Source organism: Streptomyces sp. NPDC048584 (genome assembly GCF_043199595.1).
Lineage (GTDB): Bacteria > Actinomycetota > Actinomycetes > Streptomycetales > Streptomycetaceae > Streptomyces > Streptomyces edwardsiae.
This window is the reverse complement of record NZ_JBICWF010000002.1, coordinates 127,859-185,529: the sequence shown is the minus strand read 5'-3', so window position 1 is coordinate 185,529 and position 57,671 is coordinate 127,859. Positions and strand designations below refer to the sequence as shown.

Here is a 57,671-nt window from a genome sequence, read left to right as displayed (position 1 = left end):
CGGACACGGACGACCGCGCGCTCCTGGAGGTTTTGCTGCGCCTGCCGGCGCCGTACCGCCGCACGCTCCTGCTGTACGACGGTGTCGGCCTCGGTCTGCCCGAGACGGCGGCGGAGACGGAGGCCAGCACCCGGGCGGCGGCCCGCCGGCTGACGCTCGCGCGCGAGACCGTCGCCGCCCGGCTCCCCGCGCTGTCGGACCCGGAGGAGCTGCACCGGCGGCTGGCCGAGGTGGCGTCCACCGGGCGGCTGAGCGCGACGGAGCCGCCGGTGGTGCGCGGCGGCGGCGAGCGCAGGGCCAGATTCTGGACCCGGGCCGCCATCGTCTTCACGGTGGCCCTGATCGGCACCACGGCGCTCACCCTGCGCACCGCACCGACCCGCTACGAGCCACCGGTGCCGGCCGGGGAGACGGTCCGGGGCGTTCCGCCACGGGTCGCACCCGGCCCCCTGTCGGAGAAGGAGCGCGAGCTGCGCACCCGGCTGCGGGAGGAACTGCCGGGGGGACCGGAACGGCTGACGCCGCAGGCGTGGTGATCGGCGGCCGCCGCGGCCGGTGCCACACACGGACCGGCCGGCGCCGCAGGCGGGGCGGGCAGGCCGGCGCAGGCGCCCGAGGGACGACGGTGGGCCCGTCCCCCTGCGGGGAACGGGCCCACTCGTATCCGGTGCGCGGTGGCTCAGCCGGCGAGGATCGCGCGCGCCAGCTTCGCCGTCTCGGTCGGCGTCTTGCCGACCTTGACGCCGGCGGCCTCGAGGGCCTCCTTCTTCGCGGCGGCCGTGCCGGAGGAACCGGAGACGATGGCGCCGGCGTGGCCCATGGTCTTGCCCTCGGGCGCGGTGAAGCCCGCGACGTAGCCGACGACCGGCTTCTTCACGTTCTCCGCGATGTAGGCCGCGGCCCGCTCCTCGGCGTCGCCGCCGATCTCACCGATCATCACGATGAGGTCGGTGTCGGGGTCGGCCTCGAACGCGGCGAGCGCGTCGATGTGCGTGGTGCCGATGACCGGGTCGCCGCCGATGCCCACGGCGGAGGAGAAGCCGATGTCACGCAGCTCGTACATCATCTGGTACGTCAGCGTGCCGGACTTCGAGACCAGGCCGATACGGCCCGGCTTGGTGATGTCGCCCGGGATGATGCCCGCGTTCGACTGACCGGGGGTGATGAGACCCGGGCAGTTGGGGCCGATGATCCGGGTCTTGTTCCCCTTCTCCACGGCGTACGCGTAGAAGGCGGCGGAGTCGTGCACCGCGATGCCCTCGGTGATGACGACCGCGAGCGGGATCCCCGCGTCGATGGCCTCGACGACGGCGGCCTTGGCGAAGGCCGGCGGCACGAAGAGGACGGATACGTTCGCGCCCGTCTTCTCGATCGCCTCGGCGACCGTGCCGAAGACCGGGATCTCGTTGCCGTCGATGTCGACGGACGTCCCGGCCTTGCGCGGGTTCACGCCGCCGACGATGTTCGTGCCGTCGGCCAGCATGAGCTTGGTGTGCTTCATGCCCGTGGCACCGGTCATGCCCTGGACGATGACCTTGCTGTCCTTGTTGAGGAAGATAGCCATGGCTGTGTAGTCCCTCGTCCCTTACTTCGCAGCGGCCGCGAGCTCGGCGGCCTTGTCGGCCGCGCCGTCCATGGTGTCCACACGCTGCACCAGCGGGTGGTTGGCGTCGGAGAGGATCTTGCGACCCAGCTCGGCGTTGTTGCCGTCGAGGCGGACGACGAGGGGCTTGGTGACGTCCTCGCCCTTGTCCGCGAGCAGCTGCAGCGCCTGCACGATGCCGTTGGCGACCTCGTCGCACGCGGTGATGCCGCCGAAGACGTTGACGAAGACGGACTTGACGTCCGGGTCGCCGAGGATGATCTCCAGGCCGTTCGCCATCACGGCGGCGGAGGCGCCGCCACCGATGTCGAGGAAGTTGGCGGGCTTGACGCCGCCGTGCGCCTCACCGGCGTAGGCGACGACGTCCAGGGTGCTCATGACGAGACCCGCGCCGTTGCCGATGATGCCGACCTCGCCGTCGAGCTTGACGTAGTTGAGGTTCTTCTCCTTGGCGGCCGCCTCGAGCGGGTTGGCCGACGCCTTGTCCTGGAGGGCCTCGTGCTCCGGCTGGCGGAACTCGGCGTTCTCGTCCAGGGAGACCTTGCCGTCCAGGGCGATGACGTCACCGCCTGCGACCTTGGCCAGCGGGTTGACCTCGACGAGGAGCGCGTCCTCGGCGACGAAGGTCTTCCACAGGGTGACCAGGACGTCGGCGACCTTGTCGGCGACCTCGGCCGGGAAGTGCGCGGCCTCGACGATCTCGCGGGCCTTGGCGGGGGTCACACCCTCGTTGGCGTCGATCGGCGTCTTGGCGACGGCCTCGGGGCGGGTGGCCGCCACCTCCTCGATCTCCATGCCGCCCTCGACGGACGCGATGGAGAGGAAGGTGCGGTTGGCACGGTCCAGGAGGAAGGAGACGTAGTACTCCTCGACGATCTCCGGTGCCGTCTCGGCGATCATCACCTTGTGGACCGTGTGGCCCTTGATGTCCATGCCGAGGATGTTGGTCGCGTGCTCGACCGCCTCGTCGGCGGTGGCGGCGAGCTTGACGCCGCCGGCCTTGCCTCGCCCGCCGACCTTCACCTGGGCCTTGACGACGGACTTGCCACCGAGACGCTCAGTGGCTGCGCGGGCCGCCTCAGGCGTGTCGATGACTTCACCGGCCAGCACCGGTACATCGTGCTTGGCGAAGAGGTCCCTCGCCTGGTACTCGAACAGGTCCACGCGCTTCCGTCCCTATCAGTGATCTCGCGGTCGTTGGGTGCGTGGGCGTGCCGCGAAGGGCAACGTGACGTCCGCTGTGTCACAAGGGAGGCGCACACGGTGTCCGAGGGCGCGGCATGTCCATCTCGCAGGCTATCGCCGCATGGGTGACCTCTCTAAATCGCGGGTCACACGTGAGCGGTGATACCTGTCACATGATGCCGTCTTCACTGGCACGGCGTGCCGGGAGTGCGGGGCCTCACCGGGCTGGGGTTGACCCGGTGAGGCCCTTTCGAACAGCCCGGAGGGGTGGTGCACACCCTGTTCTCCGGGATGCGGGGTGACCGGCCCCCACCCCAATGGGGACCGGCCGCCCTTCCACGAGGTGCCGGCCGGACAGACCGACGGCTTTCGGCTGTCCGGGTCCGGATGCCCCGTGGAGTCCTTGTCACCCGTGAGTCGGACACGGGTGGTGCGGGGAGGCGAGCGGGCGGACCGCCGCGCTCTCGCGCATGGGCCCGCGGTGAGGTGAGGGGCTGTGCCTAGGCGGGTGAGACCGGAACGGCCCGGTACGGGTCCCGCTCACCGGTCGCCCCGGCGCGCTCGACGGCGCCGGGTGCGGGCCGCAGCGGCGGCCGGGGGTACGCGGCGACGGTGCGGGCGTCACCGCCGGGGCGCGGGGTGCCGTGGTCCACGGCCGCGCGGCCGCCCGTGACACCGTCCGGCCGGCCGGCGGGAGCGCCGGGGGCGTGCGGGGCGGGTTCGGCGTCCTGGGCGGACCGGTGCGCCGGGTGGGCGTCGGTCACCGGGACGGGGTCACGGGTGGGCTCCGGGCCGTGGGGGAAGGGGCCGGTGAGCGGTCCCGAGGTCCTGGCCTGTCCGTCCGGGACCTTCGGCTCGTCCTGGGTGTCCCGGTGGGGTGCGCGGGACGGCGCCCGCGTCGCGGTGTCCGGACGTGGGTCGGATGCGGCGGGCTCCGCAGGGGTCTGCTCCGGTACGCCGGCCGGTCCGGGCGGTGGCGCGGGCCGCGTGAGGCCGGGCAACTCGTCGTGCGTGGTCTCGTCCAGCCGGCCGGTCACCGCGCCGGCCAGTTCCGCGACCGGCCGCGCGACCCGCTCGTCCACGGTTCCTACGACGGTCCCGGCCAGCGGGCCGACGGGGCCGGCCGTGTCCGGGGGCGGCACGGTGAGGGCGTCGACGAGCGACGCGGGGCTGTTCGAGCCGGGCGGCGCGTCCGCGACCAGCGCGCCGAGGCCGGTCTCCGCCACCGGACCGCCGTCCGCCGCCTGCGCCCGCTCCCCGCCGCACAGCACGCCGAGCACGAACACCGCGCCCACCAGCAGCGCCAGCCGGACCGCACGCCACCCGGCCGCCGCGCGCATCGCGCGCAGAGCGGCACCGGGCACGGCTGCTGGCCAGGTCAAGGGGGCGGGTCCTCACGGACGGCGGGACGGCTGGGACACATGGCGTGTCCCTGATCGAACGGCGTCGATACTCGCACGGGACTCCCGAGGTTGCGCAAGCCCCGTGTTACCGATGGGTACTCATGTCCGTTATTACTGCTCTCCCATGAGTACGGTGCGCGCCCTCACCCCGCGTCCGGTATCGGCAACGGCCTCCTCTCGATCGCCGCCGCCATCACCTCCGGGAACAGCTCGGGTGTGCAGGCGAACGCCGGCGCGCCCAGCGCGGCGAGCGCCGCCGCGTGCTCCCGGTCGTAGGCGGGCGCCCCCTCGTCGGACAGCGCGAGCAGCGTCACGAACCGCACCCCGGACGCCTGCATCGCCGCGACCCGCTTCAGCATCTCGTCGCGTATCCCCCCTTCGTAGAGGTCGCTGATCAGCACGACCACCGTCTCCGCGGGCCGGGTGATCCGCGACTGGCAGTAGGCGAGCGCCCGGTTGATGTCCGTACCGCCGCCGAGCTGGGTGCCGAAGAGCACGTCGACGGGGTCGTCGAGCCGGTCGGTGAGGTCGGCGACCGCCGTGTCGAAGACGACGAGCTGGGTGTCGATCGACCGCATGGAGGCGAGCACGGCCCCGAACACGGACGCGTAGACGACGGACGACGCCATGGACCCGGACTGGTCGACGCAGAGGACGACCTCCTTCCGCACCGACCGGGAGGCGCGCCCGTACCCGATGAGCCGCTCGGGCACGACCGTCCGGTGCTCCGGGAGGTAGTGCTTGAGGTTGGCGGCGACGGTGCGGTTCCAGTCGATGTCGTGGTGGCGGGGCCGGCTGACGCGGGCACTGCGGTCGACGGCGCCGGTAAGGGCGGCCCGGATGCGGGAGGCGAGCCGTTTCTCCAGGTCCTCGACGACTTTGCGCACGACCGCGCGTGCCGTCTCCTTCGTCCTCTCCGGCATCGCCTGGTTGAGGGAGAGCAGGGTGCCGACAAGGTGGACGTCGGCCTCGACCGCCTCCAGCATCTCCGGTTCCAGCAGCAGTGAGGCGAGGCCGAGCCGGTCGACGGCGTCGCGCTGCATGACCTGGACGACGGAGGAGGGGAAGTAGGTCCGGATGTCCCCGAGCCAGCGGGCCACCGACGGCGCCGACGCGCCGAGCCCCGCCGCACGGTCCCGGTCCGGCTGCGGCCGGTCCCCCTTGCCGTAGAGCGCGGTGAGTGCCCCGTCCATCGCGGTATCCTGCCCGGACAGCGCGTGTCCGGTGCCGTCGGCCCGGCCCCCGCCGAGCACGAGCCGCCAGCGCCGCAGCCGCTCCGACGCCGGGTCCGTCACTCCCTGTTTCTCCGTCATCCCGCCACCCCCGGGTGAGCACCGCGCACTCCCTCGTCGTCCCCGGCCGGTCCCAGCAGCAGCCGGACGACCGGCAGCACGGCGTCCGCGCGGGCGGTGTCGAGCCCGGGGCCGAAACCGGGGGCGCCGGCCGCCGTGCCGCCGTGGGCGCCCGGCCCGCGCCGGACCAGTTCGCCGAGGGTGCGCCGCACACCTGTCTCGTACTCCGAGAACGTCCGCCGCAGCAGCGGCAGTACGTCCGTGAAGGCCTCCGCCGGTACGCCGGTCAGCCATGCGTCCACCAGGCCGAGCAGCCGCTCGTCGTGGACCAGGAGGAGTCCGCCGCCCGAGCTGCCGCCGACGAAGCCCTCGATCCAGGCGGCCGCGTCCGCCGGCGGTGTGCCCGGCGACAGCACCAGCCCCATGAGCCTCGCCGCCTCGTCCCGCGCGAGCTCCCCGTCGTCCAGCAGCAGCCGTACGGACCGCCCGCGTATGACGCCGGGGACGGTGTCCCGGGCGGACAGGGTGCGCAGCACCGACTGCCAGCGGGCGCGCAGCCGCCCGTGGCCGGGGGCGGGTGCATCGCCGAGAAGGGCCACCGCGCCGTGCACCGCGTCGACATGGCCGCGCATCTCCTCGGCGGCGTCCTCGTCCAGGGCGGCGCAGGCCGGGGGCAGTCCGACGAAGATCCGTGCGGCGAGTCCTGCGGCGACCTCGGCCAGTGCCGCGGTGCCGGTGCCGCGCACATCGCCGTAGCGCAGGGAGCGGACCAGGGCGGGCAGCGCCTGGGCGAGATGGCCGACGTCGGTGTCGAGGGCCGCGCGGTCGGCGAGTATCCGCATCACCGTGGGCAGCGCGTCGGGCAGTCCGGCCAGCAGACAGTGCTCGGCGAGCCCGGTGACCTCGGCGAGGCTTCGCGCGCCGATGGCGTCCGATTCGGCCTTGGCGGTCGCGGCGGCCGGTACGGTCGTCCCCCACACGCCCGCCTCGGCGACCCGTACGGACAGTTCGGGCTCCCAGCGCAGCCGCCAGGTCTCCCGGAAGGTCCCGGTGCCGCGTGCGGTGACGGGTTCGCCCCAGCCGATGCCGAGCAGCCGCATCCGGTGCAGCAGTCTGCCGCGCTCGGCGTCGGTCTCCTTGCGCAGGTCGAGCTCCAGCTCCCGCTCCCCCGCCTCGGGTCTGAGGCGCAGCCGGCGCTGGGTCCGGGCGAGGTCCCGCTGCAGCGGGACGGCGGGTGCCGCCGCCGGTACCTCCCCCAGTACGTCGCCGACGACCAGCCGGTCGTGCACCAGGGCCAGCGGTACGTCGGAGCCCTCGCACATCACCGCCCGTACGGCGTCGGTCGTCTCGCCGAGGCCGGGCAGCGGGCGTCCGCGCAGGGCCGCAAGGGTCTCCGCCAGCCGTACGGCCTCGATGACGTGGGCGGGGGAGACGATCCGGTCCTCGGACCGCAGCAGCCCGGCCACCTTGGTCAGCCAGCGCTCGACCGGCCGGTCCCGCGCGGCGAACAGATGGCCGTACCAGCCGGGGGAGTCGATGCCCGCGCCGTAGCCGCTTCTGCGGGAGAGCCTGCGGTGGGTCCAGGGCACCCAGGTCAGGTCCGTCTTCACCTTGGGCAGGCCCCTGAGGAGGGCGCGGTCGGCGGCGACGGTGGTCCCCCGTCGCAGTGCCGGCACGTGCCAGGCCCCGCAGACCACGGCCACGCCGTCCTCGGACTCGCGCCGCGCCTCCCGGATCCGCAGCCGCATGTGCGCCTCGCGCACGAGGTCCCGCTCGTGCCCCCCGCTGCCGTACTCCTCCCGAAGCACGGTCATGGCCTCCTCCAGCGCGGTGAACGGCGCGATCGCGTCCCCCTTTCCGGCGCCCCGGTGCTCGACGGCGTCCTCCCACCACCGCTCGGCGTCGTCGTACCCGGCGGTCTCGGCGAGCAGTCCGAGGGGGTCGACACGCGGGCCGTCGGGCTCGGCGCCGTCGTCGTCCGCCCGGGCGAGGGTGTGCGCGGCCGGCAGGTCGATGAAACGGGCCGGGACCTTGTGCTCCAGCGCCCAGCGGATCGCGACCCACTCCGGGGAGAACTCGGCCAGGGGCCAGAACGCGGAGCGGCCCGGTTCGCCGACCGCGTGGGCGAGCAGCGCCACGGGCGGGCGCATGTCCTCCTCGGCGGCGAGCGGGATGAGCGCGTCGGCCTCGGGCGGGCCCTCGATCAGCACGGCACCGGGCCGGGCCTGCTCCAGCACCGCCCGCACGGCCCGCGCCGACCCCGGCCCGTGGTGCCGCACGCCGAGCAGCAGCGGCTCTCCGGCGTCCCCCCTCCGGCCGTTCATCCACTCACCTCCCGGCAGGCCCGGTAGAAGTCCGCCCAGCCGTCGCGTTCGCGGACCACGGTCTCCAGGTACTCCCGCCAGACGACACGGTCCGCCGCCGGGTCGCGGACCACCGCGCCGAGGATGCCGGCGGCGACGTCCCCGGCCCGCAGCACGCCGTCGCCGAAGTGGGCGGCCAGAGCGAGCCCGCCCGTGACGACGGAGATGGCCTCGGCGGTCGACAGCGTGCCGCTGGGCGACTTGAGCTTCGTGCGGCCGTCGGTGGTGATTCCGTCGCGCAGTTCACGGAAGACGGTGACCACGCGGCGGATCTCGTCGATGCCGTCGGGCACGGCCGGCAGGTCGAGGGAGCGGCCGAGCTGGCGGACCCGGCGGGTGACGATGTCGACCTCCGCCTCGGGGGTCTCCGGAAGCGGCAGCACCACCGTGTTGAAGCGGCGGCGCAGGGCGCTGGAGAGTTCGTTGACCCCGCGGTCGCGGTCGTTGGCGGTGGCGATCAGGTTGAAGCCGTGGACCGCCTGCACCTCCTGGCCCAGCTCCGGTATCGGCAGCGTCTTCTCCGACAGGATCGTGATCAGCGTGTCCTGGACGTCGGCGGGGATACGGGTCAGTTCCTCGACGCGGGCCGTCATGCCGTCCGCCATGGCCCGCATCACCGGGCTGGGCACGAGGGCGTCGCGGCTGGGGCCGTGGGCGAGCAGCCGGGCGTAGTTCCAGCCGTAGCGGACGGCCTCCTCCGGGGTGCCGGCCGTGCCCTGCACGAGCAGGGTCGAGTCGCCGCTGACCGCGGCGGCCAGATGCTCGGAGACCCAGGTCTTCGCGGTGCCGGGCACGCCGAGCAGGAGCAGGGCGCGGTCGGTGGCGAGGGTGGTCACCGCGACCTCGACGATGCGGCGGGGGCCGATGTACTTCGGCGTGATCACCGTGCCGTCCGGCAGGCTGCCGCCGAGCAGGTAGGTCGCGACGGCCCATGGCGAGAGCCGCCAGCGGGTGGGGCGGGGACGGTCGTCCCGGGCCGCCAGCGCGGCGAGTTCGGCGGCGAATGCCTCCTCGGCGTGCGGGCGCAACACCTGTGCGGGCATGACGCTCCCGGAGCCGTTCGGCGGCTGGTGGACGGGCGTCGGTCCAACGGACACGGTCATGGCGGAGTCCCCCTTCGGCTCGGCCGGTGCGATCTGTGACCAACCGTGCACTACGCCACTGACAATCGCTCTGACCTGCGCAAATGTGCTCGCCGGGGCGATTGTCAGTGCCGGGATCTAGTTTCGGTGGCATGACTGAGCAGGGGGTGCGCTGGACCGCGGACCAGGTGCTGGCACTGGCGCCTGACGCCGCGTCACGCGCTGCGGGAAGTGAACTGGGCGCTGCCGGAGCGTGGTCGGGGGCGGGCAGTTCGGGCGAGGGGGTGGTGTGGGGGCTGTGCGAGGTCGGCGGGGTCGCTCCGTACCGGACGGTCGTCGACGTCTCCGGGCCGGCGTACGGCTGCAGTTGCCCCGGTCGCCGGTCTCCGTGCGAGCACGCGCTCGGGCTGCTGCTGCTCTGGTCGGGCGGGGACGGGGCGGTGGCGCGGGGGGAGGCGCCGGAGTGGGCCGAGCGGTGGATCAAGGGTGTGCGCGCAACGGGGCCGGCGGACGCCACGCATTCCCCGGGTGCCGCCGATCCGGAGGCGGTACGGCGCAGGGCGGAGCGCCGGGCCGAGCGGGTGACCGCGGGCACGGTGGAGCTGGAGCGGCGGCTCGCCGATCTGCTCCGCGGCGGCCTGGTGTCGGCCGAGCGGTCCGGGGACGGGCTGTGGGAGGAGACCGCGGCCCGCATGGTCGACGCCCAGGCGCCGGGACTGGCCGCCCGGGTGCGGGAGCTGGCGTCCCTTCCGGGCACGGGGGCGGACCGGCCGGTGCGGCTGCTGGAGGAGTGCGCGCTGCTCCACCTCCTCGGCCGGGGCTGGCAGCACCGGGAGCGACTGCCGGACGGGCTGGCGGCGACGGTCCGCTCCCGTATCGGCCTCACCGCGCGGGCGGACGGCCCGGCGATACGGGACCGCTGGCTGGTCCTCGCCCAGTACGACACGACGGACAGCCGTCTGACGACCCGTCGCATATGGCTGTACGGCACCGGCACGGGCCGCACGGCGCTGCTCCTCTCCTACGGTGCGGCGGGCCGCGCGCCCGAACTCGCGCTGCCGGTCGGGCCCGCCATCGACGCGGAGTTGTCCGCCTACCCGGGCACGGGACAGTCGCGGGCCGCCCTGGGCGAGCGGTTCGCACCGCCCGCCCCGACGGACGTACGGCCGCCGGGGACGACGACGGCCGGGGCGGCCGCCCGCTACGGCGAGGCGCTGCGTGACGACCCCTGGCTGGACTCGGTCCCGGTCACCCTGGACCGGGTGATACCGGCGCCGGACGGTGAGGGCTGGCAGCTGGCCGACGCCGACGAGGACACCGCGCTGCCGCTCACCCCGGCCGCCCGGTCCCGACCCGGTCTGTGGCGTCTGGTCGCCCTGTCGGGGGGCGGCCCGGTCAGGGTGTTCGGCGAGTGCGGCCACCAGGGGTTCACTCCATTGGCGGCATGGCCGGAGGGGGCCGGGGAGGTGGTACCGCTGTGCTGAGCGGGGCGTCCGGCCCCGTTCCCGTCCGCCCCGTCCGCCCCCGGGAATCTTTCGGGCGTCGCTGGACACCCGGTGCGCCCAGGTCTTCGACCGTGCCGGGACGCCCGTCGGAAAGGAAGCTGATGAGCACGACGACCACCGCCGTGGACGCGTCCCTCCCGGACTCCTGGGAGGAGCTGGTGACCACGGCCCTGCTGGGCACCGACCGGCGCACACCGCCGGGCTCCGCGCCCGGGCCGGACGCGCCGTCCGCCCTGCTGGACGCGGCGGCCGCGGCGACCGTACGGCGCCGCGCCGGGCTGCGGCCGGGACGGGCCGCGCGGCGGCCGGAGCCGGCCCCCGAGGATCCGCGCCCCGCGCTGCCGCCGGCCGCCGCGCGCCGGCTCACGATGCTGCTGGCCGACCGTCCCGGTACGCCCGGCGGGGGGCGCCGGGGCACGGCACCGGACCTCATGGAGCTGCTGCCGCAATGGCTGGCGACGGCGAACGCCCGCGGTTACGCCGCACCCCCGGCCGTACTGCCCGCCCTGCTGGACGCCGCGCGGGGACGGACGGACCTCCGTCCGGCGGCGCTGCGCTTCGCGGGACCGCGCGCCCTGTGGCTGGCCCGGCTCAACCCGGACTGGCGATTCGCCCTGCGCGCCGCGCCGGGCACAGGCGCCTCGGCACCCGGCACCCAGGACACCGAGGGCATACGGCGGCTCTGGCAGGAGGGCCTCTTCGCCGAACGGGTCGCCCTCCTCGCCGCCCTGCGCTCCCGCGAGCCCGCCTCCGCGCGCGAACTCCTCGCGACGACGTGGGCGACGGAGCGGGCGGAGGACCGGCTGATGTTCCTGGACTCGCTGCGCACGGGACTCGGCCCGGACGACGAACCGTTCCTGGAGCAGTCGCTGGCCGACCGCAGCCGCAACGTACGGGCGACGGCGGCGGAGCTGCTGTCGGCGCTGCCCGGCTCGGCGCTGGCGGAGCGGATGGCGGTGCGGGCCGGGGCCTGCGTGGCCGTCGACCACACCCGTGACACACCGACGATCACGGTCGAGGCACCGCACGAGTGCGACGCGGGCATGGAGCGCGACGGGGTGGTGGCGAGACCGCCCGCGGGCCGGGGCGAACGGTCCTGGTGGCTGGGCCAGTTGGTGGAGGCGGCCCCGCTCGGCGGCTGGCCGGGCCGGCTCGGCGGGCGTACGCCCCGGGAGATCGTGGCGCTGCCGGTGGCGGACGACTGGCAGGGCGAACTGCACGCGGCCTGGTGCCGGGCCGCCGTACGGCAGCGGGACGCGACATGGTCCCGGGCGCTGCTCGGCAGGCCCTCCGCGCCGGAGGCGGGCGGTCCGGGGGCGGTGTCACTGGCCGAACGGGCGAAACTGCTCGGCATGCTGGGCGCCGCCGAACGGGCGGAGTGGGTGGCCGGGTTCATCGAGACGCACGGCCTGTCCGAGGCGTTCCAGCTGCTCGGGGTGTGTGCCGTGCCGTGGGCCGCGCCGGTCGGACGGGCGGTGGCCGACGCGCTCAACATCGCGCGCGACGCAGGGAGTTATCCATGGAGTTTCAGTGGGGTCATGGGCCTGGCCGAACGCTGCCTCGACCCGTCCGAGGCAAGCCGCCTGGACGCGCTCCTGGCCCTGTCGGACGAACCGGAGAACGCCTCCCCCGGCGCCGGCGGCTACTGGTCCGAAGCCTTCCAACGCCTGGTCACAACCCTCCACCTAAGAGCAAAGATCCACTCCGAACTCACCCCGTGACCCCCACCCCGCCAACCCCGCACAGCAACCCCCGCCATCCGCGGGCAACCATCCCGCCGGAGCGGAAACCCCGCCCCTCCACTCCCCCGCACAGCAACCCCCGCCATCCGCGGGCAGTCGTGCCGCTGGGGCGGCACGGGTGGGCGCGACGGCACCCCGCAAGCGCCGGGCAGCGCGAACACCCCTTGGCCCACCCCCACGCGGACACGCCGCACCGCGCCGGGCAGCGCGAACACCCTTGGCCCGCCCCGCCACGCAAACCGCCGTCGGGCCCCGCCCTACGCCCCCGCAGGCTGACGCACGTTACTCCGCACCCAGTCCACGATCGACGCCGTAGTAGCCCCCGGAGTGAAGATCTCCGCGACCCCCTTCGACTTCAGAGGAGCGATGTCCGCCTCGGGAATGATCCCCCCGCCGAACACCAGGATGTCCGCCGCGTCCCGCTCGACCAGCAGCTCGATCACCGCCGCGAACAACGTGTTGTGCGCCCCGGACAGAATGGACAACCCGATCGCGTCCGCGTCCTCCTGGATCGCCGTGTCGACGATCTGCTCGGGAGTCTGGTGAAGCCCGGTGTAGATCACCTCCATACCGGCATCGCGCAGCGCCCGCGCGATCACCTTGGCCCCGCGATCGTGGCCGTCGAGCCCCGGCTTGGCCACCACCACGCGGATCGGACCGGCTGCCACACCCATCACTGCCTCCATGAAGCGACTACATCCATCCGTACCGACAAGTACCGCACACATCCGTCATGCCGTACACATCGCTCGGGAACCCCGGCTCCAACCGGCCGGGGAAGTGAACGAACGTTATCTCCAGCATCGCGCAACCGGCAGTTTCACGGGCCACAGGGAGGGGCAAATCACACGGAGGGACACGTTCACCGCGTGCCCGTGCACCACTCGGGCAACGGTGGGACGATGCCCATAAGGGATTCGCCCCGAGGTCGCCGAGTCACCGCGCCCCCCACCCCTCTCACGCGCACTCCGTCGACCGCTCTCGTAGCGATTCCCCATGAGGGCACACGGGGGACAAGGCTGTCCCTCCGCGTGCCGACAGGAGGTCGGCCATGAAGGTCACTCAGGCAGCTCTCCCCTTTCTGCCGCTCTGCCGGCGTCTTCTGCCGACCCGGCTGGCGGATCTCTCCGTGACCCTGCTGAAGGCGACCGCCCTGGAGCTGGCGATCCTCGCGGGTCACCTCCTGCTCTATCCCGTCGGCATCATCCAGGAACGCCGGGGCACGCGCCCGGTACTGCCCGCCCCGGACGGCACCGCGCAGCTGCCGACAGAGGCCAAGCCCCCGGTGGTGCTGCTGCACGGCTTCATCGACAACCGGTCGGTCTTCGTCCTGCTGCGCCGCAGCCTCGCCCAGCACGGCAGGCAGCAGATCGAGTCGCTCAACTACTCCCCGCTGACCTGCGACATCCGTATCGCGGCCGAACTGCTCGGCCGGCATATAGAGCAGGTGTGCGAGCGCACGGGCAGCCGCCGGGTCGATGTGGTGGGGCACAGCCTCGGCGGGCTCATCGCGCGGTACTACGTACAGCGGCTCGGCGGTGACGCCCGGGTGCGGACGCTCGTCACGCTCGGTACGCCGCACTCCGGCACGCGCGTCGCGCCGCTGGCCAACGCGCACCCCATCGTGCGCCAGATGCGTCCCGGCTCACCGGTGCTCGAGGAGCTCGCGCTGCCCTCGCCGGGCTGCCGTACGCACTTCGTCGCGTTCTGGAGCGACCTCGACCACATCATGGACCCGCTGGAGTCGGCCTGCGTCGAGCACCCCGACCTGACGGCGGTGAACGTACGGGTGAGCGGCGTCGGCCATCTCGCCCTGCCCGTGCACCCGGCCGTGGCGACCGGTATACGGCAGGCCCTGGACACGGCACACCCCGGAGAGCCGTCGACCGGCCGCCCGGAAGGTCTGACGGTGGCGTGACGGCGGCCTGACCGCCCCCGATCGACCGGCGCCCGCGCGCACGACACGCCGGGCGCCGACGTCTGCGCGCCAAGCGGAACCGCGCGCCCCCTCCGTAGAAATCCGAACAACAACGGTCCGAGAAGGCCCACTTACCGCTCTCGAACCGCTCACGATCTCGAACAGGTTTCGAACAAAGGGCCAAGACCGCGCCCATCGTCCACCAAAAGACGACCGATTGCCCGTTTCCTGCGCGGGTGAAACCTGCGGAAGATTGTCGCGCCCGCGTACCGCCGGGTACAGTCGCCGCACTGCTCTGCCAGCCCCTGTTGTCGAGGCGAAAGAGAAGTTGGTGAACGACCGTCACCCGTCGGGGACCATGGCCCCGGCCCCGGCTTCCGATGCCGCCGCGGCGAGCTATGCGTCGTACGGCACACAGGAAGCCCAGTACGGCGACTTCACCACGTACGGCGGCTACGACGCCACCGGTTATGGCGCCACCCATTTCGGGACCGGCGCGCACACCACCGGAAGCTTCGCCACCGACCCCCTCTTCGGCGACCTGCCGGGCGGCGGCCAGGACACGGGCACCCACGCGACGACCGGCCAGTGGTCCACGGGCGTCCAGGAGACCGGACAGTACGACACGTACGCGCCCGGATACCCCTCCACGTACGACACCGGTGGCTACGACGCGACCGCCTGGACCACCGGCCGGCAGCAGATGACCGCGGTGATCCCGCCGCAGGCCGGCTCCCCGGAGACCGGTCAGTGGGACTCCGGCGAGTGGCTCCAGGCCGACCCCGCCGCGCACCCCGCCGACCAGACCCAGCAGTGGGACTGGGGCACGCAGGTCTACGACAGCGGCGCCTACGACGCCACCCAGTGGAACTCCGCCGGCGGTGAGACGGCCACCCAGGACCCCGCCCCCGACGGCTACGAGACTCCGGCCGAGTCCTACGAGACCCAGCCCGACTCGTACGAGAGCTTCGGCCAGAAGTCCTACGAGGACCCTGCCGCCGACGGGCCGGCCGACACCGGTGAGATGCCCGCGGTGCACCTGCTCGACGAGCAGGAGGAGATCGTCCCCGCGCCGGCGCCGCGCGCCGCGCGCTCCGGGTCGCGTTCCCGCCGCCGTATGCCCGCCAAGCGCTCCGCGCTGCTGACGGTGGCCGTTCCCTCGGCGTGTGTGATGGGTGTCGCCGGGATCGCGGCGGCCTCGGTCGGCGATCTCGCCGAGGACGGCGGCCAGGAGACGAAGACGACCGCCGCGGACGCCCAGCCGGTGCAGCCGTCCGCCGCCAACATCAAGCTCGACACCCAGCTGGAGAGCCTCGCCGCCGGCGCCGACGACTTCGCCGACCGGGCCAGCCGCACCCAGGAGCGCATCGATCTCGAGGCGCAGCAGGAGGCCGAGCGCAAGCGGGCCGCGCAGGAGGCCGCCCGCAAGGAGCGGCTGCGGCCGAAGTTCGCGCTGCCCGTCGCACCGCACGGCCTCAGCGCCTACTACGGCCAGGCCGGCATCAACTGGATGTCCGTCCACACCGGCATCGACTTCCCCGTCTCGTACGGCACGCCCGTGATGGCGGCGACCGACGGCACGGTGCGCACGCAGTACAACTCCGCCTACGGCAACATGATGATCGTGACGGCGAAGGACGGCACGGAGACGTGGTACTGCCACCTCTCCAGCTACCAGGTCGCCCCCGGTACGACGGTGAAGGCCGGCGACCGGATCGCGTTCTCCGGAGACTCCGGCAACTCGACCGGCCCGCACCTGCACTTCGAGGTCCGTCCGGGCGGCGGATCGGCCATCGACCCGCTCTCCTGGCTGCGCAGCCACGGCCTCGACCCGTCGTAGGACCGTCGCAGGACGGTCCCCCCGACAGATCGCCGCCCGGCGCTACAGCTTCTCGACCGGCGCGTACCGCAGCAGCAGCCGCTTGGGCTTGGTGTCCCCGAAGTCGATCGTCGCCTCCGCGTTCCCGCCCGTGCCCGTGACGCCGACCACGGTGCCGAGGCCGAACTGGTCGTGCGTGACCCGGTCCCCCACCGCCAGCGACACCGCGGGCTTGTCCGCGCTCCGCCGGGTGGCGAAGCCGGAACCGCCCGACGCGGACGAGCGCGAGCGGGACGACGACAGCGAGGCCGCCACCCCGGACGCCGGACCGGACGACACGGGCGCGCTCGCCCCGGTCCGCTTCCACTCCAGGTGGGCGGCCGGGATCTCCTCGAGGAACCGCGAGGGCGGGTTGTAGGACGGCTGGCCCCACGCGCTGCGCAGCGTCGACCGGGTGAGGTACAGCCGCTCACGCGCGCGGGTGATGCCGACGTACGCGAGGCGCCGCTCCTCCTCCAGCTCCTTGGTCTCGCCGAGGGCGCGCATGTGCGGGAAGACGCCGTCCTCCATGCCGGTGAGGAAGACGACCGGGAACTCCAGACCCTTGGCCGTGTGAAGGGTCATCAGGGTGATGACGCCGGAACCGTCCTCGTCCTCGTCGGGGATCTGGTCGGAGTCGGCGACCAGGGCGACCTGCTCCAGGAAGTCGGACAGGGCGACCGACTCGCCCTCGCCGCGCTCCTGCTCGAACTCCAGGGCGACGGCCGCGAGTTCCTGGAGGTTCTCGATCCGGGTCTCGTCCTGCGGGTCGGTGGAGGCCTGCAACTCGGCGAGGTATCCGGTGCGTTCGAGGATCGCCTCCAGGACCGTCGCCGGGCCCGCCCCGGACTCGACGACCGTACGGAGGTCCTCCATCAGCGTGTTGAACCGCTTCACGGCGTTCGACGAGCGCGCGGCCATGCCGTACGCCTCGTCGACGCGCCTCAGGGCCTGCGGGAAGCTGATCCTCTCGCGCTGGGCGAGCGCGTCGATCATGGCCTCCGCGCGGTCGCCGATGCCCCGCTTGGGGACGTTGAGAATACGGCGCAGCGGCACCGAGTCCTCGGGGTTGGCGAGCACCCGCAGATAGGCCAGGACGTCCCTGACCTCCTTGCGCTCGTAGAAGCGGACACCGCCGACGACCTTGTAGGGCAGGCCGACGCGGATGAAGATCTCCTCGAAGACACGGGACTGGGCGTTGGTGCGGTAGAAGACGGCGACGTCGCCCGCCTTGGCCTTGCCCGAGTCCGTGAGGCGGTCTATCTCGTCGGCGACGAACTGCGCCTCGTCGTGCTCGGTGTCCGCGACGTACCCGGTGATCCGCGCGCCGCTGCCGGCGTTGGTCCACAGGTTCTTGGGGCGGCGGGACTCGTTGCGCTCGATGACGGCGTTGGCTGCGCTCAGGATGGTCTGTGTGGAGCGGTAGTTCTGCTCCAGCAGGATCGTCGTCGCGTCCGGGTAGTCCTCCTCGAACTGGAGGATGTTGCGGATCGTCGCGCCGCGGAAGGCGTAGATCGACTGGTCGGCGTCGCCCACCACGCACAGCTCGGCGGGCGGCACCTCGGCCTCCGGCGGCACCTCGACGGGACGCTCAAAGGCCCCGCCGACCAGCTCACGCACGAGTGCGTACTGGGCGTGGTTGGTGTCCTGGTACTCGTCGACCATGACGTGCCGGAAGCGGCGGCGGTAGTGCTCGGCGACGTCCGGGAAGGCGCGGAGCAGATTGACCGTCGTCATGATCAGGTCGTCGAAGTCGAGCGCGTTGGCCTCGCGCAGCCGCGACTGGTACATGGCGTAGGCCTGGGCGAGGGTCTTCTCGAAACCGTCGGCCGCCTGAGCGGCGAAGTCCTCCTCGTCGATCAGCTCGTTCTTCAGGTTGCTGATCTTGGCGCTGAAGGACTTCGGCGGGAACCGCTTGGGGTCGAGGTCCAGGTCGCGGCAGACCAGGGCCATCAGCCGCTTGGAGTCGGCGGCGTCGTAGATCGAGAACGACGACGTGAAGCCGAGCTTCTTGCTCTCGCGGCGCAGGATGCGCACGCACGCGCTGTGGAACGTCATGACCCACATGGCGCCCGCGCGCGGGCCGACGAGCTGCTCGACGCGCTCCCTCATCTCGCCCGCGGCCTTGTTGGTGAAGGTGATCGCGAGGATCTGGCCCGGGTGGACATGCCGCTCGGCCAGCAGGTGGGCGATGCGGTGGGTGAGCACGCGGGTCTTGCCGGAACCGGCGCCGGCCACGATGAGCAGCGGGGAGCCGGAGTGCACGACGGCGGCGCGCTGGTTGTCGTTCAGCCCCTCCAGCAGGGCCGCGGCGTCGATCACCGGGCGCGGGGCGCCGTCGCGGTAGTAGGCGTCCCTGTCCGGCGGCACGTCGAACTTGCCGTCGAACAGGTCGTCCGGGATCCGCTCCGGGGCGTGCTCGTCGTCGGGCGGTGGCGGGGGTTCGTCCGCGGGGCCCCGCTGGGCCTGGAGGTCCGCCAGGAAGCTGTCGTCAAAGAGGCTGCTCATCGCTCTCCGAGTCTAGGGCGCCCCACCGACAACCAGGGCCCGCCCCGGGAACATCCCCGGATTCCGGCCGCCCGCGCGAAAACGCGCACCCTCCACAACCATCACCTCACCCAGAGTCACACCTGCCATAAGGTCACGAAAACGTATCGGGCATATCACCCATCAACCTTCACAAGGGCCACACCAGTTGGCTACCGTGCGGGCGGGCCGTACGACCCCCACCGGCGAACCTCGCCGGGCCGCGCGGCCTCCGCCGAGTCCGTCCCTGCCGATCGCGGCAGCCGGAGCCGGGGACCCACCGAGACCCCTGGGGTGAATCGGCCCACTCCTTCGCGGAGCGGCCGTAGGGCAACCCTTCCAGGCAAGCCGCCCGAACCCTCCCCCAGTGCCTGAAGGGCCTGGGAGGTACCCCCACCGCTAACCCGGTAGGCGGAGCATTGGAAGGAGTCGCCTCCCTTGGCGTCGCACCGCAAGTCGCGCACCCCCGGCACGCGCGTGGCAGGCATACGGACCCCGGCCCTCGCCACGGCCGCCCTGACCTCCGTGGCCCTGCTGTCCCAGACGGCCACCGCCGCCCCCTCCGACGACGGCAAGCCGAGCCTGGAGGAGGTCGAGAAGAAGGTCGGCGACCTCTACCGCCAGGCGGAGTCGGCGACCGAGAAGTACAACGCGGCCAAGGAGAAGACCGCGAAGCAGCGCAAGCAGGTCGACACGCTCCTGGACGACGTGGCCAAGCGCACCCAGAAGCTCAACGACGCGCGTGAGGAGCTGGGTTCCTTCGCCGCCGCCCAGTACCGGACCGGCGCGGGCCTGCCCGACACCGCGACCTTCCTGCTCGCGGACACCCCGCAGGACGTCTTCGACCAGCGCCAGGTGATGGACCGGCTGACCGGCCGCCAGAAGGACGCGGTCGACGACTACGTCACCCAGCAGTCCGAGACGATGAAGAAGCGCCAGGAGGCCACCCAGAGCCTCGAGACGCTCACCGAGTCCCAGGGCGACCTGAAGACGGCCAAGGCCACCGTCCAGAAGAAGCTCGGTGACGCGCGTGCGCTGATGTCGAAGCTGACCGCCGAGGAGAAGGCGCGGCTCGCGGCGATCGAGAGGAAGAAGCAGGAGGAGGCCGCCCGCAAGGCCGCCGAGCTCGCTGAGCGGCAGGCGGCGCGGGAGAAGGCCCAGGAGGAGGCCGCGGCCCAGCAGGACAGCGGCAGCCCGGCCGGTTCCGGGGCAACGGGGTCCTCCGGTTCGACGACCTCGCCGTCCACCGGCTCCGGGTACGCCGCCAAGGCCGAGAAGGCGCTCGCCTTCGCCCGCGCGCAGATCGGCAAGCCGTACGTGTGGGGTGCCACCGGACCCGGCTCCTACGACTGCTCCGGCCTCACCCAGGCCGCCTGGAAGGCCGCCGGCGTCTCCCTCCCGCGCACCACCTACGACCAGGTGAACGCGGGCACCACGGTCCCCGTCTCCCAGGCCCGGCCCGGCGACCTGGTCTTCTTCTACGACGACGTCACACACGTGGGCATCTACATCGGCAACGGGATGATGATCCACGCCCCGAAGCCGGGCACGTACGTCCGCGAGGAGTCGGTCTACTACGACGGCGAGTCCGCGATCCACAGCGTGGTCCGCCCCGCCTGACACGCTCAGGAGCACACGGCCGGGCGGGTTCTTCTAGCATCGGAACATGCCCGCCCCCTCACCGTTCCCGCTCCGTGCCTGGTGGGCGCAGCGCTCCCCGGCCGCGGGCGCCGCGGTCATGGCGACCGGCATCGTCTCGGTCGCCCTGCATCTGGCGGGGTACGAGACCCTGTCCCTGATCGCGCTCGTGCCTGCCTGTGCCGCCTGGCTGGGGCTGGCGGCGGAGTTCGTGCTCCGGCTGGCACGGGAGCGCGAGCGATGGCTGGCGGAGGCCCAGACGCCGGGCGCGCTCACCGCCGTCGCGGCGACGACCGTCCTCGGTACACGCATGGCCTCGCTCGGAGAGGACGCCCTGGCCTGGGCGCTGCTCGCGGTGGCCACGATGTGCTGGCCGACGTTGCTCGTCCTGGTCGTACGGCGATGGCGGCCACGCATGCCGGGGGCCGTGTTCCTGTGTTGTGTGGCCACCCAGGGGCTCGCCGTGCTGGGTGCCACGCTGGCGCGGTCCCAGTCGGCTGACTGGCTCGCGCATGTGGCGCTGACGCTGTTCTGGCTCGGTCTGGCGCTCTACGCTCTCGCCCTGTTCCGCTTCGACCTGCGCCAGGTGACCGAGGGGCCGGGCGATCAGTGGGTCGCGGGCGGCGCGGTCGCCATCTCCTCGCTCGCCGGGTCGAAACTGCTCGCCGCCGACGGCGGGGCGCTGTACCTCTGGAACGACGACGCCTCCGCCGTCCTGCGCCTCACCACCGTCGTCCTGCTGGTGCTCGACCTGGCCTGGTACGCGGTGCTGATGGCCGCCGAGATCCTGCGGCCCCGGCTGTCCTACGACACGCGGCGCTGGGCCACCGTGTTCCCGCTGGGGATGACGGCGGCGGCAGCGCTGTCCGCATCCACCGCCGTCGGCGTCCCCTGGCTCGCGGGCCTGGGGCGAGTGCTGATGTGGGTGGCCGTCGCGGCCTGGCTTGCGGTCGCCGCCGGGGCGGTCGCCTCCGCGCGGACCGCGGTCACGTCCGAACCCGTGGAGCGGGAGATCAGGTCCACAGCACGGCGATGAAGATGTTCGCCGTGGTCAGCAGCCCGACCAGACCGAACAGACCCTTGTCCACCTTCTCGTCGTCCCGCTTCACGTAGACCAGTCCGAGGATCACGATCAGCAGCGCCAGCTTCACGCCGATCTTGATGTTGTCGACGGAGTGGTCCTCCGCCTGGTGGAGGCCGACCAGGACCACCCCGGTGACCAGCATCGTCAGCGCGCCGTGCAGCATCGCGGGGACGAACCGGGCGGTGCCCTGGCCCATCGCCTTCATCTGGGTGAGGAAACCGCCGAGGAGCGAGGCGATGCCGATGATGTGCAGGCCGACGAAGAGGTGGATGAGTACGTCCATGAGGCCGGAGCCTAGCCATAGCCGCCTCGTACCACTCCGGCGCCCTCGTCCGGCGCTCCTCCGGCAAATCGGTCATCACCCTGAGTGAACGCGGCGCGACTTCTCTCACTTACGGTCACCCGGCGGTCCGCTCAGGTCACTTCCGCACAACCCGTCCCGGGGGTGACGCGGCCGGCCCTAGCGTCCTGCCCCAGGTGACCGGCTCTCCACCGCCGCCCCGGCCAGGGGTGGCAGCCGGACACACCGCCAGAAAGGGTCCGGCGGCGGACCGCTCCCCCTGTGCACCCCCGCCGCCGGACCGCTCGCCGGACGCGGACAGGAGTGACGTGGCAGCGCACCGCAGGACCCGGCAGCGCACGGCGGGCGCCGGCCCCGCCCGTACGGCGGCCGCCATCGCCCTCGCCGGCGCGACCGCCGCGACCGCCCTCGGCGGGACGGCGCACGCCGCGCCACGGCCGGCACCGGACAAGGTCGCGGCCGATGTGAACCGGCTCTACCGGGAGGCGGAGGCCGCCACCGAGAAGTACAACGGCGCCAGGGAGAAGGCCGACTCCGCCCAGCGGCGGCTGAGCGCGCTGCAGGACGAGGCGGCCCGCAGAAGGGACCGGCTCAACTCCGCCCGGGACGCGCTGGGCACGGTCGCCGCCGCGCAGTACCGCACCGGCGGCCTGGACCCGGCCCTGCGGCTCGCCCTCTCCGAGGACCCGGACGGCTATCTGGAGGGCGCCGCGCTCGCCGAACGCGCGGGCACCCGCCGGCACGCGGAGGTGGGGCGCGTACGCAAACAGCTCCGGGAGATCGAGCAGTTGCGCGGCGCGGCACGCGTCGAGGTGAAGGAGCTGACGTCCCGCCGGGCCGAACTGAGGCGGCACAAGAAGGCGGTCAACGGCAAGCTGGCCGAGGCCCGCCGGCTGCTGTCCCGGCTGACGCCCGGACAGCGCGCCGCGTTCACCGGCGGCACCTCCACGGGCGCGGGCGATGCCGTCACCTCCCAGGCGGCCCCGGGCCCCCGCGCCGCGCAGGCCGTCTCCTACGCCCGCAGCAAGCTCGGCAGCCCCTATGTCTGGGGGGCGACCGGCCCGGACGCCTTCGACTGCTCGGGCCTCGTCCAGGCCGCGTACCGCTCCGCCGGTGTCTCCGTGCCCCGCACGACCTACGCCCAGATCGACTCCGGCCGCAGCGTCCCCCGTTCCGAACTCCTCCCCGGCGACCTCGTCTTCTTCTATCCGGGCATCACCCACGTGGGCCTCTACATCGGCGACGGCCGCATGATCCACGCCCCGAACCCCTCGGCTCCGGTCCGCGTGGCCCCCATCGACGAGATGCCGTTCGCGGGGGCGACACGCGTGGTGTGACGGCCCGCCGCTCAGACCAGCCGGCGTGCCGTCGCCCAACGGGTCAGTTCGTGGCGGTTGGAGAGCTGGAGTTTGCGCAGGACCGCCGAGACGTGGGACTCGACCGTCTTCACCGAGATGAACAGCTGCTTGGCGATCTCCTTGTAGGCGTAGCCGCGGGCGATCAGGCGAAGGACCTCCCGCTCGCGCTGGGTGAGGCGGTCGAGGTCCTCGTCGACCGGCGGGGCGTCGGTGGAGGCGAAGGCGTCCAGGACGAAACCGGCCAGCCGCGGGGAGAAGACCGCGTCACCCTCCTGGACCCGGAAGACCGAGTCGACCAGATCCGTGCCGGTGATCGTCTTGGTGACGTAGCCGCGCGCGCCGCCCCGGATCACCCCGATGACGTCCTCCGCCGCGTCCGACACGGACAGGGCGAGGAAACGCACCGGTTGTTCGGCGTCGGCCATCAACGGGGCGCAACGGCGCAGCACCTCCACGCCGCCGCCGCCGGGCAGATGTACGTCGAGCAGGACCACCTCGGGCCGGGTCGCGGTGATGACCGTGACCGCCTGGTCGACGTCGGCGGCCTCGCCGACCACCTCGACGCCCGTCTGCTCGGTCTGCCCTATCTCGGCCTGGACTCCCGTACGGAACATGCGGTGGTCGTCGACGAGGACGACACGCACATGACGCCCGGCGCCCTCCGCGGGTCCCGTCGTTCCGTCCGCGTTCGCCTCGGTCGGCTCACTCATGACGTCTTCTCCGCCCTCTCCATCTCCAGCTCGACCTCCGTGCCGCCGTCCGGCACCGCGCGCAGCCGCGCCGTGCCACCGTTGCGCTCCATACGGCCGATGATCGATTCTCTGACGCCCATGCGGTCGGCGGGTATCGAGTCCAGGTCGAAGCCGGGGCCGCGGTCCCGGACGGACACGAAGACCGTCTTCCCCTCGACTTCGGCGAAGACCTGCACCGCGCCTCCCTCGCCACCGTACTTGGCGGCGTTGACCATCGCTTCGCGTGCGGCCTGCATCTGTGCCCCGATTCTCTCGTCGAGCGGGCAGTCGCCGACGACCACGACCTCGAGGGGGACGCCGTGCTTGTCCTCCACCTCGGCCGCGTTGCGCTTCACGGCCTCGGCGAGGGTGGTGGGTTCGTCGTCCTCGTCCTTGCCGTTGCCCTCCGGTTTGTAGAGCCAGGCGCGCAGGTCGCGCTCCTGGGCGCGGGCCAGGCGGCGCACCTCGCCCGCGTTGTCCGCGTTGCGCTGGATCAGGGTCAGGGTGTGCAGCACCGAGTCGTGGACATGGGCGGCGACCTCCGCGCGCTCCTGGGCGCGGATGCGCATCAGGCGCTCCTCGGAGAGGTCCTGGGTCATGCGCACGAGATAGGGGCCGGCGAGGAGGGTTATCCCGACGAGGACCGCGAGGGCCGCCTGGAGCACCGAGCCGAGATGGCTGCCGGAGCCGCGCAGGACGAAGATGCCGGAGGCGCCCGCCGTCACCAGCAGCACACCTGCGGCCGCCCGCACCAGGGTCATCGTGCGCCGTCGGCGGCCGACCTCCATCCAGTGGGCCCGGCGCGCGTTGTCCGCCTGCCGCCAGACCAGGGCGACGCCCGCGGCGACGAGCACGGTCGGCCACAGGTAGACCTTCGCCCCGTTGGTCAGGTTCACATTGCCCACGAAGACCATGGCCACCACGACCATGAGCAGCAGGGCGACTATCTGGCCCTTGTCCGGGCGGCGGGTGACGAGTCTGCGCCGGCCGTCCGGCGAGGTCTCCGTGGTCACCAGCGAGGGGGGCTTCTGCGCGTCCACACCGCCGACGCCCAGCGGTACGAAGAACCAGAACGCCGCGTACAGCAGGGCGCCGAGTCCGTCGGCCGTGAACAGGCCGACGAAGGCGAGCCGGACCCAGACCACGGGCAGCCCGAGATGTCCGGCGAGGCCCCGCGCCACACCACCGAGCCAGCGTCCGTCACTGCTGCGGTAGAGCTTGCGCGGCGGCCTCGGCTCGGCGACTGGCGCTGCTGCGGCTTCCGACATGCCAATGATGGTCACACGCCCGGGTTGCGGGAGCATCAGGGTCCGCCCCGGAGACTCCCCTGATGTCCTCGGCCCGCCCCCGTCGAACGCTCCCCCGGCCCCCCTCGGGGACCGATATCAGGGTCCGGCCAGGGTCGTACCGACTGCCGCGGCGGCGGCTCGGCCGTCACCATGGACTCATGACCGATCACCAGCACGCCGCGACGGGTCCGGAACCCGTCCCCGGCCCGGGGGGAGCGACCGCCCTGCCACCGGAGCCGGCCGACGACAGCGGGCGTTTCCGGCGGGACCGCCGGCACCAGATGCTCGGCGGGGTGTGCGCGGGGCTCGGCCGGCAGTGCGACATGGACCCGGTGATCTTCCGGATCACGCTCGCGGTTTTGTCCGCCACCGGCGGCATCGGCCTGATCTTCTACGGCTTCGCCTGGCTGTTCGTCCCGTACGAGGAGGAGGACGAGAACGAGATCCGCCGGCTGCTGACCGGCCGGGTCGACGGTCACACCCTGACGGCCGTGCTGTTCGCGCTGGTCGGCTGCGGCGTCTTCCTCACCATGCTGAGCAACGACGGGGTGCTGAGCTTCGCCGTCATACTGTCCCTGCTGCTCGCCGGCGCCGGGTACTGGTCGCGGCGGCGCGGCACCCCCGGCCCCGACCACATAGCCGCCCAGGCCGTGGCCGACGCCCCGCCCGAGCCGCAGGCACCGCCGGTGGCCTCCGCCTATCCCTCGTGGTGGCGCGACCCCATCGTCAAGGACGGTACGCACTTCGGCGGCACGGGCTATCTGTGGGGGCCACGGGACTCCCGCGACCGGGACATCGACGCCGCCGTCACCATCGGCCTCGGCATCCCCTCCCGCGCCCGCGAGAAGGCGTACGCACCGCCGCACCGCCCCTCGCACCCGCGCGGCCCGCGGGGCGGGATCGGCGGCCGGATATTCCTGCTCGCCCTGGTCGCGGGCGGCCTCGGCACCGGTCTGACGTGGGAGTCGCATCCCCTGGGCACCAGTCTGCAGACCGGTCTCGCCTGCGCGCTCGCCGTCTTCGGTCTCGGCATCGCGGTCAGCGCGTTCATCGGCCGCACCGGGGCCGGGTCGATCGTCCTGGCCGTCCTCACGGCCGGTCTGCTCGCCGGCTCGGCCGCCCTGCCCAAGGACATCGGCACCGACTGGAGGCAGACGGCCTGGGGGCCCACCTCGGTCGCGCAGGTGCGCCCGACCTACGACCTGGGCGCGGGCGACGGCGAGCTGGATCTGTCCGCGCTGCGTATCCCCGAGGGCGACACCCTCTCGACGCGGGCGGACGTGGGCCTGGGCCGTATCCACGTGATCGTGCCCCGGGACGTGACCGTGCGGCTGAGCATCGATGTGGGGGTGGGCGACATCCGGTTGCCGGGCGACAGGCAGAAGGACGTGGACGTGGCTCCGGGCAAGCACAAGGAGGTCACCCTGAAGCCGCCGGCCGGCGCCGGGGACGCGGGGACGCTCGACCTCGAACTCCAGGTCGGCGCGGGGCAGGCGGAGGTGAGCCGTGCCGCATCATGAGTTCCAGCCGGGCAGGTTGATCGCCGGTGTCTTCGTCATCCTCGCAGCGGGGATCTACGCGGGGGACGCGGGCGGGCTCTGGGACACCCCGTGGTTCGTGGTGATCCCGGTGGTCACCGGCGGACTCTGCCTGGCGGGCGCGGTGGGTTCGCTGACCGGGCTGATACGGCGGCGGAAGGGCCGGACGGCATCCTGAGCGGGCGCTACCGGTACACGCCCCCGCGCTGTCGCCGTCGCCCGTGCCCTGCGGTGTCCACGGACAGCGGCGGGGCCACGGCGGGACGTGCCGGCGGCCGGGGCTGTGCGCTGCGCGTCAGCACCGTCCCGGCGGTCCACCGCCGGCTCCTCCCCACTGCCGGCCCCTCGGCGGCGTCCGCTGCGACCGAGCTCACGCCGCGGCGGCGCGGTGCAGTGTGAACCAGAACGTCGGGACCGGGTTCGTCCCGGGCGTCACGTCGACCAGCCGCCACCCGGCGAACCTGGCGCCGAGTTCGTCGGCGGTGACGCCGGACCACCGGTCGTCGAACGCCCCGGGCCCGTACCCGAACATCAGCAATCGTGCGCCGGGGGCGGCGCGCTGGGTGAGGGCGGCCGCGTAGGCGTCGCGGCGGTGCGGTGGAATTCCGCAGAAGCAGCTCAGGTCGAAGAACAGGTCGTACGGGCCGGGCACGCCCACCTCGTCGAGTCGGGTGGCGTCCCCGCACAGCACCGTGACGTCCACTCCGGCAGCGGCGGCCTTCTCCCTCGCCTGCCGGACCGCGCGGTCGACCAGGTCGACGGCCTCCACCCGCCAGCCGTGCCGGGCCAGGTACACGGCGTTGGTCCCGGTGCCACAGCCCAGTTCGAGGACCTGGCCCGGCGCCGGCGCGCCAGGTCCCTCTACCAGCGCCACGAGTTCGGGCGGTGTGATGCCGCTGTCCCACGGCGGCTTGCCGTCCCGGTAGAAGTCCTCCAACGCGCGGCGCACCGCAGCCTCTTGGTCGAGTTCCGCAGCCGTCCGAGTCTCGCTCATCGCCACCCCTCCGAAAATTAGAGTGGAACTCTAGTGAGTAACTCTAGAGTTAAACTCCAAGCATGGATGAGGTCAAGGGATCCGACGGACAGAACGTCAAGCGCCCCGACAAGCGGGCCGAGCGCTCGCGGCGCACCCGGAAGAAGATCGTCGCGGCGGCGCGGGACCTGTTCGTCGCACAGGGGTACGGAGCGACAAGCCTTCAGGAGGTCGCGGATCACGCCGGCGTCGCTGTTCAGACGGTGTACTTCGTGTTCCGTAACAAGCGTGCGTTGTTCAAGGACGTCGTCGACACGTCCATCGCGGGCGACGCCGAACCGGTTGCCACGATGGACCGCGACTGGTTCCGTGCCGCGTGCGCCGAGCCCACCGCGGCCGGGCAGCTGCGCGCTCATGTGCGGGGCGTGCGCGACATCCTCGGCCGTGTCGCGCCGATCATGCCGCTGATCGCCGCCGCGGCGGCCACGGACCCGGAAATCGCCGCGCAGTGGCCCGCCGGCCCCGACCCGCGCTACACCGTCCAGCACGCCGCGGCGAAGGCACTGACCTCCAAGCCCGACGCCCGCCCCGACGTCGACACCGCCCGCGCCGCCGACCTGCTGTACGGGCTGCTCAGCCCAGAGCTATACCTGATCTTCGTCCGCGACCGGGGCTGGTCCCCCGAGGCCTGGCAGGAGTGGGCCTGCGCTGCCCTCACCGCCCACCTGTGCATCGATCACGAGTAGGCGACTGATTCTCACAGCCTTAGCGGCGCCCTCGGCCGCGCCGGTTCCCGATCAGGGCGTCCAGGGACCAGAGGGGCGCTCCAGCCAGCACGAGGGGTACCCAGCAGAACAGGTACGGGAGGTCGTTGCCGTAGTAGTAGGGGTCGGCGGCCCAGCTCACGGTCAGCCAGAGGCTGAGGGAGATCAGGGCTCCGCCGAGGGCGGCCAGGCGGGTGAGCAGGCCGAGCAGGACGCCGATGCCGACGGCGAGCTCGCCGAACGCGATGGCGTAGCCGAAGGCGACGGGGCTTTCCAATGCCATGTCGACCATGGCGGGGATGGCGGAGGAGTCGCGGACGGCGCGCATCATGTCGCCGATCGAGCCTGCGCCGGAGTCCTTCATGAAGGCGCTGTCGGTGAGTTTGTCGATGCCGGCGTAGATGAAGGTGATGCCGAGGAAGAGTCTCAGGGGGATCAGGGCGTAGCGGGCGGCGGTGTCCCGCCAGGTTCCGTCGCCGGTGGGGTGTGTGTCCGCGCGCATACCGTGAGTCATCGCTGATTGCCGCCTCTCACTGCCGTGCCGGCCCCTCGATAGACCATACGTACGACGAATGGAAGTGGCTCAATCCTGGGGGCGGGGTTTTTCTTGCGGGGCGGTGTGCGTGGGGGTGTTGTGCGGGACGCTCGGCGTCGGGGCGGGGGTGCGGCCCGGCGCTCGCGGGGTGCACGGCGCGGATGTGGGCCGGGGGTGGGTAGCGCGGCCCGGCGCTCGCGGGGTGCCGTCGCGCCCACCCGTGCCGCCCCAGCGGCACGACTGCCCGCGGGAACGGAGTTTGCCGAGGTCAGTCTGTTACGTCGATTGTGTAGCGGTTGGTCTCCGTGCCGGCTGCTGTGATGACCTGGACTTCCACTCGGCCGGGTTCGACCTCCGCCGGGACCGGAACTGTCAGGAGGGTGTCCGTGGGGTTGTCGAAGCCGCCGGTCACCGGGACCAGGGGGACGTGGACGTGGACCGGCCCCACGCGGACCACCATGCGACAGAGGCGGTCCGCGCCCTGGGCGCCGACGGGGACGAAGCCGGCGCCCCGGATCTCGATGTCGTCCCCGGTGCGGATCGGTGCGTCCAGGTCGCCGGCCTCACGGGCCCGTACCACCGAGAGGATCACCGGACGGCCCCCCTCCGCGTACTTGCCGGCGAGGTACGTCGCCGCCGACACCAGCACGACCACCGCCAGCCCCCACGGCAGGTCCGGCAGCTGGTCCGGCCGCCGGGCCAGCCGTACCGCGGCGAACGCGAGAGCGACGCCGCTGATCACGACGTACTGGATGTCGGCGAAGCTGCCGCGCCCCGAGTCGTCGGTGAGCAGGTCGGCGGCCCTGGGCCGGTGGGCGTGTACCTTCTGCAGCCGCTGCCCCTGCACCCGCAGCCCGACCACGCGGCGCACCAGCACGGCGATCCCGCACACCACGGCGAGTACGGTCACGATGCCCGCGCCCCGGGCGAGCTCGAGCCCGTCGATCAGGGCGTCCCGCTCCCGGCCGTCGGAGGCGGCCGCCAGTTGTCCCACCAGGACGAGTACCGAGAACGCGAGGAGCAGCACCCAGGACGCGGCCACGGCACGGGATGTGGAGAGCCGGTTGTCCTCGCCGATCACCGGCGCCAGCGCACCCCCGCGTGCCCGGTGGAACCAGGACGCGGCGGTCAGCGCGCCCGCCACCACCAGCGCGGCGAGCAGTCCGGCGGTGCGTGCGGCGGTCCAGCCCGCGCCGATCGCGGTGAGCGCCTGCCCCAGGAGCAGCAGGACAACGCCCGCCCACGCCACGATCGCGGTCCGCCGCCACAGCCGGACCAGCCAGGCCGCACCCTCGGCCCGTCCGCGTTCGGCGACGGCCTCGGCGGCCTGGGTCAGTTCTTCCGACACCCACTGCCGGGAGGCGGAGGCGGAGTGGGCGACCGCGGCCGGCAGTCCCTGCCCGGCGGCGAAAGCGTCCCGCTTCAGCAGGAACGCGGCGACCGCGCGCCGATGCCCCTCACGTGCCCCGTGCGGACAGTCCCCGCAGGTGCAGCCGCCCTCGTGGACGCCCATGTCGGGGCCGCCCCGCCTCGCCTCCTGCACCGCCACGCCCGAAGCCCGCCTTCCCCACCCGATGTTGAACAACACGACACAAGTCCCCTGTGACGAAAGCGAATTGTGCCCTACGCCGCCGCCCCACCGTTCGGCAGGCCCGGTCAGTACGGGTGAATTCGAAGCCAACCGGTTGACAGGGCACTCGGCTTGACAAGGCACTCAGCCCAGCAGATCGGGCTCGCTGCGGCTGATGTCCTGCCACATCGGCTGGTAGTTGATCCATGCCACCAGGTCCCCGCCCACCTGCTCCCGTGTCGCCACCGCCTGCCGGTGGTCGATGAGGACGGGCCGGCCCGCCGCCCTCGCGGTGAGCTGCACCTGGCAGGAGCGCTCCATCGTCACGAACCACCAGGCCGCCGCGTCCACCGAGTCGCCCACGGTGAGCAGCCCGTGGTTGCGCAGCACCAGCGCCTTGTGGGAGCCGAGCTCCCCGGCGATCCGCCTGCCCTCCTCGGCGTCGACGGTGACGCCGCTGTAGGCGTCGTAGAGGGCGTGGTCCTCGTAGAAGGCGCAGCTCTCCTGGGTGATCGGGTCGAGCAGGTCGCCGAGGGCGGCGAGGGCACGCCCGTGCACGGAGTGGCAGTGTGCGACGGCGACGACGTCGGGCCGGGCGGCGTGCACCTGGGCGTGCACGGTGAACGCGGCCTGGTTGACGTGGTGGCCACCCTCGACGACCTGGCCGTCCCGGTTGGCGAGCACCAGGTCGCTCACGGTGACCTGGCGGAAGGGCATGCCGAACGGGTTGACCCAGAAGCAGTCGCTGAACTCCGGGTCGCGTGCGGTGATGTGCCCCGAGACACCGTCCTCGTAGCCGAGCCGGCCGAACAGCCGCAGTGCGCCGGCGAGCCGCTCCTTGCGGTGCCGACGTTCGTCCTCGACCGACTCGTGCATGGGGGGCATGGCGAAGCGCAGCTTGTCGGTGGGCAGCGGCAGGGGCGGCGTGGGCCCGTGCATGAGTCCTCCCGCGGGGGGTGTGCGTACGGGGCGGAAGTTACCGGTGGGCCGCCCCGGACGACAGCTCGCTTCCGTAAAGATGCGGTACGGGACGTGACGGAACGGGCTGCTCCATCCGGAGGACACCGCCGATACCCGACACAGGATGTCCGGTATCCCCGCCACACTCGGCCCATGGACACGAACTGGGCCGCTTTCACCGCCGCCGAACCGGACCTCGCGAAGACGGTGGAGGAGCGCTTCGGCACGCACACGCACCATGTTCTGGCGACCCTGCGCAAGGACGGCTCGCCGCGCACCAGCGGCCTGGAGGTGCGCTTTCTGAACGGCGAGCTGTGGCTCGGCATGATGCCGGACTCGCTCAAGGCGCTCGATCTGCGCCGTGACCCGCGCTTCGCGCTCCAGGCGAACCCGGGCGCGGGCACCGGCATGGGCGGCGGTGACGTACGGATCGCCGGCCGGGCGGTCGAGATCGCCGACGACGACGCGGAGACCCGCCGGTACACCGAAGAGGTGGAACCGCCGGAGCCGTTCCACCTCTTCCGCACCGAGCTGACGGAGGTCGTACGGACCTACGTCGAGGACGAGAGGTATCTGGTCGTCCAGGTCTGGAAGCCCGGAGAGCCGGTGCGCACCCTCAAACGGACCTGACCCGTAAGGGTCACTCCCACTCGATGGTCCCCGGCGGCTTGGAGGTGACGTCGAGGACTACGCGGTTGACGTCCCGTACCTCGTTGGTGATCCGGGTGGAGATCTTCGCGAGGACGTCGTACGGCAACCGCGACCAGTCGGCGGTCATGGCGTCCTCGCTGGAGACGGGGCGCAGCACGATCGGGTGGCCGTAGGTGCGGCCGTCGCCCTGGACGCCCACCGACCGCACGTCGGCGAGCAGGACGACCGGGCACTGCCAGATGTCGCGGTCCAGGCCGGCCGCGGTCAGTTCCTCGCGGGCGATGGCGTCGGCCTCACGGAGCAGGTCGAGCCGCTCCTTGGTGACCTCGCCGACGATGCGGATGCCGAGGCCGGGGCCGGGGAACGGCTGGCGCTGGACGATCTCGTCCGGCAGGCCGAGCTCCTGGCCGACCATGCGGACCTCGTCCTTGAACAGCTGGCGCAGCGGCTCGATCAGCTGGAACTCGAGGTCCTCGGGCAGTCCGCCCACGTTGTGGTGGGACTTGATGTTGGCGGTGCCGGTGCCGCCGCCGGACTCGACGACGTCCGGGTAGAGCGTGCCCTGGACCAGGAACTCCACGGCGGGGCCCGCGTCGGCGATGATCTCGGCCTGGGCCTGCTCGAAGACCCGGATGAACTCGCGGCCGATGATCTTCCGCTTCTGTTCGGGGTCGGAGACGCCCTTCAGCGCGTTCAGGAACCGCTCTTCCGCGTCCACGACCTTCAGCTGAACGCCGGTCGCGGCCACGAAGTCCTTCTCGACCTGCTCGGTCTCACCCTTGCGCATCAGACCGTGGTCGACGTACACGCAGGTCAGCTGGGAGCCGATGGCCTTCTGGACGAGGGCGGCGGCGACGGCGGAGTCCACACCGCCGGACAGACCGCAGATCGCCCGCTTGTCGCCGACCAGCTCGCGGATCGCGGCGACCTGCTCCTCGATCACGTTGCCGGTGGTCCAGCTCGGGGTGAGGCCCGCGCCCCGGTACAGGAAGTGCTCCAGCACCTGCTGTCCGTGCGTGGAGTGCATCACCTCGGGGTGGTACTGGACGCCGTAGAGCTTCTTGTCGTCGTTCTCGAACGCGGCGACCGGGACGACGTCCGTCGACGCGGTGACGGTGAAGCCCTCGGGGGCGGCGGAGCAGGCGTCGCCGTGCGACATCCAGACGGCCTGCTCGTCCGGGGTGCCCTCGAAGAGGGTGGAGGAGTTCCTGGAGACGTGCAGATCCGTACGGCCGTACTCACGGGCGCCGGTGTTGTCCACCTGGCCGCCCAGGCTCTGCGCCATGAGCTGGAAGCCGTAGCACATGCCGAAGACGGGGACGCCGGCCTCGAAGAGCGCGCGGTCGAGGCGGGGGGCGCCCTCCTCGTACACGGACGAGGGTCCGCCGGACAGGATGATCGCCGCGGGGTTCTTGGCGAGGATCTCCTCGACCGGCATGGTGCTCGGCACGATCTCGCTGTAGACCCGCGCCTCGCGGACGCGACGGGCGATGAGCTGGGCGTACTGCGCGCCGAAGTCGACGACCAGGACGGTGTCGGGCGCGTTGGCAGCGGGAGACGCTGATGACACGAGGTGCCTTCCGGCGGTGGGGCGGGGGCTTGTGCCTCCCGAGTCTACCGAGGTGGGAGAAGGGCCCGTCCCGACCACCGGGTGCGGGGCCGTCTCAGCATGCGACCCGGGTTGGACGGGCGCGGCCGGTTGGGCATACTGGGGCCATGCTCACGCACCCGACCTTCCTCTTTACCTATGGCAACCGGCCCGCTGGCTGCCATGGTCGTGCTGCTTGAGCAACTGACAAGCGACTTCCCAGGCGCCCCGGGCCGACAAGGTCCGGGGCGTCTGGCGTTTCCCTCCGGGTCTTGCCGCTCCGGGGCTCCGAGACCGACGCATCACCACACGAGGAGCCCCGAGATGACCACCACCCCGACCGAGAAGACCGGCGCGCGTACCAGCGAGGCCGCTGAGCTGATCAGCGGTGCGCGTGAACGGATCGATGCGCTCGATGATCGGATCATCGGGCTGATGCAGGAGCGGATGGCGGTGTCGGCCGTCATCCAGAAGGAACGGATCGCCTCCGGCGGGCGGCGTGTGAACCTCTCTCGTGAGATGGAGGTTCTTGCCCATTACCGGGATGCGCTGGGCAAGCCGGGTACGGCGCTTGCGATGACCCTGCTGGAGCTGTGCCGGGGCCGGATCTGAACCTGCGGTTCGCGGTACGCGCTGGGCGGTGCCGGCGTGGGGGCGGGCCGGGGGGTGTTCGCGCGGCCCGGCGCTTGCGGGGTGCCGTCGCGCCCACCCGTGCCGCCCTGCGGCACGATCGCCCGCGGAGAGCGGCCTCACCCGTGCCGCCCTGCGGCACGATCGCCCGCGGAGAACGGCCTCACCCGTGCCGGTCGGGCGCACCTGGCTCGCCTGTGTGCGTCGTGAACGGCCGGTCCCGGGGACGCCCGGGGCCGGCCGGCGGTACGCCTCAGGTGCGGGTCACGACCCCGCAGTCCGCCGCGCCGTCGAGGCTCCGGCTGCGGTCGTACGGGTCTCGCTTCGGGCCGGACGGCTCGGAACTCCTGTGCCGGTCGGCGAAGAACTGCGGGCGGATGACGCCGTCGCCGTCCCGGCAGTCGTCGTTGGATATCTCGCCGTTGACATCGGTGATCCAGATGTGACCCTCTGCGGCCCGGAACCTGGCCGGGTCCACGGCCTCCACCTCGACCGTGCGGCGGACGACGGCTCTGCTCACCTCGTCGTCACCGCCCCCGGCACGGGCCATCGGGTACACGAAGGTGTAGTCGGCCTTGATCACGGCCCGCCCGGCGGTCCCCTGCACGGGCTCGACCGTCATACGGCCCCGCACCCGCACCTCGCCCGCGAGTTCGACCTCCGCGGGATCGAAGCGGGTGAACGTCCACACCGGGTCGTTCTTCTCCGTGGGCTCGCGCAGGGCGTCGCGCAGATCGGCGAGGTACTCCTTCTCCGCCGGGTCCACGAGATCCAGCGCCTTCACCGGCCGCTCGCCCTTCAGGACGGCGGGATCGAGGTTGGCGGCGACCAGGAACTCCTTCGTGCCGTTCAGCGCGGCCCGGATCCGGTCGGCGGGGACCCCGCCCACGGGCTTCGCCTCGGGCGGCCGGATGGCGTCCGCTCCGGCCTCCCACCGGGCGGCGGGGGATCCGGCGTACGGCTTCGCTCGGGTGGGGGTGCCTGCGGGGGCGTCGGAAGGCGCGGCACCGGGCCGGCCGGTCTCGGGGGCGAGCGGAGTGGCGTCGGCCGCCGGTGCCTCGTCCTCGCCGAGGCTTCCGGGCAGCCAGGACAGCGCGGCGGATGGATTGACGACGACCACGGCCAGCGCCACGGCCACCACGATCCCGGCCACGCTCCAGATCCGGCGCCGCCGCGAGACGGGGCGCTCCAGGACCCGCAGGGGCGGGCTCGCACGCCAGCCGTCGGGCTGGGCGGGCGGCGCCGTCCTCCGCTTCCCGCCCGTACGGCGCCTGCCGCCCGCGGCCGCCCTCGCCTGCGCCTCGTCCATCGCCCGCAGCCGCTCGGTCACCATGCGCGCCCGCGCCGACGGTTCCTTGGGCGCGGAGGCGCGGATGTCGCGCTCACTGTCCTCGACGAACTTCTCCCAGACGTCGTCGGGGAGAGAGGAGGACTCCGGTCTGTGCTCTTCGGACGGCTGCTCGGCCACGAGCTCGCGGACTTTCTCTCGATGGCGGTCGTAGGCGGCGAGCGTACGCCGTCGACGATCATGGCTCACATGTGATCCAGCTCACACGAGAAACCGCTGATCGTCAGGACAACCATCCACCCGCCTGGTTGATCACACTCACTGACATCCTCGCGGACCACATGGACCACATGGACTGGGGAGAGGGACCTGAGCTCGGAGGGGGGCACAGGTCCTTCTTCCTTGTCCGGCCTTTCTCGCCCAGGGGACTCAGTTCCGCTTCGGCGGCACCGCGGGGATCCCCAGGAACGGCAGTTTCAGGGCGCCGAAGGCCTCCGCAGGGACCGTCGGGGAGTTCGGTTCGACCGGCTCCAGGCGGCGGTAGGGCTCGCCCTGCCGGGGGCGTGGGTCGGTCTCGCCCCTGTTGGGCCAGTACGACATCGCCCGCTCCGCCTGTGCCGTGATGGTCAGGGAGGGGTTGACGCCCAGGTTCGCCGAGACCGCCGCCCCGTCCACGACCGAGATGCCGGGGTGGCCGTAGAGGCGGTGGTACGGGTCGATCACGCCGGTCTCGCGGGAGGCGCCGATCGGGCAGCCGCCCAGGAAGTGGGCGGTCAGCGGCATCCCCGTCAGCTCGCCGACGTTGGAGCCGGCGAAGCCGTTGATCTCGGCCGCCAGCGCCGACGCGCCGTCCGTGGCCGCCTTGATCTGCTTGGGGTTGGGGGCGCCGTGTCCCTGCCGCGCGGTGAGCAGGCCCCGGCCCGCCCCGGACGGCTTGAGGTACGTCGTCAGGGAGTTGTCCAGCGACTGCATCACCAGGCCGATGATGGTCCGCTCCGACCAGCGCCGGTTGGACAGCGAACGGAGCAGCAGCCAGGGGTGCCGGGCGGCGTTGCCCAGCCAGCCGAGGACCCGGGCCGTGCCCGAGCCGCCGCCCGCGTACGGCACCTGGAGGATGGACAGCCCGCCCATCGAGTTGGAGCCGCGGCCGTAGCGGACCGGCTCGATATGGGTGTTCGCGTCGGGGTGGACCGACGACGTGATGGCCACACCGCGGGTGAAGTCGGCCTTCGGCGCGCCCGTGGCCTTGCGGTAGCGGCGGTCGTCGGTCTGCGCGCCGACGAGGGCCTCGGAGTTGGTACGGGTCAGCTCGCCCAGCTTCGCGGAGAGGTACGGCAGTTGCCCGCCCGCCCTCATCCGGTGCAGCAGGGTCTGGGTGCCGTAGGTGCCGGCGGCCAGGACCACCCGGCGGGCCCGGAAGGTACGGCCTTCGCCCTTGCGGCGGTCGTCGGTCGGGAGCGTGGCGACGGCGAACCCGCCCCGCGAGTCCTCCGTGACCGAGACGGCCGTCGTCATCGGGTGCACCACCGCGCCCGCCTTCTCGGCGAGGTGGAGGTAGTTCTCGTTGAGGGTGTTCTTCGCGCCGTGCCGGCAGCCGGTCATGCACTCGCCGCACTCGGTACAGGCGCGGCGCGACGGACCCGCCCCGCCGAAGTACGGGTCCGGCACCTCGTGTCCCGGCTCCGCCTTCGCCGTACCGTCGGCGTCCTCGCCGTCGCCGAAGAAGACGCCGACCGGCGCCATGTGGAAGCTGTCGCCCACGCCCATCCGCTCGGCCGCCGCCTTCAGATGCACGTCGGACGGGGTCGTCGTGGGGTTGAGCCGTACGCCGAGCATGCGCTTGGCCTGGTCGTAGTACGGGGCCAGTTCGTCCTGCCAGTCGGTGATGTGCCCCCACTGGGGGTCGTCGAAGAACGGCTTGGGCGGTATGTAGAGCGTATTGGCGTAGTTCAGGGAGCCGCCTCCGACGCCCGCGCCCGCCAGCACCATGACATTGCCGAGCAGGTGGATGCGCTGGATGCCGTACATGCCGAGTCTCGGCGCCCAGAGGTAGTTCCTCAGGTCCCAGGAGTTCTTCGGCAGGGTCTGCCGGGTCCAGCGGCGGCCGGCCTCCAGGACGCCTACGGTGTAGCCCTTCTCCGTCAGGCGGAGGGCGGCCACGGAGCCGCCGAAGCCGGAGCCTACGACGAGGACGTCGTAGTCGTAAGCGTCCTTGGGCACGGGTGTCTCCTCGTTGAGTGTCGCGTGCGGGTCGTGTGACGGGGCGCGCTCACGCGGCGGAGCCGCGTATCGGTACAGCCCCGCGCCCCCTTGGGGCATCTCACCTGAACCGGAATGCCTTCATCACCCTCAGGCTGCGGCTCATGAACGCCGCGTACTTCTCGTCGTCCATCCCCAGCGAAGGGGCCATCGGTAGCAGCCGCTGCTGGGCGACCGTCTGGGCCTCGGTGTACTTGAGGATGCCCTCGGAGCCGTGCCGGCGGCCGAGGCCGGAGTCCTTCATGCCGCCCATCGGCGACTGGACGCTGCCGTACGCGGGCGCGTACCCCTCGTTGATGTTCACCGTGCCGGTGCGCAGCCGGGCGGCGATCTCGCGGCCGCGCCGCGCGTCGCTCGTCCAGACGGAGGAGTTCAGGCCGTACGGCGTGGAGTTGGCGCGCTCGACCGCCTCGTCGGCGGAGGAGAAGCGGTAGATGGAGACGACCGGGCCGAAGGTCTCCTCGGTGCAGACGCTCATGGGAGTGCCGACGCCGTCGAGGATGGTCGGCTCGTAGAAGTAGGGGCCGATGTCCGGGCGGGCCGTGCCGCCCGCGAGGACCTTGGCGCCCTTGGCGACGGCGTCGTCCACGTGCCGGGTGACGGCGTCGAGCTGGCGCTGCCCGACCAGGGAGCCCATGTCGGCGCCGTAGGCGAGGGAGGTGCCGAGGCGGAGCGCCTTGGTGCGGGCGGCGAACCGCTCCAGGAAGGCGTCGGCGACGGACTCGTGGACGTACAGCCGCTCGATGGAGATGCACAGCTGGCCGGCGGAGGAGAAGCAGGCGCGGACGGCGCCCGCGGCGGCCTTGTCCAGGTCGGCGTCCTCGAGGACCAGCATGGCGTTCTTGCCGCCGAGTTCGAGGGAGACGCCGACCAGGCGGGCGGCGGCGCCCTGGGCGACCTCGCGGCCGGTGCGGGTGGAGCCGGTGAAGGAGACGTAGTCGGCGTGTCTGACGACCTCGGGGCCGACGACGGGGCCCTCGCCGAGGACGACCTGGAAGACGTCGGCGGGCAGTCCGGCCTCGATCAGCAGGTCACGGGCCCACAGGGCGGTGAGGCAGGTCTCCGTGTCGGGCTTCATCACGACCGCGTTGCCCGCGACGAACGCCGGGAGGGCGTCGCCGACGGAGAGTTCGAGGGGGTAGTTCCAGGGGGCGATCTGGCCGACCACACCGCGCGGGTGGCGCAGTTCGGTGACCTTCGTCAGGGCCGGGATGGCGCCCGCGTGCCGCTTGGGGCGGAGGTAGGCGGCGGCGCGGCGGCCGTAGTGGCGGGCGGCGACGGCGACGGCGAGCACCTCCTCGTGGGCGTGCAGGCGGGCCTTGCCGGTCTCCAGCTGGATGAGGTCGAGCACCTCGGCCTGGCGGGCCAGCACCAGATCGTGGAAGCGGAGCAGCACGGCGGCGCGCTGCCGTACCGGGGTCGCCGCCCAGACCGCCTGGGCGGCGCGGGCGGCACCGAAGGCCTTCGCCACGTCCTCGGGCGTCGATTCGGGCAGGTCGGCGAGGGTCTCGCCGGTGAACGGCGAATGGCTCGCGGTCCGTCCGGAGCCGGCCACGCCCTTGGTGAGCTGGGCGACCAGCTCCGGCGTGACCACGTCGGAGGCGGTGCGGGCGCCCTCCGGCGCCGGGGCGAGGGGATTGGTACCGGTCGTTTCCCTGGTCTGCACGTCCGTCATGAGCCGCAGGGTATGCCCGGCGGAACACTTTGTGTACCCGTCGGTAACGGATTCACCGTCCGCTCACACATCGCCAGTGAACGCTGGCAACAAAGGCCCTGATCAGGGTGTTGACGGACGATGCCCGCCTCAGAGCTTGCCGATGTCCCACGAGTCGATGATCGTCCGGGCGATCTCGCGGCCGTCCTCGGTGAAGTAGCCCTTGCCGGGGTAGTTGATCCACAGCCGGTACATGTCACCGTCCTTGTTGCGGTAGTACAGGGCCCGCACCTCGCGCACCACCGGCGGATTGGTGGTCGTCGTGAAGACGACGGTGTTCGAAGCGGCCTCGTGGTCCTTGTACGTGGTCTCGCGCGGCTTGCCCTTCGGGGCCGGGGTCGCGGCGACGCCGGCGCTGTAGTCGCCGTCCCTGAGCTCCTCCCAGTGGGCGAACGCCTGCTCGGAGGCCGAGCCCGGGATCTCACCGGTCTTGTCCTCGGCCTTGAGGTCACGGTCCACCTCGACCCGCACCAGGCCGCTCGGATCGCTGAAGGTGGCGAAGGTCCCGTCCGCGTCCTCGGGCAGTTCCTCCTCCACGAAGCCCGCCGGCACCGCGAGGGAGGAACCCACCCGGTCCCCGAGGTCGTGCCGCTTCCAGCCGTCCGGCAGCGGTCCCGCGAACGGGTCGACGATCACCAGCCAGGCGGCCACCGACCCCGCGACGACCGCCGCGACGAGCGCCAGCAGCGTCTTGCGGCCGATCCGTACGCCCTTGCCGCCGTCGGCGACCCGGACGACCTGGGTGGGCACGGGGGCGGGCGGGTTCGCGGCCGTCTCCAGTGCGGCGCGGACCTGGGCGGCGTTCGGACGGCGCGCCGGGTCCTTCTGCAGCAGGCCGGTGATGACGTCGGCCAGCGGCCCCTGCGCGGCGGCGGGCGCCGCCGGGGTGGCGTTGAGGACCGACTGGAGGGTGGCGGGTGTATTGCTGCGGCGGAACGGGGACACGCCCTCCGTCGCCGCGTACAGCACCACGCCGAGCGACCACAGGTCGGAGGCGGGGCCGGGGCGCTGGCCCAGCACCCGTTCCGGGGCGATGTACTCGGGCGAACCGACGAAGCCGCCGGTGTCGGTCAGATTGGTCTCGCCCTCGATCTGGGCGATGCCGAAGTCGGTGAGGACGACCCGGTCGTACCGGCCCAGCAGCACGTTGTCCGGCTTGACGTCCCGGTGCAGGATGCCCGCCGCGTGCGCGGCCTCCAGCGCGCCGAGCACCTCCAGGCCGACCCTGGCGGCCTCGCGCGCGGGGAGGGTGCCCTCGTCCTGCAGCACGGCGCCCAGCGAGCGGCCCTGGACCAGCTCCATCACGATCCACGGCCGGCCGTCCACCACGGCGACGTCGTGGACGTCGACCACCGCGGGATGGTCGAGCCGGGCGGCGGCGCGGGCCTCGCGGCGCATCCGTTCGAAGGCGTTGGAGCGTTCACGTTCGGGAAGGTGGTCCGGGACGCGGGGTTCCTTGACGGCGACCTCACGGTCCACGGTCTCGTCCTTGGCCCGCCACACCGTGCCCATGCCGCCGTGTCCGAGCTTGGAGAGCAGCCGGTAGCGGCCCGCGATCAGCCGGCCGGTGCCCGGTTCGTCCGGCGTCCGCGGCTGTGCCGGCGCCGGAACCACCGCGGTCGGCGCCGCGTACGGGTTGTCGGGGTGCGGCACCGACGCGGGCGGGTTCGGGTTCGGTGGTTGCAGGCCGAAACTGGTCGGCTCGTCGGCCCCGTGGCGGGCTCCCCCGTTGCTGCTCATGGTCCATCCATATCGCGCCAAGCCCTCACGTATCCACTTCGAGCACCGACCGGTCACAGACCCGTGACTCGCGCCGGAACTTATCTCCCGTTTACGGGGCTTTGCGTCCCGGTGGCCGAGTCCGTGGGCGAGGGGCTCGGGGACCCGGTGGGGCTCGCGGGTGTCCCGGGCGCGGTGCTCGCCGGCGTGCCGCCTCCGTCGCCGCCCCGGTCCTGGGTGAGCAGCGCGGCCGCCGACACGCCCGCGCCGGCCATGGCGGCGACCGCCAGCGCGGCGACGAGGGTGCCTTTCGCGGGCTGCCGCCGTACGGGACGCTCCCGTGGTTCCTCCCGCCCCGCCGGGGTTCGCCCATGGGGTTGCGGGGGCAGCGGTCCGGGCGGCGCGGACTCCGGCGTCCGGCCCGTCTCGCGAAACGCCCGCAGCATCCGTTCGGCCCGGTCCGCGTCGAGGCGGCGGTCGGGGTCGCGCTCCAGCAGGCCGCGTACGACCGGCAGGATCGGCTCCGCCTGGGCGGGCGGGCGGATCTCGTCGACGACGACGGCGTGCAGGACCCCGCCGAGGGAGTCCCGCCGGAACGGCGACTCGCCACTGAGCGCCGTGCACAGCAGCGCGCCCAGCGACCACAGGTCGGACTCGGGTCCCGTCCTGGCGCCGGACATACGCTCGGGGGCGGTGTACTCGGGCGAGCCGACGAAGGTGCCGGTCTCGGTGAGCGTGGTGGAGCCCGACACGCGGGCGATGCCGAAGTCGGTGAGGACGACCCGGCCGGTGCCGTTCTCCAGCAGGACGTTGGCGGGCTTGAGGTCGCGGTGCAGCACACCGGCCGTATGGGCGGCGCGCAGCGCCGCGAGCAGGTCGACGCCGATCCGGGCGGCCTCCGCCGCGCCGACCGGGCCCTGTTCGGCGATCCGGTCGGCGAGGGACGGCCCGTCGATCAGCTCCAGGACGATGTACGGGCGGTCGTCGTCCTCGACGACGTCGTGGACGACGATGATGTGCGGGTGGCTCAGCTGGGCCAGCGCACGCGCCTCCCGCAGGGTGCGGTCCCGCTGCCGCCGGGCGTCCGCCGCGGACAGCGTCTCGTCGAGGGGCAGTTCCTTGACGGCGACACCCCGCCCGAGCAGCTGATCGGTGGCCCGCCAGACGACGCCCATACCGCCGCGCCCGAGCCTCGCCTCCAGCCGGTAACGACCCGCGATGACACGTCCGTTGGTCCTCGCGGTCGCGTTCTCGGCGTCCCCGTCGGTCCCCATGGGCCCATCATGCCCCACCGGATGCGCCCCCTCCGGTACGGCGATTCGGCCAAGCGGTGACGCCTGAGCCGGCCCCGGAGGTCAGGGCTCGCGCCAGCCCTTGAGGACTGTCTCGAACTGTGCGCCGGTCGTGGCCCAGTCCTCGGCCGGCCCCGACATGTAGATCGCGTACTCGATCCCGTCCCGCGAGATGTACATCTGGTCGACCGCCTGACGCGGCCCCGGGAACTCGGTGTCCTTGGCCAGCGCGGTCCAGCTGTACTCCAGCCGGGCGCTGTCACGGTCCCGGTAGACGCGACGGTCCAGGCCCACCCGCTGGTAGGCGACCAGACGCTCCCCGATCTGCTGGTCCAGCGAACTCAGGTGCTCGTACGGGTCGTCGAAGTCGGGCGCCTCGTCCATGGCGATCCGGATGAAGTGCTTGCCGCCGTCGGGCGTGTAGTCGACCTGCCGGGTCGCCTCGTCGAAGACCTCGCGCTCCCACTCCTCGCCGGGCAGCACGATGCTGAAGCCGTAGGGGTCGGTGCGGCGCACCCAGCCCTCGGGAAGGTTCCCCGGCGATTCGGTCTCGCCGGTCTCCAGGGGGCCGGGTGTCGGGGTCGGGCTCGGCGACGGGCCGGCCGTGGTGTCTCCGCCGCGGTCGTCCTGCTGCTGGAGCATCACGGCGGTCCCCCCGCCGATGAGCGCGGCCAGCACGACGACCAGGGCGATCACCCGCCCGCGCACCCGCCTGCGGGGCGTGGCGGGCGGCCCGTACGGCTGCTGCGCCGTCGTGGGACCGCCCTGCGGATACCGCGGTGCCGCCTCGGGCCTGGTGTCGTACGGCAGGGCGGCGGGGGCGTCGACGGCCTGCGTCGGCACATATCCCTGCGCGGCCTGTGGCCTGCGTCCCTCGGCCGCCTCGGCGAGCAGCTGCTCGGCCTGGTCCGCGTCGGGGCGGGTGGCCGGATCCTTGCGCAGGAGTGCGGTGATGACGGGCCCGAGGGGGCCGGCGTGGCGTGGTTCCTCGGCCTCCTCCTCGACGACCGCCTGCATGGTGGTCAGGGGCGAGGTGCGGCGGAACGGGGATCTTCCCTCCACCGCCGTGTACAGCGTCGCGCCGAGCGCCCACAGGTCGGAGGACGGGCCCGGGTCGTGGCCGCGGACCCGTTCGGGGGCGAGGTAGTCGACCGAGCCCACGACCTCGCCGGTGCGGGTGATGGCCGTGTCGCCGTCTATCTGCGCGATGCCGAAGTCGGTGAGCAGCACGCGGCCGTCCTGGCCGAGGAGGACGTTGCCGGGCTTGACGTCGCGGTGCAGCACTCCGGCCAAGTGGGCGGCGCGCAGGGCGCGCAGCACCCACAGGCCGATGCGCGCGGCCTCGCGCGGTTCGACGCGTTCCCGCTCCTTCACCGCGTCGGCCAGTGAGTGGCCCTCGACCAGCTCCATCACGATCCACGGCCGGCCGTCGTGCTCCAGCACGTCGTGCACGGTGACGACGGCGGAGTGGTTGATCCGTGCGGCGGCCCGTGCCTCCGCGCGGGTGCGCGCCAGCAGCGTGGCCTGTTCGCTGTCGGAGACGTAGAGTGCCGCCGTCAGTTCCTTGATCGCGACGGTCCGGTGCAGCACCTCGTCATGGGCGCGCCACACCCGGCCCATGCCACCGCTCCCGATGGATTCGCCGAGTCGGTAGCGGCCCGCGACGAGCGAGCCCTGCATCTGATTCACGTTGCCCCGCAATGGTCTTGACAGGGTCAGCGTAAGTACGCCGCCCCGTCCTGGGAACCGACGACGTGTCATGGAGACCGCACTGTGACAGTTGTCGCTCAATGAGGCGCGAGGCAACCAAAACGCCTGCGCATGCGTGGGGCCGGAGGTTCAGCCGGTGTACCGGTAAGTAGCCGCGGCCTGCTCGTAGAGGCGGGTCACCTCGTCCCGTTCGGATTCCGGTCCGCGTACCTGGATCACGTGGAAGCGGCCGTCGATGAGCGCCGCGAGGTTGCGGACGTACAGCTCGCCGCCGTTGCCCGTCCAGGTGAACTGGCCCTCGGCCATGGTGCGTCCGCCGACCTCGATGGTCTTCAGACCGGTGGAGGTGGCCCAGCTGGAGTCGCGGTAGGGCTGGAGCTCGCGTTCGTCGTCGCGCTGGTAGGCCATGGGGTCGCTGCCGTAGCTCTGCGCGCTGTCCCGGCCGGGGACGACGATCAGCTCGAAGCCGCCCTTGGCGTAGACGACCTGGCCGCTGCCGTTCTTCGGGGTGCGCTGCCAGCCCTCGGCGACGGCGATCCGGAAGCCCTCGGGGTCCTTGGCCAGGGTGAAGCCGTCGGCGACGTCGGGGCCGTTGGTCTGTGTCTCGGTGGATGCCTCGGTGTCCTCCGGTTTCGGGGACTCCTTCTCCGTGTCCGGTGCGGTGCTCGGGTTCGGTGCGGGACTCGCCTGACCGGCGGCTCCGGTGCGGTCGGCGGAATCCGGCGCACCCTCGCCGGACTTGGGCAGGAAGAGCATGGCGTACGCGATCGCCGCCGCCATGGCGAGCAGGACCAGCAGAAGCAGGGTGCGGCCGAGGCGGCGCGGGGAGCCCGCGTCCTGTCTGGCCCGCTTGTGCCGCCCGTGGTGTGCGGGGAGCCCGGCGCGGCGCCTGCGCACCAGCTCGCCCCGGCGCCGTATGACGGGCAGCTTGCGGGCGTCGACGGGCGGCGCCGTGATGACGTTCAGCCCGGCCTCGGGCTCGGGCGCCGAGCGCACCAGGGAACGCAGCCAGCCGCGCAGTTCCTCGAAGTCGAGGCGCTCGGTGGGGTCCTGGCGCAGCAGCGACTCCACGACCGGCCGCAGCGGTCCGCACTCCTCGGCGAAGGCGGGCGGTTCGGCGCACACCAGCTGTACCAGCTCGGCCGTCGACTCCTCCGGGTAGGGCGCGTGCCCCTGGACGGCCCGGAACAGCAGGGAGCCCAGGGCCCAGAGGTCGGTGGCGGGGCCGATCGGGGCGGCCAGCTGCCAGTTCTCGTGCACGGGCCCGGCCTGCTCGGGCGCCCACCGCTCGGTCACGGGTCCGACGACGGCCATACGGGCCTGCCGTGCCCGTTCGGCGGCCAGTGCCGTGCCCGGGCCCCGGCGGGCGGGGGTGTGGGCCACGAGGTCGTCCCAGCCGGCGGGCGGGGTGGCGGCCGCCGCCGGTTCCAGGGCCGCGGGCGCCTCGGGGGTGCCGCCCACGCCGTAGGGGTCGGCTATCCGGCCGGGCGGGATCGCGGCGGGCCGCTCGTCGCCGGTCCGGGTGACCCGCGCGGTGCCGTCCTTGGCGGCGGGCAGGGCCGTACGGCCGTTCTGCTGGGCCTCCTGCACGCGGGCGGCGGCGCGGGCGCCGGCCCGGTACGCGGCGATCGCTCCCGCGCGGGCGGCCCGTACGTCGCCCGCACTGTCGAGGGCCCTGGGCGCCGCGGCGGGGGTGAGGCCGGCCGGGGCGCCCTCCGCCGTACCGCCGGAGAGCCGTCCGGTCCGTGCCTCGATGGCGGCGCGGCGGGCCGCGTCGGGGGTGGGATCCGGGTCGGCGGCGAAACCGGGCGGCCAGGAGGGGCCGCGCCCGGGGTCCGGCACACCCGCCGGCACCGGCGCTGCCGGGCCCGGTGCGGGCACGACGCCCTGTCCGGGCTCGTCGTCGGGCGGTGGCACGGGGTCGTACCCGCACAGGGCTTCCTCCGCCGCGCCGACCGCGAGGCCGGTGAGCATCACCCGGCCGTCGTCGCAGATCAGCACCGTGCGCGCGGTGATGTTGCGGTGCACCCAGCCGTGCGAGTGCAGCACCCGCAGCGCGGTGAGCACGTCGGACGCGATCTCCGCCGCCCGGTACGGTGACAGCGGCTGCTCGGCGAGCATCGCGGCCAGTGGGCGCGCGGCGACGACTTCGCTGACTATCCACAGCGAACCGCCCTCCGCGAACACGTCGAAGACCTGGTCCAGGCGGGGATGGTCGGGGATGGCGGCGGCCGCCTGAGCGGCCTCGACCGCACGCCGTACGACCGGGTCGGCGGGCCGCCGGGTACCGCCGCGCGGGGGCCCGTAACCGCTGCGCCGCGCGACGGAGTCACGGGCGGTGAATCCGTCGGGCAGCCCTTCCGCGTCCAGCACCTCGGCCTCGACGACCTCGGGCAACGGGACCTGTCTGACCAGGACCTCCTGCCCGCTGTAGGTGTCGAAGGCACGGGTCTCGGTCAGCTCGTACTCGTCGGAGGGGGGCAGCGGAAGGCGGTAGCGGTCGGCGAGGACCCGTCCGGCATAGTCGTCCACGATGCCTCCCCCGGCACTACGGTCGGTCAGTTCCGTTCGGCCGGCGGGCCGTTCCGGCTACGTACGGTCCAAGCTTTCACGATACGTGCCGGAGGCAACCCACAGAGAGGGGATGCCACATCTGCCTCCCCATTCCGCGATCCGCTCATGCTCAGGACTTGGCCCGGAACGTCTCCGTCAGCGTCCGCCAGGTGTCCTTGCGCTGATCACCGTCCCATTCGGCGGCCTTGGCCGTGTACAGCAGCCCGTAGCCGAGCCGGTCGCCGACGACGGTTCCCCGGTCGATGGACCGGTACTTGGTCCCGCTCTCCACGTAGGTGAACTCCCAGTCGGCCGTGTTCCAGCCCCGGTAGTCCACCGACGCGATACGGATCCGCTGGTACTGCGAACGCACCATGGCGCGTTCCTGGTTCGTCCAGTCCGCGACCGGGTCGTCCTTCGGGGTGGTCGTCCAGCCGATGAGCAGCTTCTGCCCGCCCGGCCCGGTGAACCGGTCCCCGGCGGGTCCGGTCGACCGGTACTTCCAGCCCTCGGGCAGGCCGATCGAGTAGCCCTGGTTCCCCTTGTGCGTCTGTGCCGCGGACGTGCCGCCGTCGTCGTCGGACTCGTTCTCCGCCCTGTCGTCGGCCTCGTCACCGGCGGAGTCGTCCGAGTCGTCGGACCGGCCGCCTCCGGCCGCCGGCCCCGTCTCCTTGCCGGCCGGGTCGGTCGCGGTGCCGTCGGTGCGGGTGCCGTCGTTCTCGTCGCCCTTGGTGTCGGCACTCGGGGCGCCGGTGGCGACGGTGCCGTCGCCGGTGCCGCCCGTCGCCTTGTCGCCCTCGTCGTCGCCGAGGGTGAAGGCCAGCACGGTGGCGAGCACGGCGAGTACGACGACCACGGCGATGATGACCAGCGTCCGCTTCGGCACCACATCGGTGAGCGGCGCCCTCGGTACGGGCCTGGCCGGCAGGTCCGGCGGGGTCATGACCGGCCAGCCCGAACTGCGTCCGCTGCCGGTGGGGTTGGCGGGTGTGGAGGTGGTGGGCGCGGTCGCGCCGGAGCGGGCGGCGGGCACCCGTGGCGTGGCCGGTGCGGCGGAAGCGGTCGTACCGCCGGCGGACTTGGCGCGGGCGGCCGCGGCGGCACCGGCGGAGCCGGCCGCCACGGCGGCCTTGCGCACGGAACGCAGCGCGCCCTTCAGCTTGTCCCCGGCCTCTTCGGAGCGTCGGCTTCTGGCGCCCGACGGCCCGTCGGGCTGCGGAGGCAGCGGTACGACCTTCGTCGCGTCCGCCGGTTCCGCGGACTCCTCGGGCGCGTTGAGGATGGCGTTCAGCATGGCGCGGGCGCCGCGGTCGTCGAGTCGCTGGACGGGGTCTTTGTTGAGCAGCCCGTAGATGACGTCCCTGAGCGGTCCCGCGTTCTGCGGCTCCTCGAGGGGTTCGGTCATCACCGCCGTGAGCGTGGCGATCGCGGACCCCTTGTCGTACGGGGGTGTGCCCTCCACCGCCGCGTACAGCAGTCCGCCGAGCGACCACAGGTCGGCCGCGGGTCCCGGCTTGTGCCCGCGGGCCCGCTCGGGGGAGATGTAGGAGGGGGCGCCGACGAGCATGCCGGTGGAGGTGATGGACGGGTCGCCCTCGACCTGGGCGATGCCGAAGTCGGTGAGTACGACCCGGCCGTCCTCGGCGATCAGCACGTTGGACGGCTTCACGTCACGGTGCAGGATGCCCTCACGGTGTGCGGAGCGCAGGACGTCGAGGAGGGCGAGGCCGACCTCCGCCGCGCGCCGGGGCTCCAGCAGGCCGTCCTCGCGGATGGCCTCGGCGAGCGACTTTCCGTCGACGAGTTCCATCACGATCCAGGGCCGGTCGTCCTCCTCGACCACGTCGAAGACGGTCACGGCGCTGTTGTTGCGGATCCGGGCGATCGCCTTGGCCTCGCGCAGGGTCCGGGTGATCAGCCGCCGCTTCTCCTCCTCGTCGATGTTCGTCGGGAAGCGGAGCTCCTTGACGGCGACGGTGCGCCCCAAGGTCTCGTCCTGGGCCCGCCACACGGTGCCCATGCCGCCGCGGCCGAGCACGTCTCCCAGCCGGTACCGCCCGGCGAGGAGACGTGCGCTCTTGTCCTGACGGGATGTCCCCGCCCGCTCCGCCTCCGACATGCGTCCCCTCATGCAACCCGCCCTGACAGAGCCTTCATTGTCCCTCACCCGACAAGTGCTCGACGCCCAGGGTGCCTCTGGCCGCGCACCGGACCCGGCGCACGGGGCACCCCGGACGACGGTCACACGGCCCCGGCCTGCATGATGAGCCTCCGACAGGATCCGACGGGGAGGTTCCGGAATGCCGACGCTTCGGGCTCTGGTGGCCCTTCCCGTGTCCCTCGCGCTGCTCGTCCTGGCCCCCACCGCGTCCTCGGCCCCGCCCGTCCCGCGTACGGACACGCTGCTTCCGCTCCTGGTCACACGGGGCGGCGCCCCGGCGGCGGCCCTGCTGGCCGTGGCAGGGACCGGCTCCCGCTACGCGGAAGCGGGCCCGGGTATCGGACGCGCCGACCACTTCCGCGCCGGCAGCATCACCAAGACGTTCGTCGCGACGGTCGTCCTGCAACTGGCCGACGAGGGCCGCCTGTCACTGTCGGACACCGTGGAGAAGCACCTTCCCGGCCTGATCCGGGGAACCGGCAACGACGGCCGCGCCCTGACCCTGCGCTCCCTGCTCACCCACACCAGCGGCCTCCACGACTTCTCGGCGGACACGGGCGGCACGGTCCCGCTCACCCCGCTCCAGGCCGTACGCGTCGCCCTCGCCCACCCCCCGACCGCCCTGGGCCGCTACGCCTACTCGAACACCGACTACGTCCTGCTCGGCCTGATCACCGAGCAGGTCACGGGCCGCTCCTACGCAGCCGAGGCCAGGTCCCGCATCATCACCCCGCTCCATCTGACGGGCACTTCCTTCCCGGGCTCCCGCACGTCCCTCCCCTCCCCCCACGGTCGCTCCTACGCCCCCGACGGAACCGACGTCACCCGCCTGGACCCCCGCGTGGCCGGCGCGGCGGGCGAACTGGTGACGACGTTGGCCGACCTGAACCGCTTCTACTCGTCCCTGCTGTCCGGCGCGCTCCTCTCCGCGCCCTCCCTGCGCGAGATGCTCGGCACCCGCACGGCCCAGGGCAGGTACGGCATGGGCCTGTATCCCCTGAAGCTCCCCTGCGGCACCACGGTCTGGGGCCACAACGGCCGCATCGCGGGCAACTACGTCCGCACGGCGGCGACGCGGGACGGCCGCCAGGTCCTCACGTTCCGTGTGAACACGGACGCACTGACAGATCCCACCCTGGAACAGGCTCTGCTGACAGCCGAGTTCTGCGCCCGTCAGGGCTCGGGGTTCCCCGGGGGCCAGTCTTAGCCCCTCCGGCGTTTGAGGAGCGGGGTCTGGGGCGGATCCCCAGGTTGGGAAGGGAAAGGGCGGCGGGGGCGAAAAGGCCACCCCCCTCACCGCAGCGGCGAGATGTCCGGCGCTCCCAACCGCGCCGCATCCGCGGTCAAATCATCCGGCTGCCGCTGGGACTCCCGCTCGGCCTCCACCCGCTTCTCATAATGCCGAACCTCCCGCTCCACCCGATCCGCGTCCCACCCCAGCACCGGCGCCATCAACTCCGCCGCCTCCCGCGCACTCCGCGTCCCCCGATCGAACGTCTCGATCGAAATCCGCGTACGCCGCGTCAGCACATCGTCCAGATGCCGCGCCCCCTCGTGCGAAGCCGCGTACGTGATCTCCGCACGCAGATAGTCATCGGCCGCCGCCAACGGCTCTCCCAGCGAAGGGTCCTCGGCGATCAGCGCCAGCACCTCCTCCGCCAACGTCCCGTACCGCTGCAGCAGATGCTCCACCCGCACCGTGTGCAGCCCGGTCCGCGCGGCCGTCCGCGCCCGCGCGTTCCACAGCGCGTGGAACCCCTCGGCTCCCACCAGCGGCGTCTCCTCGGTGACACAGTCGGCGACGCGCGCGTCGAGCCCGTGAACCGCCGCGTCCACCGCGTCCTTGGCCATCACCCGGTACGTCGTGTACTTCCCGCCCGCCACCACCACGAGCCCCGGCGCGGAGTGGGCCACGGTGTGCTCACGCGACAGCTTGCTGGTGGCGTCCGACTCGCCGGCGAGCAGCGGCCGCAGGCCGGCGAACACGCCCTGTACATCGTCCCGCGTGAGCGGCACCGCGAGCACCGAGTTCACATGCTCCAGCAGATAGTCGATGTCCGCGCTGGACGCGGCCGGGTGGGCCTTGTCGAGGTCCCAGTCGGTGTCCGTGGTGCCCACGATCCAGTGCCGGCCCCAGGGGATGACGAACAGCACGGACTTCTCGGTGCGCAGGATGAGCCCGGACGTGGAGTGGATTCGGTCCTTGGGGACGACGAGGTGGATGCCCTTGGAGGCCCGCACGTGGAACTGTCCGCGTTCGCCGACCATCGCCTGGGTGTCGTCGGTCCACACCCCGGTCGCGTTGACGATCTGCTTGGCGCGGACCTCGTACTCGCCGCCGCCCTCGACGTCCTGCACCCGGGCGCCGACCACGCGTTCGCCCTCGCGCAGGAAACCGGTGACCCGCGCGCGGTTGGCGACCTTCGCGCCGTACGCGGCGGCCGTGCGCACCAGGGTCGCCACGAAGCGGGCGTCGTCCATCTGGGCGTCGTAGTACTGCAGGGCGCCGATCAGTGCGTCCTTCCTCAAGCAGGGGGCGACACGCAGCGCGTGACGGCGGGTCAGATGACGGTGCACGGGCAGGCCTCGTCCGTGCCCGCGGGCCATCGCCATGGTGTCGTAGAGCGCGACGCCCGCTCCGGCGTACAGCCGCTCCCAGCCCTTGTGCTGCAGCGGATAGAGGAACGGCACCGGGCGCACGAGATGCGGAGCGAGCCGCTCCAGCAGCAGGCCGCGTTCCTTCAGCGCCTCCCGGACGAGCACGAAGTCCAGCATCTCCAGATAGCGCAGGCCACCGTGGATCAGTTTGCTGGACCGGCTGGACGTGCCCGACGCCCAGTCACGCGCCTCGACCAGGCCCGTGGACAGACCGCGCGTCACGGCGTCGAGCGCCGTACCGGCACCGACCACGCCGCCGCCCACCACCAGCACGTCCAGCTCGTGCTCGGCCATGGACGCGAGTGACTCGGCGCGCTGCGCCGGCCCCAGTGTCGCTGTCCTCACCGCTGCCTCCCGCTCATCGGTCGCATCGGCCGCACCCGTCCGGCGAAGCCCGGTCCCCCACCCTCATGCCCAGATTCTGACCGGCATGCCCGACTTCGGCCACCACGGACCCCCAGCCTGTGGATAACCCTGCGGGACGACTCACCGAAACTCGGCCGACCAATCCCGCATATCGGTCATATTTACTCCTAGTCTGACATTGCGCTCGCCTGTCCAGTCCACAGGGCTTGCGCACCTGTCGCACCCCGGTTAATGGAAGGGACGGCCCACGCCATGCCCGCAGATCTCGCCGTCATCGGACTCGGCCCGTACGGCCTGCCCCTGGCCCAGGCCGCCGTAGCCGCCGGCATCCCCACCATCGGCTACCGGACCGGCCCCGAGGAGGGCTCCCTCAGCGCCGCCGAACAGCGCCGCATGCTCGCCCAGGGCTTCCGTACGACCGCCAACGCCGCCGAGCTCGGCCGGGTGCGCACCGCGGTCATCTGCGCCCCCACCCCGCGCGGCCCGGACGGCGGGCTCGACCTGAGCCAGGTGGAGACGGCCGCCCGCACCCTCGCCGCGCGACTGCGCCCGCACACCACGGTCGTCCTCGAATCCCCCGTGCCCCCGGGGACCACGGAGGGACCGCTGCTGCGGCTGCTCGAGTCGGGATCAGGCCTGCGCGCGGGGCGCGATTTCCACCTCGCCCACTCCCCCAGCCGGGTCGACCCCGGCAACCGCGACCACACCCCCGCCAACACGCCGAAGGTCATCGGCGGCCTCACGCCGGCCTGTACCGAGTCGGCCGCCGCCTTCTACGGCCGGATCACCGACAAGGTCGTCCGCGCGCGCGGCCTGCGCGAGGCCGAGACCGTACAGCTCCTGGAGACCAACTTCCGGCACGTCAACATCGCCCTCGTCAACGAGATGGCGGCCCTCTGCCACGACCTGGGCATCGACCTGTGGGACGTCCTCAGATGCGCGGAGACCAAACCCTTCGGCTTCCACCCCTTCCGCCCCGGCCCCGGAGTCGGCGGCCACGCCGTGACCCAGGACCTGACCGCCCACGCGGGCCGCACCCTGCGCATGGCGGAGCTCGCACAGGAGGTCAACAGCCGGATGCCGCGCTACGTCGTGCAGCGCGCCGCCGCCCTCCTCAACGAGCACGGCAAGTCCGCACGCGGCGCACGCGTGCTGCTCCTCGGCGTGACCTACAAGCCCGACCTCGCCGACCAGCAGGGCTCCCCGGCCCAGGAGATCGCGGTCCGGCTGATGGAGCTGGGCGCCTCCGTCAGCTACCACGACCCCCACGTCCCGGCGTGGAACGTCCTCGACCGACCCGTCCCCCGCGCGGACTCCCTCTACGAGGCCGCGGCCGACGCCGACCTGACGATCCTCCTCCAGCAGCACCGCACCTACGACCTCCAGGGCCTGTCGGTGAAGGCCCAGCTCCTCCTCGACACCCGCGGGGCGACGCCTACGGGGGCGGCGCACCGGTTGTGAGAGGGGGGCGCGCGACGGGGCGGCGTGCCACGGAGGTTGGTGGTGGGCCGGAAGCCGCACGGGTAGGGTTGACAAGAGATGGAGCCCACCGCAGAGGGCACTGCGGCAGGCTCCTGAAAGTGAACGGAGTGTCCACCCCTAGTTCATGCAGGGGTGGCCGCTCACTTCCCGTAACGCCACAAGATGCACCTCCTCCGGAATTTCACCATCCGCAGACGGATCCGGTCCCAGGCGGTGGGCTTGCGGTGACGGCCCATGGCGCGCCCCCTGAACACCACGTGCGCCCCCGGACATGCGAAAGAGGCCGGTCACCCCAGCGGGTGACCGGCCTCTTCGGTGCCGTATCGGAGGCCGTACGGGCTCTACCGGCGGTGCTGTGAGTCCGCCACCGTGACCTCGACGCGCTGGAACTCCTTCAGTTCGCTGTAGCCGGTGGTGGCCATCGCGCGGCGCAGGGCGCCGAAGAGGTTCATCGAGCCGTCGGGGGTGTGGGAGGGACCGGTGAGGATCTCCTCCAGTGTGCCCACGGTGCCGAGGTCGACCTTCTGGCCGCGCGGCAGCTCCTCGTTGACGGCCTCCATGCCCCAGTGGTGGCCCTTGCCCGGACCGTCCGTCGCGCGGGCCAGCGGGGAGCCCATCATCACGGAGTCCGCGCCGCAGGCGATCGCCTTGGCCAGGTCGCCGGACCAGCCGACACCGCCGTCCGCGATCACGTGCACGTACCGGCCGCCGGACTCGTCCATGTAGTCGCGGCGGGCGGCGGCCACGTCGGCGACCGCTGTGGCCATGGGGACCTGGATACCGAGCACATTGCGCGTGGTGTGCGCGGCCCCGCCGCCGAAGCCGACGAGGACGCCCGCCGCACCGGTGCGCATGAGGTGCAGGGCGGCCGTGTAGGTGGCGCAGCCTCCGACGATCACGGGGACGTCCAGCTCGTAGATGAACTGCTTCAGGTTCAGCGGCTCGTGCGCCCCGGAGACGTGCTCCGCCGACACCGTCGTACCGCGGATGACGAAGATGTCCACACCCGCGTCGACGACGGCCTTGGAGAACTGGGCGGTGCGCTGCGGGGAGAGCGCGGCGGCGGTGACCACGCCCGAGTCGCGCACCTCCTTGATGCGCTGCCCGATCAGCTCCTCCTTGATGGGAGCGGCGTAGATCTCCTGGAGACGGCGGGTGGCCGCCTCGGCGGGCATGCCCACGATCTCGTCCAGCAGCGGCTGCGGGTCCTCGTGGCGCGTCCACAGGCCCTCGAGGTTCAGCACGCCGAGGCCGCCGAGCTCGCCGATGCGGATCGCGGTGGCCGGGGAGACGACCGAGTCCATCGGAGCGGCCAGGAACGGCAGCTCGAAACGGTAGGCGTCGATCTGCCAGGCGATCGAGACCTCCTTCGGGTCCCGCGTACGGCGGCTGGGGACGACGGCGATGTCGTCGAAGGCGTACGCCCGGCGGCCGCGCTTGCCGCGCCCGATCTCGATCTCAGTCACGTCTGTGGCCTTTCCCTGATGCGTTGCAGCGCCTTCCAGTATCCCCGACGGACACGCCGAGGGCGGTCCCGGAGGTGTCCGGGACCGCCCTGGAAGGCCCTCTGACTACTTGCGGCTGTAGTTCGGTGCCTCGACCGTCATCTGGATGTCATGCGGGTGGCTCTCCTTGAGACCGGCCGACGTGATGCGGACGAAGCGGCCCTTGGACTCCATCTCCTCGATGGTCGCGGCGCCCACGTAGCCCATCGTCTGGCGCAGACCGCCGACGAGCTGGTGCAGCACGTTGGCCAGCGGGCCGCGGTAGGGCACCTGGCCCTCGATGCCCTCGGGCACGAGCTTGTCGTCGGAGGCGACCTCGGCCTGGAAGTAGCGGTCCTTCGAGTACGACCGGCCCTGGCCCCGGGACTGCATGGCGCCCAGCGAGCCCATGCCGCGGTACGACTTGAACTGCTTGCCGTTGATGAACTGCAGCTCGCCGGGGGACTCCTCGCAGCCCGCGAGGAGGCTGCCCAGCATCACGGTGTCGGCGCCGGCGGCGAGCGCCTTGCCGATGTCGCCGGAGTACTGCAGTCCGCCGTCGCCGATCAGCGGGACGCCCGCCGCGCGGGCCGCGAGGGACGCCTCGTAGATGGCCGTGACCTGCGGAACGCCGATGCCGGCGACGACCCGGGTGGTACAGATCGAACCGGGGCCGACGCCCACCTTGATGCCGTCGACGCCGGCATCGACGAGTGCCTGGGCGCCGTCACGCGTGGCCACGTTGCCGCCGATCACGTCGACACCGACGCTCGACTTGATCTTCGCCATCCAGCTGAGGGCGTTGCTGTTGTGGCCGTGCGAGGTGTCGACGACCAGGAAGTCCACACCGGCCTCGGCAAGCGCCTGGGCCCGCTCCAGGGCCTCGGGGCTGGCGCCCACGGCGGCGCCCACGATCAGACGGCCCTCCGCGTCCTTGGCGGCGTTGGGGTACTGCTCGGCCTTCACGAAGTCCTTGACCGTGATGAGGCCCTTGAGGATGCCCGCGTCGTCGACCAGCGGAAGCTTCTCGATCTTGTGGCGGCGCAGCAGCTCCATCGCCTCGACACCGGAGATGCCGACATGCCCGGTGACCAGCGGCATCGGGGTCATGACCTCGCGCACCTGACGGGAGCGGTCGGTCTCGAAGGCCATGTCACGGTTGGTGACGATGCCGAGCAGCTTCTTGTTGCCGTCGGTGACCGGGACGCCGCTGATGCGGAACTTCGCGCACAGGGCGTCGGCCTCACCGAGCGTGGCCTCCGGATGGATGGTGATGGGGTCGGTCACCATGCCGGACTCGGAGCGCTTCACCAGGTCGACCTGGTTGGCCTGGTCCTCGACGGACAGGTTGCGGTGCAGCACGCCGACGCCGCCCTGACGGGCCATGGCGATGGCCATGCGGGACTCGGTGACCTTGTCCATCGCGGCCGAGAGCAGGGGGATGTTCACCCTGACGTTGCGGGAGATGCGGGACGAGGTGTCGACCGCGTTGGGGAGCACTTCGGATGCGCCCGGCAGCAGCAGCACGTCGTCGTAGGTCAGCCCGAGTGTCGCGAATTTGGCGGGCACTCCGTCGACGTTGGCAGTCATGACACCTTCCCCAAATGGCCTTGATCGGTGCGGATGTCCATGCTAACGGGAAGCGCGGGTGTCTCATTCCACGGTTCGGTACGGCTCCCGGCTTCGTATGTTCGTACGGGAACGGCCGATCATCTGTTCATATGTCGGCGGGAGTTACTGCTCCGCCAGGGCACGCAGCCGGCTCAGCGCGCGGTGCTGGGCGACTCTGACCGCGCCGGGTGACATTCCCAACATCTGTCCGGTCTCCTCCGCGGTGAGACCCACTGCGATCCGCAGCAGGATCAGCTCGCGCTGGTTCTCGGGGAGGCTGGCCAGCAGTTTCTTGGCCCATTCGGCGTCGCTGCTGAGCAGTGCGCGCTCCTCGGGGCCGAGGGAGTCGTCGGGGCGCTCGGGCATTTCGTCGGAGGGCACGGCCGTCGAGCCGGGGTGCCGCATCGCAGCGCGCTGCAGGTCGGCGACCTTGTGGGAGGCGATGGCGAAGATGAACGCCTCGAAGGGCCTGCCGGTGTCCTTGTAGCGGGGCAGCGCGAGGAGCACCGCGACGCAGACCTCCTGAGCGAGGTCCTCGACGAAGTGCCGGGCGTCGCCGGGGAGCCGGGACAGGCGGGTGCGGCAGTAGCGCAGCGCGAGGGGGTGGACGTGGGCGAGCAGATCGTGCGTGGCCTGCTCGTCTCCGTCGACCGCGCGATGGACGAGCGCACCGAACGCCCCTTGGGCAGTGCCCGCCTCGTCGTCGCGCATCGGTCCATGGTGCCTTGCGGACTTCTGGTCCGTGGCACCGTGTCCCTGGTTGTGCACCGAAGCGTTATGAGCGGGTGCGCCGGAAGTCATCCCTTGCGCCCTCCCCTTCCGCTCGACCGACTCGTCCCCGAGGAACTCCACACCTCAAGGATGCGCCATCGGCGCCGAAACAAGGAGCGGGCGTTCGGGGGGCGGTGCCGGTGCGCTGGTGGGTGGGGGTTTTCGCACCCCCTGGTGCGGTGGGTTTCATGCGTCGGGGGCTTGCTGGATGTAGTCGGGGTGTGCGGAACGCGGTGTCTGCGGGCGCACGGCACCGGCGCGGCCCGGCGCTTGCGGGGTGCACCCGCGCGGGGGTGGCCGGGGGAGTCTGCGCAGCCCGGCGCTTGCGGGGTGCCGTCGCGCCCACCCGTGCCGCCCCAGCGGCACGACTGCCCGCGGGAGCGGGGGGTACGGGCACAGCCCGCAGGAACGGTGCGGGCGCAGCCCGCAGGAACGGTGCGGGCGCAGCCCGCAGGAACGGTGCGGGCGCAGCCCGCAGGAACGGTGCGGGCGCAGCCCGCAGGAACGGTGCGGGCG

Annotated in this window: 43 protein-coding genes (1 of these 43 cut by a window edge); 15 read left to right on the top strand and 28 right to left on the bottom strand. The window is 72.4% G+C overall.

All coding sequences use genetic code 11. The features are described 5' to 3' along the window. A protein-coding gene (locus ACGFR9_RS05085; protein WP_393203044.1) for a helix-turn-helix domain-containing protein crosses the window boundary here: on the top strand, positions 1-536 show its final stretch. It extends 601 nt beyond the left edge of the window; the window shows 536 of its 1,137 coding nt (coding positions 602-1,137); its start codon lies beyond the left edge, outside the window; its stop codon occupies positions 534-536. A gap of 143 nt (positions 537-679) precedes the next feature. On the opposite strand, the gene sucD is transcribed toward ACGFR9_RS05085, so the two are convergent. From sucD to ACGFR9_RS05055, 6 genes are all read right to left on the bottom strand, one after another. After that, positions 680-1,564 (bottom strand): succinate--CoA ligase subunit alpha, encoded by an 885-nt coding sequence (sucD, locus tag ACGFR9_RS05080; protein WP_393203042.1) that lies wholly within the window; start codon positions 1,562-1,564, stop codon positions 680-682. A gap of 21 nt (positions 1,565-1,585) precedes the next feature. Continuing rightward, positions 1,586-2,767: an ADP-forming succinate--CoA ligase subunit beta gene (sucC, locus tag ACGFR9_RS05075; RefSeq protein WP_311644793.1), complete on the bottom strand. Its 1,182-nt coding sequence runs from the start codon at positions 2,765-2,767 to the stop codon at positions 1,586-1,588. 521 nt (positions 2,768-3,288) lie between these two features. After that, positions 3,289-4,170 (bottom strand): hypothetical protein, encoded by an 882-nt coding sequence (locus ACGFR9_RS05070; protein WP_393203040.1) that lies wholly within the window; start codon positions 4,168-4,170, stop codon positions 3,289-3,291. Positions 4,171-4,334: 164 nt separating this feature from the next. Next, positions 4,335-5,504, bottom strand: coding sequence for a VWA domain-containing protein (locus ACGFR9_RS05065; protein WP_393203038.1), 1,170 nt, complete (start codon positions 5,502-5,504; stop codon positions 4,335-4,337). Then, positions 5,501-7,807: a DUF5682 family protein gene (locus ACGFR9_RS05060; RefSeq protein ID WP_393203036.1), complete on the bottom strand. Its 2,307-nt coding sequence runs from the start codon at positions 7,805-7,807 to the stop codon at positions 5,501-5,503. Before ACGFR9_RS05060 ends, ACGFR9_RS05065 begins: the two co-directional genes overlap by 4 nt. Then, a complete protein-coding gene (locus tag ACGFR9_RS05055; RefSeq protein ID WP_393203034.1) occupies positions 7,804-8,949 on the bottom strand; it encodes an AAA family ATPase in 1,146 nt (381 codons plus the stop codon). Before ACGFR9_RS05055 ends, ACGFR9_RS05060 begins: the two co-directional genes overlap by 4 nt. Before the next feature lie 131 nt (positions 8,950-9,080). Here ACGFR9_RS05055 and ACGFR9_RS05050 point away from each other — a divergent pair, with 131 nt between their 5' ends. Both ACGFR9_RS05050 and ACGFR9_RS05045 read left to right on the top strand, forming a co-directional pair. Then, positions 9,081-10,412: an SWIM zinc finger family protein gene (locus tag ACGFR9_RS05050; RefSeq protein WP_393203032.1), complete on the top strand. Its 1,332-nt coding sequence runs from the start codon at positions 9,081-9,083 to the stop codon at positions 10,410-10,412. 122 nt (positions 10,413-10,534) lie between these two features. Further along, complete coding sequence (locus tag ACGFR9_RS05045; RefSeq protein ID WP_393203030.1) at positions 10,535-12,154, top strand: DUF5691 domain-containing protein; 1,620 nt, start codon at positions 10,535-10,537, stop codon at positions 12,152-12,154. Positions 12,155-12,432: 278 nt separating this feature from the next. On the opposite strand, the gene ACGFR9_RS05040 is transcribed toward ACGFR9_RS05045, so the two are convergent. Beyond that, complete coding sequence (locus tag ACGFR9_RS05040) at positions 12,433-12,849, bottom strand: cobalamin B12-binding domain-containing protein (RefSeq protein WP_393203984.1); 417 nt, start codon at positions 12,847-12,849, stop codon at positions 12,433-12,435. Between the two features lie 377 nt (positions 12,850-13,226). Between ACGFR9_RS05040 and ACGFR9_RS05035 the strand changes: the two genes are divergently transcribed. Together ACGFR9_RS05035 and ACGFR9_RS05030 are read left to right on the top strand one after the other, a co-directional pair. Then, positions 13,227-14,093: an esterase/lipase family protein gene (locus tag ACGFR9_RS05035; RefSeq protein WP_393203028.1), complete on the top strand. Its 867-nt coding sequence runs from the start codon at positions 13,227-13,229 to the stop codon at positions 14,091-14,093. Between the two features lie 331 nt (positions 14,094-14,424). Then, positions 14,425-15,933, top strand: coding sequence for a M23 family metallopeptidase (locus ACGFR9_RS05030; RefSeq protein WP_393203026.1), 1,509 nt, complete (start codon positions 14,425-14,427; stop codon positions 15,931-15,933). 42 nt (positions 15,934-15,975) lie between these two features. Here the strand turns inward: ACGFR9_RS05030 and pcrA are convergent, their stop codons facing one another. Then, complete coding sequence (gene pcrA / locus ACGFR9_RS05025) at positions 15,976-18,459, bottom strand: DNA helicase PcrA (protein WP_393203024.1); 2,484 nt, start codon at positions 18,457-18,459, stop codon at positions 15,976-15,978. Between the two features lie 456 nt (positions 18,460-18,915). Here pcrA and ACGFR9_RS05020 point away from each other — a divergent pair, with 456 nt between their 5' ends. Together ACGFR9_RS05020 and ACGFR9_RS05015 are read left to right on the top strand one after the other, a co-directional pair. Beyond that, positions 18,916-20,097 carry an NlpC/P60 family protein gene (locus ACGFR9_RS05020; protein ID WP_393203022.1) on the top strand — a complete coding sequence of 394 codons (1,182 nt, stop codon included), beginning with the start codon at positions 18,916-18,918 and terminating at the stop codon, positions 20,095-20,097. A 46-nt stretch (positions 20,098-20,143) separates the two neighbouring features. After that, positions 20,144-21,151, top strand: coding sequence for a tellurite resistance/C4-dicarboxylate transporter family protein (locus ACGFR9_RS05015; RefSeq protein ID WP_393203020.1), 1,008 nt, complete (start codon positions 20,144-20,146; stop codon positions 21,149-21,151). On the opposite strand, the gene ACGFR9_RS05010 is transcribed toward ACGFR9_RS05015, so the two are convergent. Continuing rightward, a complete protein-coding gene (locus ACGFR9_RS05010; RefSeq protein WP_030221277.1) occupies positions 21,129-21,482 on the bottom strand; it encodes a hypothetical protein in 354 nt (117 codons plus the stop codon). The two genes, ACGFR9_RS05015 and ACGFR9_RS05010, sit on opposite strands and share 23 nt — an antisense overlap. A gap of 326 nt (positions 21,483-21,808) precedes the next feature. Here ACGFR9_RS05010 and ACGFR9_RS05005 point away from each other — a divergent pair, with 326 nt between their 5' ends. Further along, a complete protein-coding gene (locus ACGFR9_RS05005) occupies positions 21,809-22,837 on the top strand; it encodes an NlpC/P60 family protein (RefSeq protein ID WP_393203018.1) in 1,029 nt (342 codons plus the stop codon). A gap of 11 nt (positions 22,838-22,848) precedes the next feature. Here ACGFR9_RS05005 and ACGFR9_RS05000 read toward each other — a convergent pair whose 3' ends face one another. Together ACGFR9_RS05000 and ACGFR9_RS04995 are read right to left on the bottom strand one after the other, a co-directional pair. Next, positions 22,849-23,568 carry a LuxR C-terminal-related transcriptional regulator gene (locus ACGFR9_RS05000; RefSeq protein ID WP_393203016.1) on the bottom strand — a complete coding sequence of 240 codons (720 nt, stop codon included), beginning with the start codon at positions 23,566-23,568 and terminating at the stop codon, positions 22,849-22,851. Beyond that, positions 23,565-24,857, bottom strand: a complete 1,293-nt coding sequence (locus tag ACGFR9_RS04995) for an ATP-binding protein (protein WP_030221265.1) — start codon at positions 24,855-24,857, stop codon at positions 23,565-23,567. The genes ACGFR9_RS05000 and ACGFR9_RS04995 overlap by 4 nt, the downstream gene beginning before the upstream one ends. Before the next feature lie 179 nt (positions 24,858-25,036). Between ACGFR9_RS04995 and ACGFR9_RS04990 the strand changes: the two genes are divergently transcribed. Next, the gene (locus ACGFR9_RS04990; RefSeq protein ID WP_393203014.1) at positions 25,037-26,398 is read left to right on the top strand and encodes a PspC domain-containing protein; all 1,362 of its coding nucleotides are present in this window, start codon (positions 25,037-25,039) and stop codon (positions 26,396-26,398) included. Continuing rightward, on the top strand, positions 26,385-26,594 hold the full coding sequence (locus ACGFR9_RS04985) for a hypothetical protein (protein WP_393203012.1): 210 nt from the start codon (positions 26,385-26,387) through the stop codon (positions 26,592-26,594). The genes ACGFR9_RS04990 and ACGFR9_RS04985 overlap by 14 nt, the downstream gene beginning before the upstream one ends. Positions 26,595-26,786: 192 nt before the next feature. Here the strand turns inward: ACGFR9_RS04985 and ACGFR9_RS04980 are convergent, their stop codons facing one another. Further along, complete coding sequence (locus ACGFR9_RS04980) at positions 26,787-27,410, bottom strand: class I SAM-dependent methyltransferase (RefSeq protein ID WP_393203010.1); 624 nt, start codon at positions 27,408-27,410, stop codon at positions 26,787-26,789. Positions 27,411-27,472: 62 nt separating this feature from the next. Between ACGFR9_RS04980 and ACGFR9_RS04975 the strand changes: the two genes are divergently transcribed. Further along, positions 27,473-28,135, top strand: coding sequence for a TetR/AcrR family transcriptional regulator (locus tag ACGFR9_RS04975; protein ID WP_393203008.1), 663 nt, complete (start codon positions 27,473-27,475; stop codon positions 28,133-28,135). Positions 28,136-28,154: 19 nt separating this feature from the next. Here the strand turns inward: ACGFR9_RS04975 and ACGFR9_RS04970 are convergent, their stop codons facing one another. The 3 genes from ACGFR9_RS04970 to ACGFR9_RS04960 form a co-directional block, all read right to left on the bottom strand. Beyond that, entirely contained in the window at positions 28,155-28,667 is a 513-nt protein-coding gene (locus ACGFR9_RS04970) for a DoxX family protein (RefSeq protein WP_393203006.1), read from the bottom strand. A 289-nt stretch (positions 28,668-28,956) separates the two neighbouring features. After that, positions 28,957-30,237: a hypothetical protein gene (locus ACGFR9_RS04965; protein ID WP_393203004.1), complete on the bottom strand. Its 1,281-nt coding sequence runs from the start codon at positions 30,235-30,237 to the stop codon at positions 28,957-28,959. 165 nt (positions 30,238-30,402) lie between these two features. Next, positions 30,403-31,197: a class II aldolase/adducin family protein gene (locus ACGFR9_RS04960; protein WP_393203002.1), complete on the bottom strand. Its 795-nt coding sequence runs from the start codon at positions 31,195-31,197 to the stop codon at positions 30,403-30,405. A gap of 174 nt (positions 31,198-31,371) precedes the next feature. Between ACGFR9_RS04960 and ACGFR9_RS04955 the strand changes: the two genes are divergently transcribed. Further along, the gene (locus ACGFR9_RS04955; protein ID WP_393203000.1) at positions 31,372-31,848 is read left to right on the top strand and encodes a pyridoxamine 5'-phosphate oxidase family protein; all 477 of its coding nucleotides are present in this window, start codon (positions 31,372-31,374) and stop codon (positions 31,846-31,848) included. Positions 31,849-31,858: 10 nt separating this feature from the next. On the opposite strand, the gene guaA is transcribed toward ACGFR9_RS04955, so the two are convergent. After that, entirely contained in the window at positions 31,859-33,439 is a 1,581-nt protein-coding gene (gene guaA / locus ACGFR9_RS04950) for a glutamine-hydrolyzing GMP synthase (RefSeq protein WP_393202998.1), read from the bottom strand. 342 nt (positions 33,440-33,781) lie between these two features. Between guaA and ACGFR9_RS04945 the strand changes: the two genes are divergently transcribed. Continuing rightward, positions 33,782-34,069 (top strand): chorismate mutase, encoded by a 288-nt coding sequence (locus tag ACGFR9_RS04945; protein WP_393202996.1) that lies wholly within the window; start codon positions 33,782-33,784, stop codon positions 34,067-34,069. Positions 34,070-34,340: 271 nt separating this feature from the next. Here the strand turns inward: ACGFR9_RS04945 and ACGFR9_RS04940 are convergent, their stop codons facing one another. From ACGFR9_RS04940 to ACGFR9_RS04905, 8 genes are all read right to left on the bottom strand, one after another. Further along, a complete protein-coding gene (locus ACGFR9_RS04940) occupies positions 34,341-35,624 on the bottom strand; it encodes a hypothetical protein (protein WP_393202994.1) in 1,284 nt (427 codons plus the stop codon). 180 nt (positions 35,625-35,804) lie between these two features. Continuing rightward, positions 35,805-37,595: a GMC family oxidoreductase N-terminal domain-containing protein gene (locus ACGFR9_RS04935; RefSeq protein ID WP_393202992.1), complete on the bottom strand. Its 1,791-nt coding sequence runs from the start codon at positions 37,593-37,595 to the stop codon at positions 35,805-35,807. Between the two features lie 100 nt (positions 37,596-37,695). Further along, entirely contained in the window at positions 37,696-39,309 is a 1,614-nt protein-coding gene (locus ACGFR9_RS04930) for a succinic semialdehyde dehydrogenase (protein ID WP_393202990.1), read from the bottom strand. 129 nt (positions 39,310-39,438) lie between these two features. After that, positions 39,439-41,088 (bottom strand): serine/threonine-protein kinase, encoded by a 1,650-nt coding sequence (locus ACGFR9_RS04925; RefSeq protein WP_393202988.1) that lies wholly within the window; start codon positions 41,086-41,088, stop codon positions 39,439-39,441. A gap of 80 nt (positions 41,089-41,168) precedes the next feature. Continuing rightward, the gene (locus ACGFR9_RS04920) at positions 41,169-42,341 is read right to left on the bottom strand and encodes a serine/threonine-protein kinase (protein ID WP_393202986.1); all 1,173 of its coding nucleotides are present in this window, start codon (positions 42,339-42,341) and stop codon (positions 41,169-41,171) included. 81 nt (positions 42,342-42,422) lie between these two features. Continuing rightward, the gene (locus ACGFR9_RS04915; RefSeq protein WP_393202984.1) at positions 42,423-44,039 is read right to left on the bottom strand and encodes a protein kinase; all 1,617 of its coding nucleotides are present in this window, start codon (positions 44,037-44,039) and stop codon (positions 42,423-42,425) included. A 159-nt stretch (positions 44,040-44,198) separates the two neighbouring features. After that, positions 44,199-46,601 (bottom strand): protein kinase, encoded by a 2,403-nt coding sequence (locus tag ACGFR9_RS04910; protein WP_393202982.1) that lies wholly within the window; start codon positions 46,599-46,601, stop codon positions 44,199-44,201. Positions 46,602-46,752: 151 nt separating this feature from the next. Next, positions 46,753-48,741: a protein kinase gene (locus ACGFR9_RS04905; protein WP_393203982.1), complete on the bottom strand. Its 1,989-nt coding sequence runs from the start codon at positions 48,739-48,741 to the stop codon at positions 46,753-46,755. 181 nt (positions 48,742-48,922) lie between these two features. Here ACGFR9_RS04905 and ACGFR9_RS04900 point away from each other — a divergent pair, with 181 nt between their 5' ends. Next, complete coding sequence (locus tag ACGFR9_RS04900; protein WP_393202980.1) at positions 48,923-49,990, top strand: serine hydrolase domain-containing protein; 1,068 nt, start codon at positions 48,923-48,925, stop codon at positions 49,988-49,990. 86 nt (positions 49,991-50,076) lie between these two features. Here the strand turns inward: ACGFR9_RS04900 and ACGFR9_RS04895 are convergent, their stop codons facing one another. Beyond that, positions 50,077-51,786, bottom strand: a complete 1,710-nt coding sequence (locus ACGFR9_RS04895; RefSeq protein WP_393202978.1) for a glycerol-3-phosphate dehydrogenase/oxidase — start codon at positions 51,784-51,786, stop codon at positions 50,077-50,079. A 273-nt stretch (positions 51,787-52,059) separates the two neighbouring features. On the opposite strand from ACGFR9_RS04895, the gene ACGFR9_RS04890 reads away from it, so the two are divergent. Continuing rightward, positions 52,060-53,268, top strand: a complete 1,209-nt coding sequence (locus tag ACGFR9_RS04890; RefSeq protein WP_393202976.1) for a nucleotide sugar dehydrogenase — start codon at positions 52,060-52,062, stop codon at positions 53,266-53,268. Between the two features lie 362 nt (positions 53,269-53,630). On the opposite strand, the gene ACGFR9_RS04885 is transcribed toward ACGFR9_RS04890, so the two are convergent. The 3 genes from ACGFR9_RS04885 to ACGFR9_RS04875 all read right to left on the bottom strand — a co-directional run bounded on the left by ACGFR9_RS04885 (position 53,631) and on the right by ACGFR9_RS04875 (position 57,095). Further along, entirely contained in the window at positions 53,631-54,755 is a 1,125-nt protein-coding gene (locus ACGFR9_RS04885) for a GuaB3 family IMP dehydrogenase-related protein (protein ID WP_030221193.1), read from the bottom strand. Between the two features lie 105 nt (positions 54,756-54,860). Beyond that, on the bottom strand, positions 54,861-56,363 hold the full coding sequence (gene guaB, locus ACGFR9_RS04880; RefSeq protein WP_393202974.1) for an IMP dehydrogenase: 1,503 nt from the start codon (positions 56,361-56,363) through the stop codon (positions 54,861-54,863). A gap of 144 nt (positions 56,364-56,507) precedes the next feature. Next, entirely contained in the window at positions 56,508-57,095 is a 588-nt protein-coding gene (locus ACGFR9_RS04875) for a sigma-70 family RNA polymerase sigma factor (RefSeq protein ID WP_030221188.1), read from the bottom strand. Between the last annotated feature and the right edge of the window lie 576 nt (positions 57,096-57,671).

Excerpts from the sequence above, each read along its gene's own strand:
- ACGFR9_RS05050 (WP_393203032.1), top strand. The coding sequence starts at position 9,081 with ATGACTGAGCAGGGGGTGCGCTGGACCGCGGACCAGGTGCTGGCACTG.
- ACGFR9_RS04960 (WP_393203002.1), bottom strand. The coding sequence starts at position 31,197 with ATGCACGGGCCCACGCCGCCCCTGCCGCTGCCCACCGACAAGCTGCGC.
- ACGFR9_RS04905 (WP_393203982.1), bottom strand. The coding sequence starts at position 48,741 with ATGTCGGAGGCGGAGCGGGCGGGGACATCCCGTCAGGACAAGAGCGCA.
- pcrA (WP_393203024.1), bottom strand. The coding sequence starts at position 18,459 with ATGAGCAGCCTCTTTGACGACAGCTTCCTGGCGGACCTCCAGGCCCAG.
- ACGFR9_RS04875 (WP_030221188.1), bottom strand. The coding sequence starts at position 57,095 with ATGCGCGACGACGAGGCGGGCACTGCCCAAGGGGCGTTCGGTGCGCTC.
- ACGFR9_RS04955 (WP_393203000.1), top strand. The coding sequence starts at position 31,372 with ATGGACACGAACTGGGCCGCTTTCACCGCCGCCGAACCGGACCTCGCG.
- ACGFR9_RS04890 (WP_393202976.1), top strand. The coding sequence starts at position 52,060 with ATGCCCGCAGATCTCGCCGTCATCGGACTCGGCCCGTACGGCCTGCCC.
- ACGFR9_RS04990 (WP_393203014.1), top strand. The coding sequence starts at position 25,037 with ATGACCGATCACCAGCACGCCGCGACGGGTCCGGAACCCGTCCCCGGC.
- ACGFR9_RS04975 (WP_393203008.1), top strand. The coding sequence starts at position 27,473 with ATGGATGAGGTCAAGGGATCCGACGGACAGAACGTCAAGCGCCCCGAC.
- ACGFR9_RS04945 (WP_393202996.1), top strand. The coding sequence starts at position 33,782 with ATGACCACCACCCCGACCGAGAAGACCGGCGCGCGTACCAGCGAGGCC.
- guaB (WP_393202974.1), bottom strand. The coding sequence starts at position 56,363 with ATGACTGCCAACGTCGACGGAGTGCCCGCCAAATTCGCGACACTCGGG.
- ACGFR9_RS05060 (WP_393203036.1), bottom strand. The coding sequence starts at position 7,807 with ATGAACGGCCGGAGGGGGGACGCCGGAGAGCCGCTGCTGCTCGGCGTG.
- ACGFR9_RS05055 (WP_393203034.1), bottom strand. The coding sequence starts at position 8,949 with ATGACCGTGTCCGTTGGACCGACGCCCGTCCACCAGCCGCCGAACGGC.
- ACGFR9_RS05040 (WP_393203984.1), bottom strand. The coding sequence starts at position 12,849 with ATGGGTGTGGCAGCCGGTCCGATCCGCGTGGTGGTGGCCAAGCCGGGG.
- ACGFR9_RS05045 (WP_393203030.1), top strand. The coding sequence starts at position 10,535 with ATGAGCACGACGACCACCGCCGTGGACGCGTCCCTCCCGGACTCCTGG.
- ACGFR9_RS05000 (WP_393203016.1), bottom strand. The coding sequence starts at position 23,568 with ATGAGTGAGCCGACCGAGGCGAACGCGGACGGAACGACGGGACCCGCG.
- ACGFR9_RS05010 (WP_030221277.1), bottom strand. The coding sequence starts at position 21,482 with ATGGACGTACTCATCCACCTCTTCGTCGGCCTGCACATCATCGGCATC.
- sucD (WP_393203042.1), bottom strand. The coding sequence starts at position 1,564 with ATGGCTATCTTCCTCAACAAGGACAGCAAGGTCATCGTCCAGGGCATG.
- ACGFR9_RS04995 (WP_030221265.1), bottom strand. The coding sequence starts at position 24,857 with ATGTCGGAAGCCGCAGCAGCGCCAGTCGCCGAGCCGAGGCCGCCGCGC.
- ACGFR9_RS05035 (WP_393203028.1), top strand. The coding sequence starts at position 13,227 with ATGAAGGTCACTCAGGCAGCTCTCCCCTTTCTGCCGCTCTGCCGGCGT.
- ACGFR9_RS04925 (WP_393202988.1), bottom strand. The coding sequence starts at position 41,088 with ATGAGCAGCAACGGGGGAGCCCGCCACGGGGCCGACGAGCCGACCAGT.
- ACGFR9_RS05015 (WP_393203020.1), top strand. The coding sequence starts at position 20,144 with ATGCCCGCCCCCTCACCGTTCCCGCTCCGTGCCTGGTGGGCGCAGCGC.
- ACGFR9_RS05065 (WP_393203038.1), bottom strand. The coding sequence starts at position 5,504 with ATGACGGAGAAACAGGGAGTGACGGACCCGGCGTCGGAGCGGCTGCGG.
- ACGFR9_RS04980 (WP_393203010.1), bottom strand. The coding sequence starts at position 27,410 with ATGAGCGAGACTCGGACGGCTGCGGAACTCGACCAAGAGGCTGCGGTG.
- ACGFR9_RS04915 (WP_393202984.1), bottom strand. The coding sequence starts at position 44,039 with ATGCAGGGCTCGCTCGTCGCGGGCCGCTACCGACTCGGCGAATCCATC.
- ACGFR9_RS04900 (WP_393202980.1), top strand. The coding sequence starts at position 48,923 with ATGCCGACGCTTCGGGCTCTGGTGGCCCTTCCCGTGTCCCTCGCGCTG.
- ACGFR9_RS04920 (WP_393202986.1), bottom strand. The coding sequence starts at position 42,341 with ATGGGGACCGACGGGGACGCCGAGAACGCGACCGCGAGGACCAACGGA.
- ACGFR9_RS04930 (WP_393202990.1), bottom strand. The coding sequence starts at position 39,309 with ATGACGGACGTGCAGACCAGGGAAACGACCGGTACCAATCCCCTCGCC.
- ACGFR9_RS04970 (WP_393203006.1), bottom strand. The coding sequence starts at position 28,667 with ATGACTCACGGTATGCGCGCGGACACACACCCCACCGGCGACGGAACC.